The organism is Ensifer sp. ENS02 (assembly GCF_014851885.1).
In the GTDB taxonomy this organism is placed as follows: domain Bacteria; phylum Pseudomonadota; class Alphaproteobacteria; order Rhizobiales; family Rhizobiaceae; genus Ensifer; species Ensifer adhaerens.
In genome coordinates, this window is sequence record NZ_JACVAO010000028.1 from 1 (window position 1) to 56934 (window position 56934).

Consider the following 56934-nt stretch of genomic DNA (forward strand, 5'->3'; position numbering starts at 1 on the left):
GGAGCGGCAATCAGAACACGATGAGACCCTTGCCAGCGACAATCAGCATGATACCTTCATGCCGACCGCGACATAAGAGTCTCATCCAGATTGTCGCCGCCGTCTCATCCTGATCGCCGCGCTATACACGATACCGTTTCGTACGAAAATGAGTGTCGAGAGTTCGCGCCAGTCGCCGCAGTCTGTCTTTGCATACCGTGTTAAGTACCAAGCGCCGTCGTAAGCACTCAGGCCGGGCTCCACACAACGGTTGTCGCGGACCTCCATTCCTTTGCCGCAGATGAGTGGACAGACACGGTTGCCGATCGCTTTCAGGTCGTTCAGAAGCTCTTCGGTGGGGGCGAGCGAAGCCAGCTTGAGCCCCTTGCGCTCGGCATAGGCCTGCAGGGCCTCCCGACTGCTCTCACCCCACTTGCCGTCGATCTGGCTGAGGCATCCAATCCGCGCCAATTGACTTTGGGTGGCAAGCGCGAGGTCGGCGGCGGTCATGTGCCCGCCGGACGAACCTGATGCTTTGGCCATTGGGTGGCGTGTTCGAGTGCAGCGACGTCGGTTTGGCCGGCGTCTCCCGGGTTTACGGCGCGCTCCGCGATTGCTGCGATCTTCAACCTCGCAAGCGTCCCGAACGCTCCATTTGGATATTCCTGTAGGTACGCTTCAAAGAAGCTGCTTGCGGTCAAATCCTTGATGGAGTTCCAGTAGGCAAGCTCCACGGTTCTGTCCGTAGCGGTCGTCGCCGCCGGGCTCGTCGTTGTGTCCGGAACTGGCGATAGATTGAGGACGACGGGGCCTGTCAGGGAAGAGCTGTCCCAGGGAACCTGTTTGCCATCTGTTGCCTGCAGAACGGTGCGACGCACTGCAATCAGGTCGTCGGTTATGCTTTGCCCGCGGGTGCCGAGGTGTTTCAGCAAAGCCGTCGTGAACGGGGAGTTCCTGCCGGCTCCGTCAAGGGCGACGTTTCCGGGCTGGGTTGCGAACGCAATCAGCGAGCCCACACCCGTATCGAGTTTCGCCAATCCCCGGCCGACGACCGAGGATCGGGTTCCCTTGGAACGGGCCAATGTCGCTGCAAGTGGATTGTCGCGGCATGCGTCCAGGAAGACCAAGTTGACCTTGGCGTTGCGCTCCATAGCGGATAGCACAAGCTCGATCGGCAACGCTTCAAAATCCAAATCGTTGTTTGAGCGAAGCTGCGCGTCGACAGGGATCAAGTAGTTGCCGCCGTTTACCTGAAGCCCGTGACCGGCATAGAAAAAGAGCGCCACGTCGGCGCCCTCGACTTTGCTGACGAACTCGCGGATCGACTGACGCAATCCCGTCAGGTCGAGGTCGCGGCCCGTGACCACCACGAACCCCAGTCCTGTCAATTTCGACGCCATGTCGCTGGCGTCATTTTGGGGATTGATAAGCTGCGGCGCATGCTGATAGGGCGAGTTTCCAATGACCAGCGCGACGCGCTTTTCGGCCCACGCGTAAGGGCTTAGGAAAATGAGCGAAAGCACAATGGCCGCACGAAGGTAGCGCATGGGAGCGAGCCCGCATTACCGCCACTTTGGTGTGCGCTGCGCGTTGTTCAGGAGTTCGCGGGCTGTTGCGAACAGTCCAAACAGCCTTGTGAGGCGGCGTTCCTCCTCCATACAAAGGCGGTGCCTGTTGCAGAAATCATGGACGGACCAGACCTTCGTGGCAGCGTCGGTTTCGAGCCTTTCGGCTTCCAAGCGTTCCATACTTGCCTCCTCCCTGCGCACTCTCATTCTACTAAAGTCTAATGTAGTTGAAAATAAACTAAGGCGTAGCCCGATCCGGTTAGAACCCGTTAGTGACCTCCCACCCCGTCAACCGAGCAGGAGATCTCGTGCGCCAAGACGCCTGCTGTCTAGGACAAAGGTTGAGCAGAGTGGCCACTTTACATTCTGTCGAATTTGACAGCTATCGATTGACGTATACGACGATTTCTAAAGTCATTGCGCTGTGGTCAAACGCACTCGTCAGCGCATTTCTAGTAACTGATCCCTTCGAAACGAGCGTCGATAGAGGCTCTCACGACCAAATTCGCCCTTTCGCGCGCGACTTGCCTCATTCCCTGGTTGTGGGGGCGCGAGCTTTACAGACGGCCCTATGAGCGGGCGAGAAGCTCAGTGCGTGCCATACCGATGGCAGCCGTGCGCACATGCGGGAGACGCAGCTCTGAAGCTGGTCGGGGCCGGTCGCGAGTTGCCTATATGCATAAACGAAAAGCGGCTAGCCGCGGTGATCCTTTCGCTGATCGAAACCGCCTGCCGCGCGTGGCATTAGGCGCCAAGCTCAATGACATCGATCCATAAGCGTGGCTCGCCGACGTGCTCGCTTGCATCGCCGACTGCGCGATCATCAGGCTGTCTAACCCGCCGCCTTGGCCGGATAGGGCTTTACCGGCATTTTGCGCGCGCTTGCGTGTTCCAGCGCCGATAGCGCAACGGCGTCCCATTGAGACAGGATGTGAGCCGCATCATAGCGCCGGACGTTGGCCTCGGCGTTCGCTGCAAGGCGGGCGCGCAAGGCCTCGTCGGCCATCAGGTTGGACAGCGCATCGGCGAGCGCAGCGATGTCACCGTTTGGCACGAGGATGCCATCCTCGCCGTTTGCGATCATGTCGGTCGGGCCCCAGTCGCAGGCAAACGAGACGACGGGGAGGCCGGCGGCCATGGCTTCGAGCAGGACGATGCCCCAGCCCTCGTAGCGGGATGAGAGAACGAAGGCGTCGGCGGTTTCGAGCCAGAGGCCGGGCCTTGGCGTGAGGCCCGGCATTTCCACCCGGTTGCTGAGGCCGAGCGCGTCGCGCTGGGCTTCCAGTTCCAGCCTTGCTTCGCCTTCCCCCCAGATGACGAGCTTCCAGTCGGGATGGGTTTTGGCGATCCTCGCGAAGGCCTCCAGCAGCAGATCAAAGCCTTTTTGTCGGGTTAGCCGGCCGACGGCCGTGAGCATCTTGTTGCCGCGTCTGTTTTCCCAGCCGGCGGGCAGGTTGATGGCGTTGGGGATTACTCTTCCGTGGCGGCGGACCTCAGGCGAGAAGTAGTCGAGCGCCCCTTTGGTCATCGTCACGAGAGCGAATGCGCGCGGATAAAGGCGAAGCTGCAGCCATTTCCAAAGGGGGCCGAAGGGCTGTACCGCCGGGTTGTTGCGCTCGGAGACGATTACGGGAAGCCCGAGGCCGCGTGTCGCGACCAGCGTCAGGACATTCGTCCGGGTCAGGAAGCTCAATACGAAGTCGGGACGGGAGCGGGTGATCGTCGAGCGCAGACGATAGAGCCGTCGTGCCACCAGCCATGCGGCACGCAACTTTGTGGCCTTCTCAGTCGGCACGTCGAGCCGCTCGATGGCGACGCGTGGATCGAACTTGTAGTAGGGTTCGGAGGCAGGCGCTTCGAGGGTAATTACGGTGACGGCGCAGCCGAGCCGCGCCCAGTGACTGGCGACAAGGCTGACGACGTGTTCAGTGCCGCCGGCGCCGAGTGCTGAAACAATGATGGTTATGCGCGCACCGGCGATGCCGGCTGCTCCGACGATGTCGGCACCCTTACCCGTATCCAATTTGGCTTGCCACCTCGCTTTCCCAGCTACTTTTGTTAACAACACCTTAAATTCGGGCGATCGGACTTTCGCAGCGTAGTAAACGCGCTACTGGAATAACCGGTCGCGACGGGTCAGTGCCCGGGAGAGACACCAAAACTATCCCGCACGGGATAAGATAGATCGTGATGCGATATAAATAAAGCGGCGTTCGCTCCCTTGTATCCGTGGTCACGAGGCGGAACGGTCCAAATCAGGTCGCTGGAATGAGCAAGCTGTCGGCGGTCGAGCGGTCAAGCCTCGGAAAAAGGGTCTTTCGTCTGCAGATTGCCGAGCAACTCTATCAGGCGCGGGGCCATATGACGGATTTCGGTCAGATGAATGGCGCTCAATCGCGTGAGGACGTCTTCAGCCTTGACGGTAAGCGCCAACGTCTGGCGGCGCTTGTCGGACGGATCGGGCTCCCGCGTCACATAGCCTGCCCCCACGAGCCGCTCGACGAGTTCGGAAGCGGTGTGCCGGGCAACGACGAGGCGCTCGGACAAGACCCCGACTGTCATGGGCACTTCGCCGCGATGGCCTTTGATGGACAGCAGGGCCTGGTGTTGTTGACTGGGGAGCCCCTCCTGCTGCGCTGCGGACGTCGAGAAGTCCATAAAACGACGCAGGATGTAGCGCAGGTTAGCCAGCGCCTCGTAGTCGGCATCCGTAAGTGCGTCTTGTTTCTTGGCCACAGACTTTGACACCAGTACTGTTTCAGCTGGCTACGTCCATACCCGTCTAGGCACCGTCTGCCAACTCCGTCTTGATTTATATCGTATTACGACATATTAGCGCTGCGGTCGATCACACCCACCGTTCCGCCGGCTCAGCAGGTATACCGATGTCATCGAAATCTTCCCGTCCGCATCAGCACGATTTCATGGGCGGCCTTGCACGCCGCGAAGCCGGCGACTTCACCACCGATAGGCGCGTGCTCCTGTTGATCGGAATGGCGCTTATCGTCGGAACGGGCGGCGCGTTTGCGGCCTGGTTCCTCGTCAATCTGATTGCGCTTGTCACCAACATCGTCTGGTTTGGGCGGGTGAGCACGCAGGAGGCGCGGATAGCCGACGTGATCTTCTCACCCTGGATGGTTTTGATCCCGGTGGTGGGTGGGCTCGTCATCGGCCTGATGGCGCGCTTCGGCTCGGAGAAGATCCGCGGGCACGGTATACCGGAAGCGATAGAGGCCATCCTGATCGGCGGCAGCCGTATGTCGGCAAAGGTCGCCGTGCTGAAGCCGTTGTCGTCAGCCCTTTCGATCGGCACGGGAGGACCGTTCGGAGCAGAGGGGCCAATCATCATGACCGGTGGCGCCATCGGCTCGCTGTTTGCCCAGTTTTTCCACATGAGTGCGGCAGAGCGAAAGACGCTGTTGGTCGCAGGGGCGGCGGCAGGCATGACGACGATCTTCGCCTCTCCAATCGCTGCCGTGATGCTCGCGGTCGAGCTTCTCCTGTTTGAATGGAAACCCCGCAGCTTCATTCCCGTCGCGGTCTCGGCCTGCGTCGCCATCTCCTGGCGCCCGCTGCTGTTCGGAAGTGGACCGCTGTTCCCGACGCATTTCCAGATCGATTTTCCGTGGTGGGGTATTCTGCTTTGTGCCGGAGTGGGGATTATTGCCGGCCTTCAGTCCGGGGTGCTCACGACTCTCCTCTACAAGATTGAAGATCTGTTCGAGCGCCTGCCGATCCACTGGATGTGGTGGCCGGCGCTCGGGGGACTTGCCGTTGGGCTTGGTGGGCTGATCGAACCCCGTGCTCTTGGTGTCGGCTACGATGTCATTGAAGGGTTGCTGAAAAACAGCCTGCCGACATCGACTGTGGTCGCCATCCTCTTGGTGAAGGCCACGATCTGGCTGATCGCTCTCTCGTCCGGTACATCAGGAGGTGTGCTGGCTCCCTTACTGATCCTTGGAGGCGCCCTTGGATGGCTGACGGGCTTGGTGCTTCCCGGAGATCCGGGATTCTGGGCGTTGCTCGGCATGGCGGCGATGATGGGTGGCACCATGCGCGCGCCGTTGACGGGAACGTTTTTCGCGATCGAGATCACCGGTGATCTCAACACGCTCATTCCCTTGCTGGCCGCCACGGTTGCCGCTTATGCGGTGACTGTTCTTCTCCTGCGACGGTCAATCCTGACGGAGAAAATTGCGCGGAGAGGCCAGCACATCAGCCGAGAATATGGTGTCGATCCATTCGAATTCGCGCGCGCTCGCGACATTATGGTCAGCACCGTCGACACATTACCGGCGACAATGTCGGTGACCGAGGTCTGTGCGCATTTCGCCGCGGCGGACGATGCACACCGGACCTATCCGGTGGTTAACGAAGCCGGTGCGCTTGTCGGTATGGTTTCGCGTGCAGACGCGCTTCGGTGGCAGCGAGGTCCGGACATCGGGGCCGACATCCTGGCTGACAAGGTATCGGACGCCTCGATCCCGATCGGGCACCCCGATGATACCGTTGGTCACATCGCGGACATCATGATTGCGACTGATGTTGCGAGGATCCCCATCACCGATCCGCTATTGGGGACCTTGGTCGGTCTTGTCACCCGCAAGGACCTGCTTCGCCTGAGGCAATCCTATAAATCCACTGAGCTGGAACGGCGGCCCTATCTTGGAAGGGTGCGGGGTCGTTGACTGATGTGGTCCGGCGGGGCGCTTGCACCCTGCTTGCCTGCGGCTAGCGGAAGGCCCCGGCTTTTTTTGGTGACCGGTTTACGTATGAAACGCGGCCAGGTGCGCGGGCAGTTGCTCGCCCTCAATGCCGCGTTCCCAACTCCTTAGCGCGACGAAAGAGCTGGTCGGCGAGCTCCAAGTCGCCCTTGAGCTGCGCCAGCAAGCCGAGATTGTAGTTTGCTTCCGGATCGTCCGGGCGGAGGCGGAGGGCAGTCAGGTAGTGTTGCTCCGCAGCAGCAAGTTCTCCGTTTTCGTGCAGCAGAACGGCCAGATTGTTGTGTGCCTCGGCATACTCCGGACACGCACGAATAGCGGCGCGGTAATGCTCCTCGGCCTTGGCCCCGTCTTCGCGTTCAAGCAGCATCGCGTAGTTGTAATGCGCTTCGGCGTAGTCAGGACGTAAATTGAGTGCTTGGGTGTAGTGGCGCTCCGCGCCCGACGTGTCTCCGTGTTTCTCCAGAAAGATACCGTAATTGTTATGCGCCTCGGCAAAGCCAGGTCGAAGGCGGATGGATTCATTGTAGTGTTGTTCGGCTCCAAACCTGTCACCAGCGATATCGAGGAGGCCGGCATACCGCAGCAATGCATCCACATAGTCGGGACGAAGTTTGATCGCCTGACCGTAATGGTACGCAGCCTCGGCTCGGTTTCCCATGGTTTCAAGGAGAATGGCTAGATTGTAGTGTGCCTCGGGGTACTGCGACCAAAGGCGAAGCGCCTCGTGATAGTGCTGGATGGCCGCGTTTGGATCTCCGTTCGCCTTGAAGAGGATACCCAGATTGTTGTGAGCTTCCGGATAGTTGCTACGAAGCCGAAGGGCTTCTTGGTAGCATCGCAGTTCCTCTTGCGAAACGCTGCCATGTGGATCCGAAAGACCGACCCCTTTCAGAAACCAGTCCTCCGCCGTCAGCCTGTCTTCGGGCCGCGCTGCAAGCGCTGCCCTGTCAACTGATGACAGCCGATAGAGCAGTCTCGTCGGAAGAAAATCTCCTCTCAACTCAAAGTACCCAGCCTCGCTGAACTCGTAGATGGGAAGGTCGACGAGTTCGAGGATCGTCTGTGTGACGAAAAGCGAATCCGGCTCAGCGCTGGATTCCACACGCTTGGCGAGGTTGATCGCCCGTCCTACCCAGGCATCTTCTTCTTCCATCTGGGAGCATTCGCCGAAATGACAGCCAACTCTGACCGGCAGATCTTGCGCGCCCGGGACAGAGAACAGTGAGCGGCGGCGCTGCTTCCAGTAGGCGATGAGCTTCAACGCGAAATGGACGGCCACATCCGCAGACTCAAACAGATAGAGATGACCGTCACCGGTGAAGTTCTCGTGTCGGCGGCCATACTGGCCCGCGAGAGAGCGCGATAGATACCGATACTCGGTGATGACGTGGGTGACGGTGTCGCGAGATACCTTATTCCACACGGCGGAGTGTCGAACCAGGTCCGTGAATACAGCGGCGAAGTAAATACTCATACCGTTCACCAGCGGAGCGCGCTATTATTTAGAGGATGCGCATATTGACAAGGGTTTGACAACGCCTTCGCTGAAGCTGAAAGGGAGCCTCATCATGCCACAATATATGGTCGAGCGACACTTGCCGGGGATCACACCAGAGCAGCTCATGGCCGCCGCTGGGCGCGCAAAGGCGGTGACCGCCGAGATGACGCAGCAGGGAAAGCCCGTGCGCTATCTGCGCTCGACGTTCGTGCCGTCGGAGGAAAAGTCCTTCTGCCTCTTTGACGCGCCCTCAGCCGAGCGAGTGCAGGAGGCGAATGAGCTTGCGCAAATTCCGCTGTTGAAGATCACCGAAGTGGCGCACATCGCCTCAGAAGATTTGGCCTGAAACCGAGGTTGGCAGCGGGCGAGCATATGACGGTTTCTTCAACCGCACCAACTATGAAGCGCCAGTTGCCAAGGCAACGGCAGATTCAAGGCCGCCGCGATTGATCGCCGAGCGCAGAGTTCGTTTATCGAGGGCCGGTCGCAACCGCGACCGGCCCTTATAGTGACTGCTATGGCATCGGCATCAATGTCGCCGCAACACTCGAAGGCTGATCCGGGAGGCGTGGTCCTGAGGCTTTGTTTGGACACTCTCCCTACACAGCCGTAAAATGTGACAAGATATTTGGCGGAGAGCAGGCATCAGCCATGGACCTTCGGCGAAGATTAGCTGCCATCGTAGTGGCCGACGTGGCTGGTTATAGTCGGCTGACCGGCCAGAATGAAGAGCTTACCCTTGCCACGTTGAAGGCTTATCGTGAGATCATTGATGGCCTGATCGCACGTCATGAAGGCCGCGTCTTTGGCAGCGCTGGCGACAGTGTTCTCGCGGAGTTTGCGAGCCCTGTCGAGGCAGTGCGCTGTGCCACCGAAATCCAACTGGAGATCGACACCCGGAACACCAACCTGCCCGAGCCGAGCCGTATGCGATTTCGTATCGGCATCAACCTCGGTGACGTGGTGGCGGACGGCGACAATCTTCTGGGCGACGGAGTAAACGTCGCTGCACGCTTGGAGGCGCTTGCCCCGGCCGGCGGGATATGCGTCTCCGAGGCGATCCATGCCCAGGTTCGCGATCGGCTCGCCCTGGATTTTGTGGACCTTGGTGAGCACAAGGTGAAGAACATCGCTCGGCCTGTGCGTGCTTATCGTGTGCCTCTTGTGTCGGAGGAGCGTATCAATTCACCCTTCCGTGGCCTTGACGCCTTTGAGTTCGAACACGCCGATCTCTTCTTCGGCCGTACACACGCTATCTGCCTCTGCATCGACCGGCTGGAACAGCTAGCGGCGAACGGCAAGTCTTTCTTGCTGATCTATGGAATGAGCGGGTCAGGAAAATCCTCTCTCCTGCGTGCGGGGCTACTCCCTACGATCACACGACCTGGCGCGGTGGCGGGCATCGCTCTGTGGCGGCGTTGCCTGTTCCGGCCGTCAGAAGGAACCGACGCGATCGCGTCATTGGCCGCCGCATTGCTTCGTGAAGATGCTTTGCCGGAATTGGCGCAAGAGACAACGGTGACGGATTTGACGCAGTACCTTCGTAGCGCACCCGAGCGCGCCCTTGGGATGATCCGCGCCGCACTTGCCAAAGCTACTATGCCTGCGCACGCCAGTGCACAGGCGCGGTTGGTGGTCGCTTTAGATCAAATGGAGGAGTTGTTCACGACTGAGGCGGAGCCGATGTCCCACACGGAACTAGTGCGAGCGCTCGCGACGTTTGCAGGAAGCGGGTTCGTTTGGGTGATTGGCACGATCCGGTCTGATTTTTTTCACCGCTGCAGCGAGGTTCCCGGTTTCTGGACGCTGAAGGATGGGCTCAGCAGCTATGAACTGTTGCCCCCGACTGGCCCGGAAATCGCTCAAATCATCCGCGAGCCGGCACGCGCAGCCGGTTTGCGCTTTGAGGAGGACGCAGATCAGGGGCGGCTCGAGGACGTGCTGCAGGAGGCAGCGGTTGCAGATGCCAGATCATTGCCCCTTCTCGAATTCATGCTGGAAGCGCTCTTCCAGGCAGGCCGAGAGCGCCGTCTGCTCACATTCGCGGCGTATAGAGCGTTTGGCGGCCTTGAAGGCGCGATTGCACGTCGCGCCGACGAGGTAGTCGGGTCGCTTCCCCCTGACGTACAGGATGCCTTGCCGGCCGTGCTCACCGCTCTGACTACAGTACGCCTCGACGAAGAGGCGATCACGGCGCGTCCTGCCTCGCTCTCGCAATGGAGCGGCCGGCCGGCGCAAATCGTTCTCGTCAACGCCATGATGGCCGCCCGGCTCCTGGCCAGCGACGAAAATCCTGCGGGCGATGCAGTTGTGCGCGTAACACATGAAGCGCTTCTCACTCGCTGGCCGCGAGCGCGGGACATTGCGTATGCGAACCGGAATTTCCTCGAGACACGTGCGCGCGTGCAGGCGGATGCTCGCCTATGGCTTTTTGACAACAAGAACCCAGACCTTCTGCTGCCCCCCGGCAAGCGGTTAGCAGAGGGCGAAGAACTTCTGTCGAGACGTGACGAGGTCGAAGACGAGATCGTCGCCTACGTCGAAGCCTCGTTGCAGATGCACCAGACCAGGCTGGCGAAAGAGCGTCAAGTTGAGCGCATGCGCATAGAGGCGGAAGAGACCACGAAGCGAGAGCGTTTGGAAAGTGAGGCTGAACGCCGAAGCTTGGCGGCCGAGGCCGCGATACGCCTTGCGCGGCGCACGCGTTACGCAGCCATCATCGCGATAAGTTTGGGCGTCATCGCCGGTGCTGGTGCGATCGCCGGATTCCATGGGCAACACGAGGCGAGACGACAGGCTATGGTGGCGCAAGTCAATGCAGACCAAGCCCGTGCAGCGGAGCGGAAGGCCATTGAGGCGCGTAACCAGGCGCTCCGCAATCAATCCCTTTCCCTCTCGCTTCTTTCTCAGCAGACCGCTATGACCGGCGACACCGAAGCCGCCATTCTGTTGGCGTTGGAGGCGTTACCGAAGGACGTTGCTGCCCCGGAACGGCCCTATGTGAAAGAAGCGGAATTTGCCCTTTACCAGGCGCTGTTCCAGCACCATCAGACCATGATATTCCGCCATGATGCTGGCGTGACATATGCCGCTTTCAATGCAGGCGGAGACCGTATCGTAACGTCGTCTTACGACCGGACCGCGCGCATCTGGAACGTTGCAAACGGGACGGAAATGGCCGTCTTGAGGGGCCACCAGGGCGCGGTCGAAAGCACTTCCTTCAATCCGGACGGCAGTCGTGTCGTGACGGCCAGCCGCGACGGTACGGCGCGAATCTGGGACGTCGCGGCAGGCAAACAGATCTTCGTCCTTCCCCAGCCTGGCCACGTTCACACCGCGATGTTCAGCCCTGCCGGCACGCGGGTGCTCACCGGATCGGATCAAGGAGCTTTGACTATCTGGGATACAAAGACCGGCGGAAGAACTGAAATCGCTGAGAGCTTCGGGACAACGTCGGCTGCGTTCAGCCCTGATGGTCTGAGTGTCGCGGCCGGCAACGGGCATGAACGTTCTGTTCGCATCTGGAGGATTGAGAACCGTCAGTTAATCAGAAGCCTGGACAACCAGTTTTGGCCCGATGAGGTCGTATTCAGTCCCGATGGCAGCAAGATCCTGGCAGCCTCATGGGGCACAATAACATGGACCATGGCGTCCCGCCTTTGGGATGTGCCGAGCGGAACCCTGATTGCGTCACTCCTCGGTCACACCAGCGATATTCATGGTGGCACCTTCAGCCATGACGGCCGCTATATTGCGACGGTCTCCCTCGATGGCACGGCGCGTCTTTGGGATGGCATATCCGGCAATATGCGTCGCGCGCTGGGGCAGGAAACCGGTGGACTCAAGCTGTCTGCTTTCCAAGCCGCGGATGGCGACCAGAAAATGAATTGCGCATTCAGCCCTGACGACCGGCTCCTCGCCACCGCTGCAAAGGAGAATGCGGTCCGCATATGGGATGTTGAGAGTGGCACTGAATTCGCGACTATCAGAGGACATCGTGGGCCAGTCACACACGTGGCTTTCCGTCCCGACGGTAGTGGTCTCCTTACGGCCTCGTACGACGGTACGGCCCGACTGTGGGACATCGATGGCGTCCTGGCGACTACCTTACGACACCAACACCGACCGGCGTTTGCTGTATTCAGCCCGGATGGAAAGCGCGTCATGACCGGGGATACCATCGCCCGCATTTGGGATGTGGCGAGCGGCCGCGAGACTACGAGACTTGAAACCGATGGCGATGCGGTCGAGTACGGGACCTTCAGTCCGGATGGCCGCGTCGTTGCGACCGCTTCTTCGTACGGCCGTATTACGCTTTGGGACGCCGAGAGCGGGCGCGCGACACGTCGGTTGGCCGTCAACGGCACGGCAGTCGTCCATATTCAGTTCAGCCCTCGCGGCGACCTGCTGGCATCGGCGTCCGCGGATGGAACGGCGCAGCTATGGAACACGTCGACGGGTGCCAAAGTGGCCGTTCTGACGGCAAGCGCGAACTTGCGGAAGGTTCTGTTCAGCCCCGATGGCAAGCTTGTAATCACAGCGTTGACAGACGGCACGGCGCGGCTGTGGAGGACGGACGGAACCGAGGTGGAAATTCTGGCTGGGCATCAGAAGCGGATCACGGCGGCCGTCTTCAGTCCCGATGGAGGTCTGGCTGCGACCAGCTCGCTGGATGGGACCGCCCGCGTCTGGTCCACTACAGATGGCAGTGTCGTCGCCACGTTGAGAGGCCATGGCGATGGGTTGACAGATATCGCTTTCAGCCAGGATGGACGATCAATCGTGACCGCTTCGCGCGATGGTACGGCCCGCATTTGGAATGTTCCCGATGGAACGGAGCGGCAAATCCTCAGAGGGCACGATGGCGCGCTGAACTACGCCGCATTCAGCCGGAATGGCTCATTCGTTGCAACGGCATCTTTTGAAGACCACACGGTGAGACTGTGGGACGTGGATGCGGGCCGTCAGGTGATGCTCCTTGACAATCAGCGGGATGCAACGGACACGGAACCAAGTTCAATGAGGCCAGCCTTTAGCTCTGGTGGAACCGAGATCGCAGTCGCTTCCGCGTACCGAAAGGTACAGATCATTCGGGTTTTTCCGACAACTGGGGAGCTCATCGCTTTTGCCCACAGCATCGTACTGCGCGACCTGACCCCCTGCGAGCGAAAGCGCTTCTTCTTGCCGGTTGACGGTCAACGGGCAGAATGCCGGAGCTAGGAGAACCGGGAGCAATGCAAGAAAGTTTCCGGTCGGAAAACAGATCGCTGCCGCTCATTAAATCCGGAACGACGCTCGGCGCAGCTGCAAAGATATTGACGAATTCCACCTAAGACACGGCTTTCGCCACCGACACGAACGGTCGCCGCATCGGACTGGTGACACTTCGCCAGATCACGTCAGCTCTGTCATCCGCTGTCGAGGAGCCACAGGCGGCCGTTGCTTAAGGGGACGGCCGTTCGTTTCTTTGCAGATCCACAGGGCTGAAGCCTTGTGGATCTGCACATGACCAACTTCCGTAGTGCCCGGCACGCATACGCCCGACGCCAGCTTTCTGATGAGTTCCATAAACCGGAAAGCGGCCGCCCCGGTCGAATTGAGGGAACGTGTGAGTTGGTAACTCCGCGCACACCCTACATCGCCGTCTACACGTTGACAGTCGCCCGCGTTAAACTTGGGAAATGACTGCACGGGGACTATATTGCAGTCAATGAAGGCACCTGCGAGGGTCTGACTATGGCTATTCTGACAGCACGAAATGTACCTGATGAAGTGCACCGGGCTTTGCGCGTTCGGGCGGCGAATCACGGCCGTAGCACAGAGGCGGAAGTCCGCGAGATTCTGGAACGTGCGGTAAAGCCCGAACAGCGTATTCGCATCGGCGATACCTTGGCTGAGTTGAGCGGGCGGCTTGGCTTGACCAATGATGATTTTGAAGTGTTCGACCAGATGCGAGACAAAGCGCCGGCGGAGCCAATGAGGTTTGAATGATCGTCCTGGACACGAATGTCGTCTTGGAGGCGATGAAGCCGGCTCCGGATTTGGCTGCGCGCAATTGGTTGAATGACCAGGTAGCCGAAACCTTGTACCTGTCCAGCGTAACGCTGCGGAACTGCTGTTTGGCATCGGTGCGCTACCGGAGGCATCAAGTTTCTAGGGCAGCAAAACCGACAGATCAATCGCGCGGCGGCTGCATAGTGCCTTGGACCTTGACGCACCAAAGCGGTTCTCCCATAATCAAGGTGAACCAAGGAAAGTCAGGCCTCATGACAGCTGCGTTTACCGTTCGTGTAAAAGATGAAACCGCGAGCAAGCTGGATCAACTCGCTGAGAAGCTGGATCGGTCTCGCTCTTATATGGCTGCCGAAGCCATCGAAGCTTTCGTTGAGCAACAGGAATGGCAGCTTGCCGAGATTGAAGCCGGGTTGGCGGAGGCCGATCGGGGTGAGTTCGCCAGCGAAGAAGATGTGGCGAAAGTCGTCGCGAAGTACGTCAAGTCCGCTCGGCAATCATGAGTCGGAAGCGTATTCGCTGGACGATAAGGGCGTTGCGGCGAATTGATGAGATCGGTGCGTATATCGAAAAAGACGATCCGGATGCGGCAGCTCGCGTCGTGGCGCGGATTGTCACTGCCGTGGATGCGTTAGCGGAGTACCCTGCCAGTGGGCGGCCCGGTCGTATCAAGAGCACGCGCGAGCTCGTGTTAGCCGACATTCCCTACATCATTCCCTACCGCGTAAGTCGCGACGTCGAGATCCTCACCGTCATGCACGCCCATCAGCAATGGCCGCGGGTACTCTAGTCACGACCAACCGTGCCGGGTTCGCTGGTCCGCCTTCGTCAGCGCGAACCCGCGCGTCTCGTCGTCGAAAATCGACTCGACCAGGAAACGACTGTCCACCGGCATGGTATCCGACTTCCCAATGCCATGGACGGCGTGCCTGGCCTGACGCAGCCGCCGATCAGGCCGGGAGAAAGCTTCATCTACGAGTTCACGCCGCCTGATGCCGGAACATTCTGGTATCACCCGCACGCCAACAGCCTCGAGCAACTCGGCCGCGGCCTCACCGCAGCGGTGATCGTGGAGGCACGCCAACCCGTCGCCGTCGACAGCGACCTCGTCTGGATGCTTTCGGACTGGCGGCTGACCGAGGACGGCGGCAACCGGATGGAGGCCGGGGTGTCCGGCCGCGTCGGCAATACGGTGTCACTTAACGGCCGGGTGTCGGAGGCTGAAGCTTTCCGGTCGGGCGAGCGCGTCTGCAGCAGCGCTTCAAGGGAAGGAGTAGACACCGTGGTCGACGCAACGGGTGCTGCTCCTTGCTATCGAGACGGTAGATCGCTCCACTCTTTTGGAACCGGCTTGCAAATGTGCTCTCCGCACGTGGAGCCGTCTTGAATGGGCCGATGATCAGCCGCGCATTTCTCGTGCAACAGTTTTCAGGCGGCCAAGATCTTCAAGGTGACGCGCCATGTAGCGCGACGCTTCTTCGTTTTTCCCCGCAAGGATGAGATCCAGGAGCTCGATATGCTCGAGGCAGCGTTCGCGCGCGCTGTTGCGATCGAGCATCTGGCGGTAATCGATCAGCCGGCGTAGGCGGTCGAGCCTGTTCAGCGCATCGATGAAGAAGCTGTTCTGGCAGCATTCGATGATCGCCTCGTGCATGCCGCTGTTAAGCCCAAACAGCTTTGCATCCGAAACGGTCCAGATGCCGCCGTTGACCAGCCACTCCTGTTCCTCGCGGCAGCGCAGAAGTGCTGGGCGGTTCAGCTTGAAGGTCGGCTCCAACAGTGCGGCGGGTTCTATCAACAGGCGAAATCGGTAGCTGTCCTCGTAGGCCTGGAGTGAAGTGAGGACCGGCAGAAATGCCCAGCCGTGGCCTGGCAGTCGCTCGATCCAACCCTCATTGGCCATGCGCAAAAGGATTTTTGAGAGCTGGCCTTTCGTGAGATCGTAGCGACGAAGAAACTCGCTTTCCGTAATCTTTTCCGGAAGTCGGCCGTGCAGCCGGTCGTCGGCGATCGTCAGATAGATCTGTTCGTCATCCTCCGTTGAAGCCGATTCCCGAGACAGTTTCTCGGCCGCCCCGACATCGGCGATCATGTAGCCGCCGCCTTCGCCCTGTTTCAGGACACCTGCTTCGTGCAGGAGCTTCATGGCCTTTCGCACCGGCGAGCGTGATACGCGGAGCTGTTCGGCAAGCTTGCGTTCCACCAGGCGATCGCCCTCGGAAAGCTTGTCGGTGCGAATATGCGCGACGATCTGGTCGGCGAGGCTGACGATCAGCGGGGTGGTCTGCAAAGCTAAGCTCCCGATTTTGCTCATCTATGCCACAACGCCGCGGCGACGCCAAGAGTTTTTGGTTTTTCTCTATTGCAAAATACCAAGCGGGGGCGTATTTGGTATTTTAGAGGAGAAAAAGACCAAGGCGGTCTGGAGGACTCCAATTCGATTTTTGCTTGCTCGACGCCGACGCGAAGTCGGCGAACGATCTCGCGTGGCCTCCGCCATCTCCTGAACGGTGAGGAAGACATGACGATTAAACTTCTCGTACTGCCGGGTGATGGGATCGGTCCGGAGATCACGTCCGCGACCTTGGAGGTGCTGAAGGTCGCCGCGGCCGCAACGGGCGTGGGGCTCGACTTTGAGTTCAAAGACATTGGCCTCAAGTCCCTTGCCGAGCAGGGCACGACGCTTCCGGATGCGGTGATGAAGCGCGTGCCCGAGGTGGATGGGGTCATCCTTGGGCCGGTCTCGCATTACGAATATCCGTCGCGCGACAAAGGCGGAATCAATCCGTCTGGCGAGCTAAGAACCAAATTCGAGCTTTACGCCAACATTCGCCCCTGCCGCTCGCGTGATGGGTTGACGATCCTTCGTAAACCGATGGACCTCGTCCTGGTGCGCGAGAACACCGAAGGCTTCTACTCCGATCGCAATATGTATGCCGGTACAGGCGAATTCATGCCGGATCCGGATATGGCCTTTTCGATCCGCAAGGTGACTGCCAAGGCTTCCTCTCGTGTGGCCAAGGCGGCTTTCGAACTGGCACGCCACCGCCGCAAGAAGGTGACCGCGGTGCATAAGGCCAATGTGGTCAAGCTCTCCGACGGCCTGTTCCTGCGCGAAGTGCGGAAGGTCGCGGAAGCCTATCCGGATGTGCATTTGGAAGAGTTGATCGTCGATGCGGCGGCCGCCCATCTCATTCGCTCGCCGGATCGCTTCGACGTCATCGTCACCACCAACATGTTCGGCGATATCCTCTCGGATGAGGCATCGGAGCTTTCGGGAAGCCTTGGACTTGGTGGGTCCATCAACGCCGGTGACGACATTTGCGTCGCACAGGCACAGCATGGATCGGCGCCAGACATTGCCGGCACAAACGTGGCGAACCCGACCTCCCTCATTCTTTCGGCCGGCATGTTGCTTGATTGGCTCGCTCACCGTCGAAACGATCCGCGCCTCGCGCGCGCCGCGGCACTGATCGAAACAGCGACCGACGCCGTTTTGCGGGACCCGCATTCACGCACGCGCGACGTCGGGGGAGGCCTCGATACCGATGCCTTCACCGCGAAGGTGGTGGATGCCATTCGCGCCGCCGGTGCTTCGACATCGGTCGCCTGACGACACCTGAAATCCCCGCAAGGGCAAGCCGGGACTGTGTTCCGGCGATCCTGGAGGAGGGGGCCGAATGGCGGCCCCAGGGATCGAACAACACAGAGACATGGATGGAGGAGTTTCCATGAAGAAGATCACACGACGCGCCTTTTCAACGCTGCTTGCCGCTGCCGCGACAGTGGTTCTGGTCAACCAGGCGGCCGTTCCCGCCTTCGCGGACGAACAACTTAAATCCCTGCACATCATGGCACCGAGCAGCCCGGGAAGCGGCTACGACCAGTTGGCCAGAACAATTCAAACGATACTGCAGGAAGACAAGTTGACGGGGCCCGTTGAGGTCCAAAACGTGGCCGGTGGTGGCGGAACGGTCGGCCTTTCGCAGTTTGTCACCACCAAACCGCGGCATCCGTCGGCTATGGTCATTGGTTTTGCGCTGGTCGGCGGCGTGTTGACGACCAAGTCGCCCGTGACGCTCGACCAGACTGTTCCAGTCGCAAGACTCATGGGCGAGGCCGATGCCATCGTGGTGCCGGCGAACTCCGATATCAAGACGATGGATGACCTGGTTGCACGTCTGAAGACAGATCCGGCGAAGGTCTCCTGGGCCGGTGGTTCAATCGGCGGTATCGATCATGTCGCCGCAGGCTTGATCGCCAAGACCGTTGGCGTCGATCCGAAGAAGATCAACTACGTGGTGCATGCCGGTGGCGGCGAGGTGCTGGCCTCGACCCTTGGAGGCCATGCCACCGTTGGCATCAGCGGCTATGAGGAGTTCCGCGCGCAGGTCGAGGCCGGCCAACTTCGCGCCCTTGCCGTTACCGGTGACACTCGTATTCCGGGGCTCGAGGTGCCGACGCTGAAGGAGGCAGGCGTTGATCTCGCCGTCATGAACTGGCGCGGAATCATGGCGCACCCGAAGCTTTCCGACGAAGACCGCGAAGGGCTTGAGAAGGCGATTGCCGCCCTCGTCAAGACGCCCGAATGGAAGGCTGCTCTCGAGAAGCGCGGCTGGATCGACACCTATCTACCGGCAGACGCTTTTGCTGCGTTCCTCGCCGACGAGCAGAAGCGCGTCGAGGGCGCATTGAAGGAAGTCGGGCTGCTCTGACCGGCGTCCACCTTGGGAGGTGTCATCATGTTGAAATCGGCCAATTTCCGTATCGGGGAGACAATCCTCGGACTTGCGTCGCTCAGTCTCGGTCTTTTCATCGGTTTCGAGACATGGTCGACGCCTCCCATCGCAGCGCAGACGGTGATCGGGCCAGGTCTGTTTCCTGCCCTCATCGCCACGGGACTGATCCTCGTTGGCCTGCAGCTTCTCTACGAGGCTTTCCTTCATCGCTTGCAGGCGGAGGAATTTCCAGAGCTCGACTGGAAAGCCGTCATCCTGGTGGCTGCTGCCTTCGCGTCACAGCTCGTGTTGCTTGAGAGGCTCGGCTGGATCGTCTCCGGCACCTTCCTCTTCGTCGTCTCGGCAATGGCCTTCGGCAGCCGGACCCATCTGCGCAATCTCATGATCGGGCTGTTGCTGACCGCGCTGACATATCTCGTGTTCGACTATGGGCTCGACCTCGATCTGCCGACTGGCAGCTACATCGAAGACCTGATCGATCTTGCCCGCGGCTCCGTTTGAAGTCGCGCTCGGTTCGAATGTTGAAACCATAGATCTAGCCGAAATTCTCATAGCCCAAGGGCGGAATGAACATGGATACCCTAGCAGCACTCTTCCACGGCTTTGCCGTTGCCGCCACGCCGTACAATCTGTTCTGGTCCCTCGTCGGCGTGACACTTGGAACGGCAATCGGCGTTCTTCCCGGCATCGGACCGGCGCTGACTGTCGCCTTGCTACTTCCCGTCACCTACGGGATGGAGCCGACGAGCGCCTTCATCATGTTTGCCGGCATCTACTATGGCGCCATGTACGGCGGATCGACCACCTCTATCCTGCTCAACACGCCGGGCGAGTCCGCGTCCATCGTCACGGCGCTCGACGGCCACGCCATGGCGCGCAAGGGCCGCGGTGCGCAGGCGCTGGCGACGGCCGCCATCGGCTCCTTCGTCGCCGGCACCATCGCGACGGTCGCGCTCACCTTCGTCGCGCCGCTGATGGTAAAGATGGCACTGCTTTTCGGCCCGACGGAATACTTCGCGCTGATGGTGCTTGCGCTCACCACGGTCACCGCGGTGCTCGGCGATTCGCTCTCTCGGGGTCTTGCGAGCCTGCTGTTCGGTCTCGCTCTCGGTCTTGTCGGGATCGATCTGCAGACGGGCCAGGCCCGCTTTACGCTCGGCATCTCGGAGCTGCTCGACGGCATCGACGTGGTTGTCGTCGCCGTCGGCCTCTTCGCGGTTGGCGAAACTCTCTTCACCGTTGCACGCCACTGTTTCGAGACCGAGGAACTCTATCAGCTCGAGGGCTCCAAGTGGATGAGCCGTGAGGACTGGCGTCGCTCCTGGAAGCCGTGGTTGCGTGGAACGGCGCTCGGTTTTCCGATCGGCGCGCTGCCGGCCGGCGGCAGCGAGATCCCGACCTTCCTGTCTTATCTGACGGAAAAACGCCTTTCGAAAAACCCGGAAGAGTTCGGTCATGGTGCGATCGAGGCGGTCGCCGGACCGGAAGCTGCCAACAACGCTTCAGCCGCAGGCGTGCTTGCGCCTCTTCTGGCGCTCGGTCTGCCGACGTCTGCGACCGCAGCGATCATGCTGGCTGCTTTCCAGCAGTACGGCATCCAGCCGGGTCCGCTGCTCTTTGATAACAATCCCGAGCTCGTCTGGGGACTGATTGCCAGCCTCTATATCGGCAACGTCATGCTGCTTTTGCTCAACCTGCCGCTTGCCGGGGTCTGGGTGAAGCTGCTCGCGATCCCGCGTCCGTGGCTTTACTCGGGCATCTTGCTGTTTGCGACGATGGGTGCCTATACGCTCAACAACAACATCGTCGATGTCGCGCTGCTCTGGATCATTGGCGTCATCGGCTTTGGCATGCGGGTGCTTAACGTCCCGGTCGCGCCTTGCATCGTTGGCCTGATCCTTGGACCGCTCGCCGAACAGCAGTTCCGTCGCGCCCTGACGATCAGTCAGGGGGATGCCAGCGTCTTCTTCACCCATCCGATCTCGCTCGCGCTGATTGTCATCGCTGTGACGCTTGTTCTCGTGCCCACCCTTTTGCGCTGGCGTGCTGCACGCCAGGCAGGCGAAGCCGCAAACCAAGCCTGAGCCTTGCCGTCGGTCACTGATCAACCAGGAACATCGCCATGTCGAAAGTCACATACTTCTCCGTCGACGAACTGTCTGCCTTCGCGACGAAGATATTCACCGGCACTGGAATGTCAGAGCCCGACGCAGCCACGATCGCCCGCGATCTGGTGAAGGCCAATCTGCGCGGTATCGACTCCCACGGGGTCTCGCGGATCCCGATGTATGTCGAGCGGCTGCAGCGCGGGCTTGTGAACCCAATACCCAAAATCGGTATCCGCAAGGTTGCCGGAGCCGTGTCCCTTGTCGATGGCGACAATGGCATGGGGTTCCTTGCCTCCCATAAGGCCACCGCAGAAGCCGTTGAACTCGCGAAAGCCAACGGCATCGGCCTGGTCGGGGTTCACCGCAGCACCCACTTTGGCATGGGTGCGCTTTACGCACTGCAGGCGATCGAGGCCGGCTATATCTCGATGATCTTCACGAATTCATCGCCGGCGATCCCAATGTGGGGCGGGCGTACCACCTTCCTCGGCGCAAGCCCGATCGCTGCGGGCATCCCGGGCGGTAAACACGCGCCCTATGTTATGGATATGGCGATGACCGTCATCGCCCGCGGCAAGATTCGACTTGCCGCAATGAAGGGCGAGGCCATTGCGGAAGGACTTGCACTCGACGTGGACGGCAATCCGACGACGGATGCGGCCAAGGCGTTCGAAGGCGTCTGCCTGCCGTTTGGCGGGGTCAAGGGATCCGTGCTTGCAACACTCATGGACCTCATGTCTGGCGTGCTCACCGGCGCGAACTTCGGCGGCGACGTAAAGAGCCTCTATTTCGATCACAGTGAGCCGCAAAACGTCGGCCACCTCTTCTTTGCCATCAAGCCTGATCTCTTCATGTCGCTGGAGAACTTCGACGCGCGCATGGACGCGTTCTACGAGCGCATCAAGTCGCTGCCGAAGGCAGCCGGTGTTGAGGAAATCATGATGCCCGGGGAACCGGAACAGCGCCGCGAGGACGAGCGGCTGAGGACTGGTATTCCGATCACCGACAACGTGGTGGCGGACCTGGCGAAGGAAGGTGAACGCATTGGCGTGCGTTTCCCGACCGGCCGGGCGCCCGGCGAGGCGGCCTGATGAACCGCTTGTCAGCCCATATCGGCTACTTGTTCACCGAACGTCCGCTTCCGGAAAGGATAGAAGCAGCGGCCGGCGCCGGCTTCACGGCGATCGAGCACCCCAGCCCATGGCATGTTCCCGCAACTGAAATGCGGTCACGTATGGTCGCAAACAGCCTCTCGTTCGCGCAGCTGTGTGCGGCTATCGGTGACGCCAGCAAAGGCGAAAAAGGCTTGGGCGCACTTCCTGGTCGCGAGATCGAGTTTCGCGAGCGTTTCAACCGGGCGCTCGATTATGCGGTCGCGGTCGATTGCCCCTTCGTGCATCCGATGGCTGGCGTTCCGGGCATTGCCGACATGTCGGCTGCGGCTGAAACCTATCACCGCAATCTCAGCTATGCCGTGGAGCGGACGACCGGCACCAAGGTCAAGATCCTTATCGAAGCGATCAGCGAGGCGGCGGTGCCAGGCTATTTCCTGTCCACGCTCGATCACGCCAGCCTTGTTCAGGACATCTTCGGTCCCGGCAACCTCGCGCTGCTGGTGGACACATTCCATGCCCGCGCGAACGGCGTTGATCTGGTGCCTTGGATAGAGGCCAACGCGCATCGGGTCGGGCATGTCCATGTCGCCGATCATCCGGGCCGGCACGAGCCCGGAACCGGTGCGATAGACTTCGAAGCGCTCCTCGAGGCCCTTGCCGACCAGGCCTACGAAGGCGCGATCGGCTTCGAATACATCCCTTCTAATACCACAATTGAAAGCGCCGCCTTCCTTCCCCGCTGGAAGCAGTTGATCGGCGCCAAGTTGCAGCAGAGGCAAGACAGGAGGCTCGCATGATCACAGCAATCAATCCGGCGACTGGCCAGGAACTCGGACGCTACGAAGGGCATGACGATGCCTTTGTCGATGCCGCCCTTTCTGCAGCCAGCGCCGCCCAGAAAGCATGGCGCAAGGTGCCCACCGAAGACCGGGTTCGTTTGCTTGCCGGCATGGCGGGGGTGCTGCGCGCCGGCAAGGCGCGATATGCCGAAATGATCACGCTTGAGATGGGCAAGCCGATCGTCGAGGCCGAAGCCGAAATCGAGAAATGCGCCTACAATTGCGACTTCTACGCCGAACATGCGCCGAAGTATCTTGCGGACGAACCGGTCGCGTCGAACGCGTCCGAGAGCGTCGTCGTGTTCGACCCGCTCGGCGTCGTTCTTGCCATCATGCCGTGGAACTATCCCTTCTGGCAGTTCTTCCGCTTCGCAGCACCTGCGTTTGCGGCTGGTAACGGCGCGATCCTCAAGCATGCCAACAACGTGCCGCAATGCGCGCTGGCGATCGAAGAGATCATGAAGGAAGCTGGCTGCCCGGAGGGGCTGTTCCGCACGCTGCTGATCGAGCCGCAAAAGGTCGCGGGTCTCATCGCTGACGACCGCATCGCTGCGGTGACGCTGACTGGCTCGACCGAGGTCGGTGCGATTGTCGCCGCGCAGGCCGGCAAGGCGCTGAAGAAGCAGGTGCTGGAACTCGGCGGCTCCGATCCGTTCATCGTGCTTGCCGACGCCGATCTCGAAGAAGCGGCCGCCGTTGCCGTCAAGGCGCGCTACATCAATGTCGGCCAATCCTGCGTTAACGCAAAGCGGTTCATCGTCGAGGACGCGGTTGCTGATCGTTTCGTCGAACTGTTCTGCTCGGGGGTTGCGAAGCTGAAGATCGGTGATCCCCTTGCGCGTGACACCAACATCGGACCGATGGCGCGCGCCAATCTCCTGAGCGGCCTGCATGCGCAGGTAGAAAAGACCATTGCCGCCGGCGCAACTCTGAAAATGGGCGGCAAGCCGATCGATGGCCACGGCTTTTATTATCCCCCAACGGTGCTCGATCATGTGACTGCGGAGATGACCGCCTTCCGCGAAGAAACCTTCGGCCCCGTTGCGGCGATCATCCGGGCAAGAGACGCAGAGGAAGCGATCCGCCTGGCGAACCAGACCGAATTCGGGCTCGGCTCGGCGATCTGGAGCCGCGACATCGAGCGGGCGCGCAAGCTCGCCCGCGACCTCGATGCCGGCGCCGTCTTCATCAACGGTATGGTCGCTTCCGACCCACGCTACCCATTCGGTGGCATCAAGCGTTCCGGCTATGGCCGGGAGCTCGGGGTCTACGGCATTCGCGAGTTCGTCAACATCAAGACCGTCTGGATCGGTCCAGCCGTCGCAGCAAAGTAAGGAATGCTTTGATGACGAAACCAGCAATACTCCGCCCGCGCGACCTGCCGACGAACGACCGCGGCGGTGGTGCGCGCACCACGCCGTTGGTCACGCGTAAATGCGGATCGACCAGCATGATCAACGGCATCACCGCCTTTGATCCGGGTGCAGCGATCGGGTTGCACAAGCACAATTGCGAAGAAAGCGTGATGGTCATCGAAGGCCGGGCGATCGCGGAGATCGACGGTGTCCAGCATCATCTCGACACGAATGACACGACATGGATTCCGGCAAATGTGCCGCATCGCTTCATCAATCCGACCGATAAGCCCATGCGCATTTTCTGGGTCTATGCGTCCGTCGATGCGACCCGCACGATGATCGCAACTGGCGAGGAACGGTCGATCGACGCCGAACACGGTCACAAGCCGGCATGAGGTTCCTATGATCTATGAGGTTGCTGAAATTGCAGTGAAGGCCGGTCAGGAAATAGATTTCGAAAAGGGGGTCGAGCAAGCGGCTCCGCTTTTCCTTCGTGCAAAAGGCTGTCACGGCCTTTCACTCCACAGGGTCCTGGAGAACCAGTCCGTGTACCGTCTCCTCGTGAAATGGGAGACCGTCGACAACCATCTCGTCGATTTTCGCGGTTCTGACGATTTCCAGGAGTGGCGCCGTCTCGTCGGTGACTTCTTCGACGGGCCACCGGTGGTGACCCATTCTTCGTCTACGGCGCGATACGGAGCCGAATGACCAGAATGAAGCTGCTGGCCATTGCGACGTTTCTGCTGACGCTTTCAATCGGAGGGGTCGGTGGATGGGTAATGTGGCATTTTCATATGCCACTCGCCTGGCTTCTCGGCGCGATGATATTCTGCGGGCTTGCGGCATTGGCGGGACTTCCCCTCGCCATGCCAAAGTTTGCGCGCCCTCCGATGACCGCTACGATCGGGGCAATGTTGGGGACGTCGTTCTCGCCGGCCGTCTTTGAACATGCCGTTGTGTGGCTCATGTCTCTTGCCGGACTCGTTTTCTTCATCGCTGCCGCAGCGTCGGTTGCCTACGTCTACTTCCGTAAGGTCGGGAAATTCGACCATCCGACGGCCTTTTTCTCAGCCATGCCCGGGGGACTGGTCGAAATGATCACACTCGGTGCCGAACGGGGCGGCGACGAGAGGATGATCTCGCTCATCCACGCGGCGCGCATCTTCCTCGTCGTCCTCTCGCTGCCATTTGTCATCCAACTGATATCGGGGGAAGAGATAGGTCGGAGCGGGTCAAGCTACGTTCCATTTTCAGCCGTTGAGGCCATGGACTTAGCTTGGTTTGCAGCCGCTATTGGGTTGGGAGTGGCGGCCGGCATTATCCTGCGTCTTCCCGCGCGATACCTGCTCGGGCCGATGATTGTAAGCGCGGGGCTGCATCTGTCGGGCGTTTCCGATTTCCAGCTTCCGAGCGTGTTTCTGGCGGCGGCGCAGGTGGTAATTGGAACCACGGTCGGCTGCCGTTTCGTCAACACCGCGCCTATGTTGATCCTGAGGGTGATCGGGCTATCCGTCGGTTCGACGGTGTTGCAGCTCTCCATGTCGCTTGGGTTCGCACTGCTTGTCTCGACCATGACCGGCGATCGTTTCGTCGGAACGGTCCTCGCGTACTCGCCGGGAGGGGTCGCCGAGATGAGCCTGATAGCTCTTTCTCTCGGGATAGAAGTTCCCTTCGTGGTGTTTCACCACATTATCCGGGTCTTGTTGGTGGTGGCCGGTTCCGCCACCGTTTTCCGCCTACGTATCGATCCGTTCGAAACCAAATAACACGCCTCTCGCTGGCGCTCTGCGCCACGATCACAATCTCGGAGCATCCAAATGGACATGTTCACAGCTGCTGGCCTGTCGGCACTGATGCAGGTCATCGCCATCGACCTTGTTCTTGCTGGCGACAACGCGGTGGTGATCGGCCTCGCTGCAGCCGGCCTAGAACCAACGCAACGTCGCAAGGCAATCATGGTGGGCATCTTCGCCGCCACCGTTCTGCGCATCGCATTCGCTACGGTCGCAGTGCATCTGCTGGCAATTATCGGGCTGCTGCTTGCAGGTGGCCTGTTGCTGCTTTGGGTCTGCTGGAAAATGTGGCGCGAGCTGCGGGCAGGCCACGGTGACGAAGAAGGCATGGCTAACGAGAATGCGCCCAGGAAGACATTCTTCCAGGCTGCGACACAGATTGTTGTCGCCGATGTCTCTATGTCGCTTGATAACGTACTCGCCGTCGCCGGCGCGGCGCGCGAACACCCAAGTGTTCTGATCGTGGGGCTCGGCCTTTCGATCGCCCTGATGGGGATTGCAGCGAACCTTATTGCCCGCCTGCTGACCAGGCACCGCTGGATCGCCTACGTCGGTCTGGCGATCATTCTCTATGTCTCACTGGATATGATCTATCGCGGCACGCTCGAGGTCGCGCCTTTTGTCCAGGCTGCCGTGCTCTGAAGATGCGCTAAGGGAGAGCTACCGGCGGAACCGTTGTTTGCCGGCGAACTACGGTCGCCGGATCGGACCCTTTCAAGGCGAGGGATAGCCGGCGTGCTGCCGACTTCCGGTCGTCGAGTGGAGAGTTTGCGTTGCTTCCAATGATCTGAACGCCCGAGGAGCTCAGGAGCGGACCTTGGCCCGCGTGATCCGAGCGTCTCAATTGGGGCCGGAAGCTGACTGTCCGCTGCTAAGTCGGTCATTGCAAAAAGCAGACATTCGAGGCGTCAGTGCGGAGGTCTGGGATCAGCCCATGCCCAACGCTCTCGGAATGCTGTGATGTCCGCCCGCCGCACACGACCTATGGCACGTGTTGCATTATGATTTGCGTGTGCAGCATCGGCGCCTCGCTGCCGAAATAGGTCTCCAGCAGCGGCAGGAAATCCTCCGAAAGGTAGAAGTCTGTCAGCGCGCGGTCTGCCAGCAGGCGGAAGTCGGCGTCGTTGCGACGCATCGCGATCGCATAGGGTTCATGCGTGATCAGGCGATCGCCGACCTCGAGCGAGGATGGATCGCGCGCCCGCTTGGCCAGGTTGATGAGCAGCACCTGATCGGCGATGTAGGCATCGATCCTGTGGTCCTCCAGTGCCTTGAGCCCGTCCTCATGCGTGTTGAAATCGGCAAGCTTTGTCTTCGATTCTTGGATTGCGAGTGCCTCGCGAAGCGTCCCTGCCGTCGTCGTGTTTGCGCGCATACCGATGACGTTTGTGGCAACGCGCTCGCTGACGGCGTGAACGGCCGGCCCGTTGAGAAAGAGCGCCTGCAGGTAGCTGGGCGAATCCTTGCGCAGCAGCGCGCTCGCCCCGGTGAGGAAGATCGGTTGTGAGAAATCGACGATTTCCCGCCTCTTCAAATTCACAGTGATGGAACCGCAAAGCAAGTCGATATCTTCATTCTCTACTGCATCGAAGCCATCGGCGAGCGTCACCTCAACAAATTCTCGTTTTAGTTGCGGAATTTGATCTTCGATCTCGTCAGCAATCTTGCGGCACAGGTCGATGGCATATCCCACCGGTTCGGCCCCTGGCTGGCGGGTGGAAAATGGTGCTTGATCGGAGATGTAACCGATACGCACGGTTCCGCTCTCCATAATGGAGTTTAGCGTTGCGGCGGCGGACGCCAAAGCCGAAAAGCAAAGGGCGAGGCTCACGAACAGAAACCGCCTCATGCGCTTGGCCATACTTGTCTGAGGGGCACCTGCATGATCCCTATCTCCGGAAAACGGTGTCGATCTCAAAGGCGTTGACCCAGCTTATGGGCTGCCCCTCATATGTCAACCAACGACGCATGGCGTCGCACGGCCGCTTTGTCACAATGGCAAGGTCGACCGGCCTCACGTCCGTCTTTTTTGCGCGAACATGCCGCCGCGCCCGATCCACCATGTATCTGCTATCGGAGATCGGCTAGCGGATGCCCAACGGCCGGGATTAAGGCGCCAAGCAGAAGGCGGAAGGGTAGACATGCCTATTTAGGCGCGACCTCGAGGCGCTGTTTTAGGAGCCAATTCCAAAGCTCCGGATCATTTAAGGCCGCCCACTCAACGCCCGAATGGTCAACGCCTTCCAAGACACTTAAACGGGCATTTCGCTTTAGACCGACAAGTCGTTCGTAAAGCACGACCGAATCCGACAAAGGAATGGTGTCGTCGCTGGTGCCGTGGAACACCCAAAAGGCTGCCTTTTCATTTGTCCTACTCAGGTAGTGACGATTCCCACCGCCAGCGATTGGAACGAAAGCCGCAAATTTATCGGGAAACTGTTCTGCCATGGCCCAAGTACCGAAACCGCCGCGGCTGAAGCCCACGACATAGACCCGCATGCGATCGACACGATACTTCAACATGACCTCCTCAAGAGCTGCCTCCACTTTCTCGATCGGGTAAAGGAGTTCGTCACTTGGATTCTGAGGCGAAAATACCAGGAACGGGAATGTCTTGCCCTCCTCGATCAACTTCGGAATTCCGCTCGATCTAACTTTCTCGATATCAGTCCCACCCTGATCGCCGCCGTGAAGCCACACGACGAGTGGGTACGTTTTGTCGGAGAAGACGCATAGTCGTCTGGCGTGTACATCAGATAGTTGAGATCATTCTTTATGTTGCTACGCGATGTCGCGGCCAACTGTTCGGCGTGGGTCACTCCCGCGCTGCACATTCCCCATACGGCCGCAAATACCAGCGCTATGTTGTATCGCGTCATTCGATCACCTCCTCCATGATGTTGAGCGTGTAGCCAAATCAACATGGAACCGAGGTAGCGAAACTCAAGCTTTGGCTGCCAAAATGTGTTCGCTAAGAGGTTTGACCTCAATGCGATGAAGACGCCTTCCAACGCCCTTGACCAGCGCGACGCATGGCAATCCGTTCGAATGGCACCATTGCTAAAATCCACCCGCACCATCGTCGAGCGGCTCGGCGATGTGGTCTTATCAGTTGAAAAACTTTAGCGCACTCATATTTACTTTTATAATTATATAATGCAAATTCCGCGCACGGCTCAGGAGGTGAGCCTTACCAGCAGGAGGAAATCGCTGTGCGCAATTTTTTTAAACTCGGGCTTCTCGCAGCCGTCGTCGGCAGCACATTGGGATTTGGAACGCTGCAGGCTTCTTCGCAGGATCTGGAGCTAACCATCATGGCGCCCGCCGGTGCTGGCGGCGGATGGGATTCGGCGTCCCGCTCGATGCAGGAAGCCATGATGGCCAGCGGCAACGCGAAGAGCGTGCAGGTCATCAACGTCCCCGGCGCAGGTGGCACAGTCGGTCTTGCCCAGTTCATCGGCTCCGCCAAGGGCAATCCCAGCCAACTTCTCGTCGCAGGCATCACGCTCGTCGGCGCCAGCATCTCCAACCAGTCCCCGGTCGATTTAACCCAGGTCACTCCGATCGCTCGTCTGACCGGCGATCCGCTGGTGATCGTCGTTCCGAAGGATTCGCCGATTCAATCCATGGACGATCTGCTTGCGACAATTAAGAAGGACGTCGCGACGACGATCTGGGTTGGCGGATCGGCTGGCGGTGCCGATCATATCCTCGCAGCGCTCGTTACCAAGGCAGCGGGTGCCGATTCCAGCAAGATCAACTACGTAGCGTATTCCGGCGGCGGCGAGTCGCTTGCAGCCATGCTCGGTGGTCAGGCGACCGCGGGCGTGTCGGGTTACGGCGAATGGGAAGGCCAGATCAAATCCGGCGACCTCAGAGCACTGGCGATCTCCTATCCGGAGCCGATCCAAGGCATCGAAGCAAAGCCGTTGAAAGCGCAGGGTCTTGATATCGAATTGGTAAACTGGCGCGGTATCTTTGCCGGTCCTGGCGTAGAAGGCGCTGATCTCGATGCGCTTAAGTCTGCAGTCGAGAAGACGGTTAAGTCTGCCGAGTGGCAGGCAATCCTGAAGGCTCGCGGCTGGACCGACTACTATGCTCCTTCCGACGAGTTCAAGGCTTTCATCGGTTCGGAAACGGAACGCGTGAAGACCATCCTTACGTCCATCGGTCTCGCAAACTAACCTGACGAAGCACGCGGAAGTCGGCAAGCGCCGCTTCCGCGTGCGACGAGGACACCATGACCCAGAAAACTCTTCGCATACCCAACCGTCCAACGGCGGTGATCGCTGTCGTCCTATTTGCAATTGCCTTCATTACGTATTGGGATGCCAGTCACATGAAGGTGCGGGCAACCTATGGGATGAGCGCGAGCGCGGCATCGTATTTCGTGGCGATCCTATTCGTAGCCCTTGCCATCGGTCACCTTGTCAGCGCTTTCAAGCCATCGGACATCGAAGTCGAGAGCGCCGACTGGTTGGCCGTCGGCTGGATCGGTTTTGCTCTTGCTGGGTTGATCGGATCGATCTGGATGGGGGGTGGCTTTATCCTTGGGTCCACGCTTCTTTTCGCGCTGACCGCACGGGCGTTCGGTCGCAAGGCCATACTTGTCGATCTCTGTCTCGGGGCCGTTATCGGGGTACTGGTTTTCCTTCTCTTCAATAAGCTCCTGACGCTCGCGCTGCCGCAAGGCCCGCTTGAGCGCCTCTTCTGAGGTCGCCTTGATGGATACTTTTTCCTTTTTGATCGATGGGTTCGCGCTGGCCATTCAGCCTGCGAACCTGATCTACGCCGCCATCGGCGTTCTGATTGGAACGGCCGTCGGTGTTCTGCCAGGTATCGGCCCGGCACTGACGGTGGCACTTCTGCTTCCCGTGACCTTTAAGCTGGATCCTGGCGGTTCGATCATCATGTTCGCCGGAATTTACTACGGCGGCATGTACGGTGGCTCAACAACCGCGATCCTGCTTAATACGCCTGGAGAAAGCGCATCGGTCGTCACCGCGCTCGAGGGCAACAAGATGGCACGGGCAGGACGCGGGGGACCGGCGCTCGCGACCGCGGCTATCGGTTCGTTCGTTGCCGCGCTGATCGCAACAGCCGGGTTGGCCGTCCTCGCACCCTATCTCGTGAAGATCGCCGTCAAGTTCGGTCCCTGGGATTACTTCGGCCTGATGCTGATTGCGTTCGTGACGGTATCGGCAACATTCGGGTCATCGCCGCTGAGGGGCCTGACAAGTCTGGCCTTTGGGCTCTGGCTCGGACTGATGGGCATCGACCAGTTGACGGGGCAGGCCCGCCTGACGTTCGGTGTTCCCGAACTGCTGGATGGCGTCGAGGTGACAACGCTTGCCGTTGGTCTGTTTGCGATCGGTGAAGCCTTCTTTGTCGCGTCTCGTCATCTCTACAAGCCCGAAAAGCCTATCCCGGTTAATGGGTCGATCTGGATGACCAGAGAAGACTGGAAGCGCTCCTGGAAGCCATGGCTTCGCGGAACGGTGATGGGCTTCCCGATCGGCGCACTTCCCGCCGGCGGCGCTGAAATTCCCACTTTCCTGAGCTATACAATCGAGCGCAAGCTGAGCAGGAAGCCGGAAGAATTCGGTCACGGAGCGATCGAAGGCGTTGCTGGTCCCGAGGCTGCAAACAATGCCTCGGCCGCGGGCACGCTGGTTCCGTTGCTGACGCTTGGACTACCGACTTCGGCCACCGCAGCCGTCATGCTTGCGGGCTTCCAGCAATACAACATCCAGCCGGGTCCCTTGCTGTTCACACAGCACGCCGACCTCGTCTGGGGACTGGTCGCCAGCCTGTTTATCGCCAACGTCATGCTGCTCGTTCTCAACCTGCCTTTGGTCGGGATGTGGGTGAAGCTTCTCAAAATTCCCCTACCGTGGCTCTACGCAGGCATTCTCGTGTTTGCATCGATGGGCACGATTGCGGCGAACCCCTCGGTGACGGAACTTCTGCTGCTGACGGGTTTCGGTGTCGTCGGATTTGTGATGCGCCGCTACGACTATCCCATCGCTCCGGCGGTTGTCGGTCTTATCCTTGGCCCGCTTGCAGACAGTGCCTTGCGTCGCTCTCTGCAGATGAGCCTTGGCGATCCGATGATCCTGCTCCAGCACCCGAGCTCAGCCATCATGATCGGCATTGCCCTTGTTGCCTTGTTCGCTCCATTTATGTTCAGAGGTCTCTCGAAGTTCCGTCAGGACGAGGATTGATGGCGCAAATCTGTTTGACTGCGCCGGGCGGCGCACATCACTGTGGCAATTCGAACTGAAAGAACAGGACGCACGGAAAAGGTATGGCCAGGAACAGTCTCTCACCCCGGATCAGCACGGACATTATCGAGTTCGTGAAGTCCAACGCGATGCGAAAGGGAGATCATCTGCCTCTACAGATGCTGGCCGACAATTTTCGTGTGTCCCGTGCTCCGATCATGAGCGCTCTTCAAAAGCTGGAAGAGAGGGGCATCGTACGAGCCGAGCCGAACCGCGGCTATTTTCTCGCGGTGAACGGCGAGGCAATCGACGATCTTGAGCCCGAAAATGGCAAAGCTACCAAAGGTGACGATGCGATCTATCTCAGGATCGCGGACGATCGTCTGTCCGGGAGGTTTGCCGAGCGCGTCAGTGAGAATGAATTGATGCGGATCTACGGGGTGCCAAGAACCAGACTTTTGAAGATCCTTCACCGGATCGCCGACGAAGGATGGATCGAGCGCCTTCCCGGCAACGGTTGGTCGTTCAAGCAGACCCTTATGTCGAAGAAGAGCTACGAGGAAGGATATGTGTTCCGTGCCGTGATTGAGCAGCAGGCGATGCTGCTGCCGACGTTCCAATCGGATGCGGACGGTTTTCGCAGGGCGCGAGAGACACAGACGGAACTTGGAAATGGCGGATACGAACATTGGTCGCGGGCCGAGATCTTCAAAGCCAACAATGACTTTCACGAAATGCTTGTCGCGTGCTCCGGAAACGAATTCTTCCTCGACGCGATAAAGCGCATCAACAGATTGCGACGCCTTCTGGAGTACCAGATCACCATTGATCGCAGCCGCCTGCCGAAACAGACGGCAGAGCATCTGCACATCCTTGATCTTCTCGAGAGTGATCGACGATCAGAAGCGGCCGCCTTCCTTTACACCCACATCATGGGCGCCAGCAGGATCAAGACACCGCAAGTGTAAAAACAGGGAATTCCAGGCGCGAAACAATGCGGTCACACTTGAATTACATTTTATTATCATAAGATGGAATTTTCTGGATCGACCTCGCTCCCGTGAGCCTGAAGTTTTTCGCTCCGAACACAGAAATGCGATGAGAGACTAAGGATGAGCACGATATCAAAATTCACGGTCAACGAAGTTGTATACGACATCATCGACCTGCCAGCAGAGGCTGGGCATCAGCTTCGGTCGCTTCCATACATCCATCGTATCCTGTTGGAGAATGTTCTGCGTACAGCAGGCAAAGATGATGCGCGGGCCAAGGCTGCGATCATCAACTGGCTCGCAAAGGGTTCGAGCGAGCTGGAGATCCCGTTTCTTCCCAATCGTGTCATGATGCACGATACCACTTGCGGTCCCGCACTCGTGGATATCGCGGGAATGCGCTCGGCTCTTGCGGAGGCGGGACATGATCCGGCGCTTCTCAATCCGGTTGTCCCGGTGGACGTCTCCACGGACCACTCCTTGGCTGTAGATGCCTTTGGTGGCTCTGCGTCGCTTGAACTCAACATGAAACGCGAGTTCGAGCGCAATGCCGAACGGTATCGCTTCATGAAGTGGGCGACGAATACGCTGACCGGGTTCCGCGTTCATCCGCCCGGTACCGGCATTATGCACACGCTCAATCTCGAGCGCCTCGCGACGGTCGTCTCGACGATCGAGAAAGACGGTTGTCGCTGGGCCGCGCCCGACACGTTGATCGGTACGGACAGTCATACGCCGATGATCAACGGCATTGGCGTCCTTGCATGGGGTGTCGGCGGCCTGGAAGCAGAAAGCGTCTTCTTTGGGATGCCTGTCTCGCTCCGGGTACCGGATGTGGTTGGGGTCCGGCTGACCGGTCATCTTGGCGATGGGGTGCTTGCGACGGATTTGGCGTTGACGGTGACGCATATCCTTCGAAAGATCGATCTTCAGGACAAATACGTAGAATTCTTCGGCCCCGGCGTGGCGGCACTGACGGCCGGCGATCGGTCTGTGGTCGCTAACATGACACCGGAGTTTGGCGGTAATTCCGGATACTTTCCGATCGACGACCGTACGCTTGATTATCTTCGGACAACTGGTCGGACTTCTGAGCAAGTGGAGCTGGTAGAAGCATATACCAAGCGCGTCGGGCTTTGGTTCAATCCGGACGACAATCCCCGCTACACACACGTCGTCGAGATCGACCTTTCGGCGATCGAACCCAGCCTTGCCGGTCCCACGCGCCCTCAGGACAGGATATCGGTTGGAGAAACGGTTGCCGCGATTTCTTCGATGAAGCGCGGAGCGGTCGCAAGTGCCGACCCCTCAGAACCAAACGATGGGGCGGTTGCCATCGCGGCCATTACAAGCTGTACCAACACGTCCGATCCGCGACTCGTGATCGCGGCAGGCTTGCTGGCACGAAAGGCGCGGTCGTTTGGTCTTCATCCGGCGCCTTGGGTGAAGACATCGCTCGCGCCGGGATCGCCCACGGCGGAACGATACCTCCAGCGGTCCGGGTTGTTAGAGGATCTCGAAGCGGTCGGTTTCGGAATCGTCGGTTACGGTTGCACGACCTGTATCGGCAATTCCGGACCATTGACCGAACCGATCGCCGTCGCGATGAAGGATCGAGGAATCCTTCCGGTCGCCATTCTCTCGGGCAATCGGAATTTCCCTGGTCGCGTGCACCCGCAGCTTGAGGCAGGTTTCCTCGCGTCTCCTCCACTTGTCGTCGCATTTGCGCTGGCTGGAACCGTCGAGCTGAATATTTTGAGGGATCCGATCGGATACACGGCCGATGGGCGGGCCGTGACACTGTCGATGTTGTGGCCGACGAGCAAGGAGATTGACGAAGCAGTTGCGCTTGCCTCCGATGCGGTTGATTTCAAGCCAGCTTATGACGAAGCGGAGGCCAGCAAGGCTTGGCGCGAACTCGAGGCGCCGGCGACGACATTGTTTCCATGGGACGAGACGTCGACCTACATCCGCAGGCCGCCGTTCGCAGGCTTCGGAAAAGGCAGCTTACTCGGCACGTATGATGCGCATCCGCTGATCGTTGTCGGTGACGACATCACGACGGACCATATCTCGCCAGCCGGGGCGATCCGGGCTCAGAGTGAAACCGGCCGATATCTCATCGAGCGAGGGGAAGTCCCGACCGACCTTAATGTTCATGCTTCGCGGCGGGGCAACTGGGAAGCGATGGTTCGGGGCTTGTATACAAACCGGACTGTTCAAAATCTTTTGGGCAGCGAGATCCCACCAGGATCGACGATCCATGCGCCCTCAGGTGAAGTCCTCCCGCTCTGGTGCGCCGCAAATCGCTATGCCGAGAGCAGGCAGTCCGTCGTGATTGTCGCTGGCGAGCGTTATGGAATGGGTTCCTCGCGAGATTGGGCAGCCAAGGGAGCATCCCTCCTCGGCGCCCGCGCGGTCTTGGCTGTAAGCTTCGAAAGGATTCACCGTTCCAATCTTATCGGGATGGGCATTCTGCCAATGAGACTGCCGGAGGGTTTGGGACCAGATGATCTCGCTCTAAAGTCAGGTGACCTCATCGAAATAAATGCCAACGCAGGCCTGATCTCGCCGCGTTGTCCGATCGACATTGCCATTAAACGGTACAGGGGCGAGGCTACCACGTTCAAAGCGGTCGCGGCGATCGAGACGGCCGCTGAGGTCGATACGTTGAAGGCGGGTGGAATTCTGCCGCTGATGCTGAAGAACTTGGTCGAATCCCAACGCGGTACGATCTAGGGCGCTAGAATCGACATTTGCGTTGTGCGGGCAGGTGTGCGTTGTCGGTTCCGGACGTTATTTGATGAGCAGACCGACCGCTTTCATAGGCTCGCGGAGCAATCAGCTTTTTGGCGGCGAGGTCGACGATATCCTTTCATGCGGCGATTTCACCGACATCTTAAGTGGCGGAGCCGGCGCAAATACGTTCGTCTGAGCTGGCCAAGCAGGCAAGCAGGTAACACGCAAGGCGTCGATCGTATCGTCGACTTCGATGTGCAGGGCCGCGACGTCCTCGAATTCACCGGCCATTCTCCAATCGTCGAATACACCTGTTGTTCAACCAGGTTGACGATGCAGGATCAGGAAGCCGTCGCTCAAAGAACTTTGCGTATCGGTGTGATCGTTGCGGTCGCGATCCTGCTTGCGGCGATCCAGTACGTGGTGTCTTCGCAAGGTCTCTACTCGGCCCTCTCAGAGAAAGCCGCGACTTCCTAAAACTTCCCGATCGGGGTGAATTTACGTTTCAGAGGCCGATACTTCCCGATCGGTAAGGATGACGTTGAAATTCCGAAAATCTTCCGACCTCGTCCGTCCGAAACATCGGGTCCTTGCGCGTCTTCTCGCTCGCGCATGGGCGCTATCTGCGCGGTCGCAACAGAGCCCGCCCGCCGGCGCTCCGAAACAAGATCGACATCAAGGACATTGGTCGCCGCCGTCAGGAGATCTCGACAAGTCTTTCGCGGCGCCCGAAGGAAAGCAGTTCGCGCGTATAGGGATCGGCCGAGGCCGCGATGACGTCCTTGGTTTTTCCGAACTCGATGACGTCGCCGCGCCGCATGACCAGAAGCGCGTCGGAGACATGTGCGACGACCTTCAGGTTATGGGTGACGAACAGCATCGACAGCCCGCGGCTTTCCTTGAGATCCGAAAGCAGATTGAGGATCTGTGCCTGTACCGAGACGTCGAGCGCCGATGTCGGTTCGTCGAGGATGAGAAGGCTCGGTTCCAGAGCCAGTGCGCGGGCGATCGCCACGCGCTGTGCCTGCCCACCGGAGAGTTCGCCTGCGCGGCGATCGAGAAAATCGGCCGGCAACCCGCAGTCTGACAAAAGGCCCGCGATCTTGTCGCGCATCGCGGCGTCCTGTCGGCCGCCTTGCGCCAGGATTGGCTCGGCCAGGATATCGGCGATCGCCAATCTCGGGCTCAGCGACAGGAACGGGTTCTGCAGCACGACCCCGATCTTCTGGCGTTCCCGACGCAGAGCGCTGCCCTTCAGCGCCAGCCAGTCCTGTCCTTCAAGCCGGATCTGCCCGCTTTCCACCGGAAGAAGCCGAAGGATGGCGCGCAGGAGGCTTGTCTTGCCAGATCCGCTTTCGCCGACGATCCCGAGGGTCTCGCCTCTGGCCAAACGGAAGCTCGCACCGTTGACCGCGGGTTTTGGCCGTGTCGCGAAGAGGCCGGCGTGGTAGCGGATGACGAGGTTGTCGACGTCGAGTATCGGGGCCGTGGTCATGCAGCGTCCTCCGGCAAATGGCATAGCCAGCGATGTGCGGCCCGGTTGCGCCCCGGCGGTGGCGTGGCTGCGCACTGCTGGAGTGCCTGGGGACAGCGCGAGGCGAAGGCGCAGCCGGCTATCGCCGAGCGCGGCGGCGGTATCGAGCCCTCGATGGCCGCCAGCCGTGCGCCAAGCGGCGCGGCGTCCGGAAGTGCGGCGAGCAAGGCCCGGGTGTAGGGATGCCCGGGACTTTGCAGCACGGCGTCGACCGGGCCGGTCTCGACCGAGCGACCTGCATAGAGCACGGTGGCGCGATCGCAGGCCTCTGCAATGACGTCCATGTCGTGGGTGATCATCAACACGGTGAGCCCGCGCTCCGTTACCAGCTTGCGTAGCAATGCCAGGACTTGAGCACCGACCGAGACGTCCAGCGCAGTGGTCGGCTCGTCGGCAATGAGGAACTCGGCGCCGGTCGCCAGCGCCTGCGCGATGACCACACGCTGCTGCATGCCGCCCGAAAGCTGGTGTGGATAGCTACGGAGCACTCTCTCCGGGTCAGGCAGCCCGGTTGCGGCCAGAAGTTCAATCGCCTCGGTGCGCCGGCCCCGATGCGACAGGTCCCGATGGGCGCGGATCACGTCGTCCATTTGCCTGGCGATGCTGAGCACGGGATTGAGGGCGGCTGCGGGATCCTGGGCGATCATGCCGATGCGCCGACCACGCAGTTGCGTGGCCCGCTCGCGAAGATCCTCGCCGTCGAAATGGAACCGATCGGCAACGATGAGGGCACCCTTCGGCGCAAGGCCAAGTGCGGCCATCCCGGTCATGGTCTTGCCGCAGCCGGACTCACCGATCACGCCGTGGATCTCGCCGCGCTCGATCTCGAGGCTGACGGCACGCACCGCGTGAACGTCACCTTCCGATGTCGGGATGCTGACCGAAAGATTGCGGATATCAAGCAGAGGCACGGCCAGTCCCTCCCTTGCGATCACGAAGCGCATCGCCGAGCACGCTGAAGGCGAGCGCGATAGCGAAGATGGTCAGGCCCGGCATCGCAGAATACCACCAGCGCGCGGGGAAGAACTTTCTTCCAGCGTCGACCATCTGGCCCCAGTCGGCAGTCGGCGGCAATACGCCAAGGCCGAGGAAGGAGAGAGCGGCGGCGGTCAGAAGCGCTGGTCCGACATCGAGGGCTGCCTGCACCGTCAGCGGCCTGCCGGTTGCCGGCAGGATGTGGCGCAGGATGATGCGCCAATGCGAGACGCCGGAGAGCTGTGCCGCCTCGACATAGGGCTGGCCACGCAACACCAACACCTCCGCACGGGCGAGTCGCGCATACCAGGGCCACCAGGTGACGGCGACGGCGATGACGCTGTTGAGAAAGCCTGGGCCGAGGGCTGCGGCCATCAGCACCGCCAGCAAGAGCGCCGGGAAGGCGAGGAAGACGTCGGTACCGCGCATCAGCGCTTCATCGATCCACCCGCCGAAGTAGCCGGCGGCAAGACCGATCGGCAGCCCGATCAGCAAGGAGAAGGCGACGATCAGCATGCCGTTCGTCAGGGATACCCGCGTCCCGTAGACGATGCGGCTCAGAATGTCCCGGCCGAGATGATCGGTCCCCAACCAGTAGTCGGCAGAGGGCGGTGAAAGCTTGGCGGCGACATTAGGCCCGCCGGCCCCCTGCAGGGGATAGGGCGCGATCCACGGTGCGAGGAGCGCAACGAGCACGAAGATGAGAATGACAGCCAGTGCGAAGGTGCCAGGCCAGCCGAGGCGTTTGACAAGCTTTTTCATGACAGCGCCACCCGCGGGTCGACAAGGGCCTGAGTGATGTCGATTAAAAGGTTCATCACGACGTAACAGATGGTCACGACCATGGTGACGGCGGCGATGACCGGAAAGTCCTTGGCAAGGATCGCTTCGGATACGTAACGGCCAAGACCCGGCCAGGCGAAGATAATCTCGATGAGCACCGCGCCGGTCAGGGCATAGGCGAAGGAAAGGCCGATCACCGTCAGTGCGGGGCCCATGGCATTCGGCAGCGCGTGACCGAAGAGGATGCGTGGTTCGGAAAGCCCAAGTGCGCGGGCAGCAACGATATGCCGGCGCTCGAGGATTTCGATCATGGCCGAGCGGGTCAATCGCATGGCGACGCCGGCAGGATAGGACGCGAGTGTCAATGCCGGCAGGATGAGGTGCGTCAGTGCGTTGCCGAATGCCTCAAGGCGCCCGGCGATGAGTGCGTCGATCAGGTTGAAGCCGGTCACCATCGGCAGCGGCGCCGAAATCGCGATCTCTCTGGAAAGTCGCCCGGAGAGCGGGAGGATGCCCAGCCATTGCGCAAAGATGAGCTGCAGGATCATCGCCAGGAAAAAGGTCGGCATTGCGACGGCGGCGATCGAGCCGAAACTGCAGAGCCGGTCTGCCCAGCCGCCTTGCCGCGCGGCAGCAATGACGCCGAACGGAATGCCAATCAGGAGCGCAAGGCCGGTCGAAAAGATGGCGAGCTCGAGAGTGGCCGGAAGATAGGCGCGGAGATCCTCCGCGATGAGACGCCTGGACTTGTAGGATATGCCGAAATCGGCGGACGCCATGGCGCCGGCGAACGTCGCGAAACGGGCAGGGAGAGGCGCGTCCAGATTGAGTTCCTGGCGCGCCTTTTCGATTTGCTCGGCCGTGGGACGCGGGCCCGCATAGAGCGATGCGGGGTCCGACGGAACGACCTGTGCCACCACGAAGACCAGGAAGGTCACGCCCACCAACACGAAGGCGGAGAGAAACGTGCGGCGCAGGATGTAGCGTAGAAGTTCCATCAGACCCCCCGCGTGCCCTACCGGCTCAGATCGTTGACGAAGGCGATGTGACCATAGGCCGGATTGTCGGCGTAGCCCTTGATGTCAGCGCGGATGATATGGACGTTCGGCTGGTCGAGCATGAAGATCGCTGCAGCATCCTCGATGATCTTGCGCTGCGCCTCGATAAACAGCGCCTCGGCGCGCGGGCGGTCCGTGCCCGAGAGCTTGGCCGCTTCATCGATCTTGGTGTCCACCTCGGCATTGGAATAGTAGCCGAGATTGAAGTTCGGCTTCTCTTCGCTGTGGAACAGGTTGAAGAGGTAGTCGTAGGGGGTGACGAAGGTCGGCCACCAGAACATGACGAAAATGTCCTGCGCCGCCTCGGGGTTCGATTTGCCGAGCTGCCATTGCGCTTCCCATGCCATCGGCTGGAGTTTCAGGGTGATGCCGAGCGTCTCCAGGTTGGCCTTCCAGAGCTCGCCTGCCACCGCCTCGATCGCCTGGGACGTGGAATAGGTCATGACCAGTTCCAGGCCCGGCTCGATGCCCTCTTCGGCAAGCAATGCCTTGGCTGCTTCCAGATCGGTCTTCGGGATCGGCGCGTTGGCATCGTGGCCCCAGATACCGGCCGGGACGACACCCTTGGCGCGGGTGCCGAAGCCGCTCGTGCCCGCCGAGATCACGTCGTCATAGGGAAAGGCGAGCGACAGGGCCTGACGCACCTTGACCTTGTCGAGCGGCGCACGCTTGACGTTGTAGAGGCCGAACAGCGTTTCGAAAGAAGGGTTCACGACCACGTTCAGGTCGGGATTGGACTTCAACGCCTCCAGATTCTCGTAAGGGAGGCTGTAGGTCCAGTCGGCCTGGCCGCTCTCGATCATGTTCTGGGCGAGCGTCGCATCCTCGACGATTTCGAAGGAGATCGTCTGGAAAGCGCCGTCCGGCACCTTGCCCCAATAACCTTCGACGCGGTCGAGGACAGCGCGCTGGCCGGGCTCGTAGCGCGAAATCTTGAACGCCCCGGTCCCTGCATCGTTGCCGGTGTTGAACCAGGACGCTTCCTTGTCGTGCGAGGAAGGCGCGTAGATCCAGGCGGCAAAGCCGGCCGACGCGATGAGGTCGAGTGGCTGCGGCTCGGAGAGCAGGAACACCACCTTTAGTGGCTCCGGTGTTTCGATGGACGCAACCGGCCCCCAGATGAAGGACGCGCCACCACCGATCTTCTTGGTCCGCTCGATCGAGCCCTTGACCGCCTGCGACGTCAGCGGGCTGCCGTCATGGAACTTCACGCCATCGCGCAGGGTGAACGTCCAGGTCTTGCCGTCTGCGCTCACGTCCCAGGAGGTTGCGAGCAGGGGCTCGATTTTGGCTTCGGCCTTGTCGGTCGCGGGAATGTAGCGCGTCAGCCCTTCGTAGACATTGGCAAGCACCGCGCCGTCGTTGGAAAACGAGGTAGCCGGGTCAAGGTCCGGAAAGCTCGTCGGATAGGCGAGCGTGAAGATGCTGCTGGTACCCTCGGCCATCGCAAAATTCCAATGCGATGCGGCGGCTGTGGCGAGAGCGGTGAGGGCGGCGGTTTTCAAGAAATTGCGGCGGTTCATGTCGGGCTCCCAATCGAGTTCTGGAGGGGCGGACGCTTAGGCGTCTTCTTTGTAATGGGGTACGGCAGGCGCATCCGCAGACACGCCCATCGGCACAAAGTCGAAATCGTAACCAAAGGCACGCGGGCCGACGGAGGCGAGCGCGATCTCGCTGCGCAGCAGCACCGGTGCAGGCATGGACAACACGTCGATGCGCAGGCCGTAGCGCAGCTCTTCCGTGCCGATCGCCCGGCCGGTTTCCGAATCCACGATGCAGATCAGGTCCGGCACCATGGTGATGATCTCTTCGCCTTCGCGCGCGATCAGATATTCGTTCTGGATGTCGACGGTGAGTGTCCGGCCTGCGTCGGCATCCAGGCCCGCAACCGTGAGCTTGCCGCGGGTGAAGCCCGCCATGACGCGGCGGCTGATATCGGTCACCTTGCCGCGCATCAGCCGCACACCACCGGACTGCTTCAATATGGCCTCGACCGGGTCCTCCTTGGCCGCGCGCGCGTTCATGACGGCGTCTCCGAGGCTCCACGCCTGGCTGGTGGTGTGGGGCACGCCGAAACGGCGGACGAATTCACCGGACATCGGCGCAGTCGTCATCAGCGCGGTGCATCCCATGGCAATGGTGCTGGCGCGTAACAGCTTCTCCAGCATCTTCGGCGTCGTCGCGTCGGTGACGACGAGCACGTTGCCGTCGGCGTCGGCAAGGGCCGCCGGCTGCACCGCCTGGCCGTGGATGAAGAAGGTCGTCATTTGCACTTCGGGGAAGGCCCGGCCCATGCCGTCGGCATCGACGACAGGCAGATCGACCATCGCTGCCGTCAGCATCGGCGCAATGCCGTTGCCGCCACCGACCTCGTCACCGAGCACCGCATCGACCTTGCGGCCGAGATGCCGTTCGAGCGCGTTCAATAGCCGGACGCCCTCGCTGCCTTCCGGGATCTTTTCGATGCCCACCGTCGGGGCGCCGATGCCGCCGATACCCAGGATCTGCGCATCCGGTGCCATGTCGGCGGGGCGCACCATGCGAATGCGCTTGCCTTCGCGCAGGAGCGCCTTGGCGCGCAGAAGGCCATGGTAGGTGCTGCCGCCACCGCCGGTTCCGAGAATCCCGCAGCCGATGGCGATGCGATCGATATCCGCTTCGCTGAGCGTCCAGTACTTCATGCCCGCAACTCCCCTATCACTTTCGCGGCGACGCGAACGGCATTGCCGGGCAGGTACGCCAGCGGCGTTTCTTCGATTTCGGCAAGGGTGGTCGTCTCGGCGTCGGCGCCGGCCTCGACGGCGCGCGCCCGTGCCTCAGCGACGATGGATTCCAGTGCGCGTTCCCGGGTGGTGCCTTCCAGCGAAACCACGCTGTCCACCTCGCCGGAGACCTGGGCAATTGCCGCGCCGATGGCGTTGGCCGAGCCGAAATGATCCGGCTTCAGCGAAACGGAGGTTCCCTCCAGCAGGCCCTCGACCAGCACTGAGCCGCCGCCGACAAGAATGGCGGGGATCGGATCGGCGCTCGGCTTCATGCGGTCCAGCACCGTTTCGATGCTGGCTTTCATCTGCGCCAGCATCTGTTGGGCAAATTCCGGCGTGATGCGGCTGAGGCGGTCGCGCTCGCCAAGGTCGACATGGCCGGCAGCAACGGCGACGTCGGTGGCCGTCAGCGTGTCCCCGCCGAAGCAGAGAGCCTTTTCCGGCAAGCGAAATCCGACCGAATCCGGGCCGATCGTCGAAGACGAACCGGGGCGTATGATGCTGCCGCCGCCGAGCCCGAAAGAGTAGACGTCCGGAACACGGAAGTTAGTCGGCACGCCGCCGATCTCCGCGCCCTCGCTGCGGGTGCGCGGGAAACCGGCGACCAGCATGCCGATATCCGTGGTGGTGCCGCCGATGTCGATGACCGCTGCGTCGGATAGCCCGGTCAGGAAGGCCGCACCACGCATGGAGTTGGTCGGTCCGGACGCGATCGTGAAGACCGGATAGCGCTCGGCGAACTCGGCCGCCATCAGCGTGCCGTCGTTCTGCGTCAGGTAGAGCGGGCAGGTGAGGCCGAGCGCGGCAAATGCCGCGCGGAAGGCGCCGACCGTCTCGCGTCCGAGCGTATGGAGGCTCGCATTGAGGATGGTGGCATTTTCGCGGGGCAGGAGGCCGGTGCGACCGACGCGGTGCGACAGGCTGATTGCCACGCCGGGCATTTCCTCGGCAACGATTTCCGCCGCGTCGTTTTCCATTTTCGGATCGACCAGGGCAAAGACCGAGCAGATCGCGACGGCGGAGATGCCGCGCGCCCGCCAATCGCGGCATGCCGCGCGGATCGCCACGTCGTCGAGCGGGGCAATCTCAGAACCATCGTAATTGACGCCGCCGCCAACCAGAGCGGCACCCCCGTCGACGACGGGGCGAAGTGTATCCGGCCAGTCGATCATGGGTGGCAGGGAGCGCGTCGCCGCACCGCAAAGGCGCAGAATGCCCACCTTTTCAAGATGCCGACCCTCGACGATCGCATTGAGGAAGTGTGTGGTGCCGATCATTACCGCGTTGACCGCGCCGGCAGCAACGCCTGCTTCGGCCAGAACGGTGCGGATCGCCGCGCTGACGCCCGATGTCACGTCCGCGGTGGTAGAGGATTTCACCGTGGCCAGGACCTCGGCGCCGCGCAGCAGCGCCGCGTCCGTGTTGGTGCCGCCAACATCCACTCCGATACGAAGCATGGTCTATCCCTTTTTCTTGCCGCCGAGGTCCGTACCGCGGCTGATCGCGGTCGTCCTCGTGCCGAATACCTTGTAGAGGCGCAGCACGACCGAGCTCGTGACGCGCCTGATGCCAGGCAGTTTGCCCATTTCCTGATCGATGAATTCAAGCAATGCCGCGTGGTCGGCCACGAAGAGCGAAGCACTGAGGTTCGCCGTGCCGCTCGTGGCGGCGAGGTAGCCGATCTCGTCGTACTCTGCGAGCAGGATGGCGACGTCCTCCTGTTTGCCGGGCTCGACCTCGATCAGAAGTTCGACCTGGACATCGCGTCCGAGCGCGACCGGATCGGGAATAGCGCCGATGACGATCATCTTGGCCTGCAGCAGTCCGGCAATGCGGTTGCGGACTGTGCGCTCCGAGACGCTGCCGATCCGGCCGGCGATCTCGGCCGCCGAAAGGCGCCCGTCTTCGGAGAGATAACGGATAATCTCGCGGTCCAGATCATCGACGAGGTAGCGTTGGGTCATCACCGTTTCCATTTCGGCCTTGATAGGCAAAGTAAATTTCCGAAACGGAATTATGTCAAGAATATTTCAGTCGATACCGTCGAATCGTTTCAAAAATATCCCGATTTAGGCGGTATTCATGCAGAGTGTTACCGAATCGGCATCTGCAGTGGATCGCGGGCTTTGTCGGCGGCGACAATTTCAGCCAGCCTTGGCATCGCCTTTTTCCTGGAACGGGCGAGGGATCTGTCGAACCGCAGCTTCGAGCGCCGGCCCGAGCGCGGCGTCCGGTCTATTGGGACAGGCGACTGTTTGGCGCTTGATTGTCTGGCCGACGGTGCTACGGCGGTGCGACACCAGACAAATACACGGGCCGCTCGCCCCTGCTTTCGCTCCGCATCGTTGTAGTAGCGCGCCGCCTGCGTCACCGATTTTTGCAACGACTGCTGCATAGCTTCAGGCAGCGGTATGCCGCGATTGGCCGCCGCCTGAGGCGCATCGGGGCCTGTCTGTACTAGTACGGAAATGGCAATGCATAGCGCTCGCGAATGGTTTGTTCCTCGTAACGGTTACGATAAACACCGCGGTCCTGGAGGATCGGGACGACCTTCTTCACGAATTCTTCGATGTCATCAGGTGCCCGGGGCGGCTGAAGCGTGTAGCCGTCGACGGTGCCGTCCGCCCAAAGGTCGATAAGCGCATCGGCGACCTGTTCCGGCGTCCCGAGCAGCAGGCGGTGGTGCCCTTCCGAGCGGCGCACAGCCTGCCTGGCCGTCAACTTCTCATGTGTCAGCAGATCGGAGAGACCAAGGCCCATTCCGACCGCCTGAAGACGGTTGGGATCCGGAACGAAACGCTCGGCATCCAGAATGGCATCCGGATCGAAGCCGTTGGGATCAATACCGTTCTCCCTGACGAAGCGTGCGATCAGGCCGTCCTCCGAGCCCGCGCCGCTGAAGAGTTCGTGTTTTCGCAACGCCTCCTCTTTCGTCTCGCCAAGGATCACCACCACCCCGGGCACGATCTTAATGCCCTTCGGGTCGCGACCGATGGCTGCAGCGCGATCCCTGACCTTCTTGCCGAAGGCCTGGCCAGCAGGGCGGGAGAGGATGTTGCAATAAATGATCTCGCCATGGCGGGCGGCGAGCTCGATACCGCCTTCGGATGCGCCTGCCTGCGCGATCACCGGATGGCCTTGCGGGCCACGCGGCACGTTCAGCGGTCCCTTCACTGCGAAATGATCGCCTTCGTGGTCGATCGCATGCGCACTCGCCGCATCCCAGAACCGTTCGTCGGGCACATGGCCGTCGCGGGCGGGATCCCAGCTTGCCCAGAGTTTCTTGGCAACATCGAGAAATTCGGAAGCTTTGGCGTAGCGCTCGGCTCGTGGGGGCAGCGGCGCCGAGCCGAAGTTGGCTGCCACATTCGGATTGAAGGACGAGACGATGTTGATGATCAGCCGGCCACCGGCCACGATATCCGTCGACTGGGTGCGGCGGGCGAGATTATAGGGCGAATTGTATGTGGACGACATGGTTGCGACGAAGCCGATGTCGGGCACCTGTGCTGCAAGCGCCGTACAGAGGATGAGCGGGTCGATGGTATGGAATGGTCGGCTGTTCGGGTCGGTCATCAAGGCCGGATGATCGGAAAAGAACACGGCGTCGAACAGGCCTTTGCGGGCGAGTTCCGTCAGGCGTCTGTAGTATTGAGGGTCATAGATGTCGTGGCGGCTCCCGCTGCGATATTTCCAGGCGGCCGGCAGATAGCCTGTCGTGTTGATGCCGACATTGAGATTGAGCGTGCGGGGCATGCGAATTGAGGTCCTTCAATAGGCCGCGGTGAAGCGGCGGCGGATGAACTGTCCCTTGTCGAGTTCATCGAGAATGGCGACGGCGAAATCGGCTTCGGAAATCCGGCTTTCGCCCGTATCGTCTCGCAGAAGCGCATCCTCGCCGAGCCTGAAACGGCCGGTTCTTTCGCCGGCCTTGATCGAAAGAGGCGGGGATACATAGGTCCAGTCGAGATCGTGCTCGCCGCGTTTCAGACTGCGCAGGATCTCTCGGTTGCGCAGCGTGTGAGCCTTGTGGTCCGCCGGGTAGAAATCACTGTCGACCACGTCGACGCCGGGGCTTGCCTGGAGGCTTCCGACGCCGCCGACGATGATGATGCGGCGGACGCCGGCGCGCTTGACGCCTTCAAACAGGGAAGCATGTGCATTCTCGATGAGAACCGCGGCATCTTCCGCCGAATGGCGGCGCAGACCGGGACTATAGGCACTGATGACCGCATCGTGGCCGGCGGAGATCTTTGCCACTTCCTCCGGATCGGCAATGTCCGCCTTCAGTGCCGTGAGACGCTCGGCAGGCTCCAGGTTTGAAGAGCGCGTCACGGCTGTCACGCGGTGATTTCGCGAAAGAGCTTCCTTGCGGATGTTGCTGCCGATGTTTCCTGAGGCGCCGAAGACGACAATGGACATGATCGATTTTCCTGAGGCTAGAGGGCAGGTATCGCCTTGAGCGGTTGATTGGCGCCGACATTGCGCTGCATGGCGGAAAGCGACGACCGCACGGCCTCGTAGCCGTGTTCGCGCATGGCGTTTTCGTAGTCGTTTAAGGCCGCAAGCAGTGGCTTGCCGTGGCGCCTTGCGGCGACGAGTTCGCGTACGAGCAATCCGGAATCGTAGAGGGCGGTGTTGCCGCCAAGCGCGCGGAAATAGGTCATCGCGTGGATCGCGTCGCCGAGTAACGTCACCGGACCGCTTTGCCATATCGCGCCGGGTGTGGAGCTCTTGACCTTGAGGAAGGCGACCGTCGACGGGTCGCTGTGGCGAATGAGGTTCAGGATGCGCTCGTCCCAGTGATGGATACGGTGAAGCAGCGTTTCGATGAGGGCCGCGCCGTTGAGCCGTTCGAGCAGTTCGTCTGGCCCGAGTTCATCCGTGTCATAGGCCGTGTTCCACCAGGTGTAGCTGGTGGAGTTGTTGAAGTGGAAGCCAGGGATATCGGCATGGCCGGGATCTTCCCTGCCTATGAAATCGTGACGCGCATAGGCAGACGGATCCACCCGATGGCTGGTGATCATCAGACCACGACCGTCGCGCGGGCGGATGTTGGTATTGAACTCGGTCAGCAGCGGTGAAATGCCCTGTCGTTCCGCCTCGTCGATCGTGATCTTGCCGGCCAACCTGCGTACCCCAGTGTCGATGCTCTTGAGGTCAGGCAGGAGTTGGCGACGCACCGCCGATCCCGCCCCGTCGGCCCCGACCAGAAGATTGGCGTGTACGGCCGAGCCGTCGGAAAAATGCGCAAGCACGGTTCCGTCGGCAAGCTGCTCATAGCGTTCGAACCGGTTGCCTGTGTGAAAAAGGCCGTCGAGCCCGGACAGGAGGATCTGGCGCAGCGTGATGCGGCTGACCGATTTCTCGATATGCGTATCTTCGGGCTCGCCTGATCCCTGGCTTGTGTTCTCCAGCCGCCCGAACGCCTCGTCGAGGACAAGGTTTTCCGTCGGCGCAAGCCCGAGCGTATCAAGGAAGGCTTGAAAGAGGTGCGCCGGAAGGTTCGCCTGAAGCGCGTCGATGCCCCGTTGCCGGATCCGCATGCGGAAACCCTGCACATAGTCCGACCGGACCTGGTCGCGCTCGAAGACGGCGGTGTCGATGCCGTTCTTCTTGAGGCCTTGCGCCAGGGCGAGCCCACCCGGTCCCCCACCGATGATGGCGACGTCGATGAAGGGTATGGTCATGGCTGGTACTCGGGGACTGCGGTTTCGGCGGTCACTTGTTCGAGGATGAAGTCGGCGACGGTACGGGGCGAACGGCCAAGCAGCGTTGGAACGACGTCGGTCGTCCTTGCTGCGCGGCCGGAAGCGATCAATCTTACGAATTGCGCAACGGCGCGATGTTCGAAGTCACCCTCTTTTGGAACCGTCTGGGGCGGCTTCTCGAGGGCAGCAACCGGCCGTTTCAATGCAGCCGTCAGCAGAGCGGCGACCTGCCGGAACGACACCACGTCCGGGCCGGTGAGGTTGAGCGTGCGCCCCCGAATGCGATCGGCCAGAAGTTGGTGCACTGCGACATCGGCAATATCGCGCGCGTCGATGTAACCGATGCCGGCGTCGAGGTTGGCTGCGACGACCTGACTGTTCGCGATCGCGTTCCGGATGGTGTTGGCGAGCGAGACCTGCATCCAGGCATTGGGACGAAGCGAAACAGCCTCGGTCGGAAGGCCATTCAAGTGCCGTTCCACGGCAGCGTGCGCTTCACCGGAGATAGAATTCCCTGGCGGCTCGATCGTCCAGTCGGAGCCCGAGATCTTGACGATGCGGGCAACATTTGCGGCGACGGCAGCATCGGCGACGGCGACCTGGTCCGTGACGAGCCTCGTGCTGATGGGGGATAACAGAAGAAGGCGTCCGACGCCTCGAACGGCGGTGTCGAGCGCGGCGCGGTCGCCAAAATCACCTGCGGCAATCTGCAGAGTTTCACCGAACAGGGCACGTGCCGTCTCCGGCCGTCGGGTAAAGACGCGAACCGGTTGTCCGCGTGCGAGAAGTCGTTCGACAACGAGGCGCCCAAGCTTGCCGGTGGCGCCGGTAACGAGGATCGGCCTCTCACTCATGCGGCGGCCCGCTGCAAGGCGGCCTCTAGCGGTCGGCGATCAATCCAACTGAAGACATTGAAATCGGCCGGAATGAACTGCCAATCGAGAAGGAAGCGCTTGAAGTGGTCGAACGCGGCAATCTGGTTTTCGTCCAACGCCAGACCGAGATGACGGTGGACGTCCGCGCCGTTCGCTGCCCAGACGGCGTCCTCGCCGACGCCGATCTCGTTGGCGATGAACCGAACTGCTGTGTCCGGGTTCGAGGCCGCCCAATCACCAACACTGGCGACGGTCGACACAAGATCGACGACGAGGTCGAAATGCTGGTCAAGAAAGCGGGCGTCGACTGTCAGCGGCCTTGGCGTGCCATTGTTGATGCGGATCTTTGGATCCGGATGGAAACCGAATTCCGCCACCACAACTGCACCGATCTGATTGGCGAGCACGATGCCTTCTGCACCTTTGACGAAGAAAGCGTCAATCTTGCCCGAGGCCAGGGCCAAGAGTTCCTCGCCATAGGGATATCGGCGCTTCAGGCCCAGGAAGGCGGCGTTGCCCCGTTCGATGAGGTTGCCCTCGTTGGTGTCGAGATAGACGAGTTCGACATCACCGTGATCAAGGCCGTCGAGCGAAAGCGCCGAGACGATGCCTTTCAAGGCGGTGGCCCGCTGGAAGTCGACGACGTCGGAACTGGGCTTGCGTGGTACACCGATGCGGCGGCCTTTCAAGTCCTTCGCGACAGCGATCCCGGAACCTGGAAGCGCGATAATCGCCTGGAACTCGTCTGTCGTGGTGATGCCGACAACGCGTGTGGCGCGGCCGCCGGACCGCGCCCAGATCGGCGGAATGTTGCCGCCCTGTCGGAACGAGTAATCGAGCGCATGGGTAAAATGGCTCTGGCGGACCGACGGATCCTTGCTGTCGCGGATCGAGCGGACGGCAACGCCGGCGTTCTCAAACTGTCTGTCGATCCAGCCGAGCTGATGGGCGATCGACAATGGTGTCGGGGCGGGGCAGCGCGTGTACCAGACGGAAGAGAGGGAAGACATCAGGGAACTCCTAGCGGCCGCCGACGACGGCAAGACGGGGTTGCTGGGGAGGTCGAACGGGGACCGGCTCGAGCGCAACCGCAGGTGTTGCGGCATGCCGGCTGAACGCCGCCTTGGCAAGCATCGTCCGGATCAAGTTGTTTTGCGGCGCGTGCGCTTTGCCGGAAAGCGCATCGCGATGATGGCGTTCCAAGGGATTGTCGCGACTGATGCCGGGGTTACCGCCCAGTTCGAGCGCAAGGGTCGTCACGGTGATCGCGTTGGCGATGACCGTGTGTTTGACCGCGGCGGCATCGGCGCCGAAGGGGCGCCCCGCATCGAAATCCTCGGCGATCGAGCGCAGGAGCCGGCGGTTGACCGTCAGCAAGACCTCGATCTCGCCAAGGCCATCCTGGATGCGGGGAACGGTGGAGAGCGGTGCGCCGAGGCTTGCCGGTGCGCGCGAGGTCGTAAACTCGATCAGCCAGTCGCGTGCCCCGCGGGCTGCACCGTCGTAAATCGCCGGCACGAGGCTGAAGTACCAGGCGCCCATGCGCTCGTCACGTTTCAGGCCTTCGCTCGCCGGCGCGATGTCGAGAACATCGGCGAGCGGGATCGCGACGTCGTCGAGGATCAGGTCGTCGCTGTTGGTTGCTCGCATGCCCGTTGCGTTCCAGGTTTTTTCGACGCGGATGCCATCGGCCGATGTCGGAACGAGGAATGAGCCCAGCCTCGGCTCAGGCTCGTCAGTAACCGCAAGCACAGCCACCCAGCGCAAGAGCGGGATGCCGGTGGCGTAGGTCTTGTGGCCCGTAATGCGCCACTGATCGCCAACGCGGCGGGCAATCGTCTCGGGCAAGGAACCATGCGATGGCGAACCGACGCGCGGCTCCACCTGTGCCGCATTGATGAGCGCGACACCCTCGCGATTGGCGCGGGTGACACGCTCGACAAGGTGGGGCGGCCACTTGCCTGAGGTTCGCACCGAAAAGTGCTGATTGTAGTGCATTGAAAGAACGAGAGCGGTCGATGGCTCTCCGCGCGCGATTGCCGAGACGGCCGCCAGCGCTTCCGTCAGTCCACCGCCGAGGCCCCCGTGTTCGAGCGCTGTGACCAGGCCAAGCAGCCCCGCCTCGTGCAGCGCGTCGAAATTGGCGAAGGGGAATTCGCCGGTTTCATCATAGTGGCGTGCTGTCAGAGCGAAGCGTTTTCCGAGTTCTTCGGCCTTGGCAATCACCGGTTCGAAACGTGTGTCGGTCATCGGTTTTACTCGTTCAGGCGACAGCGCGCGCGTCGAGTTCCGCCCAGGGGCGCTGGTCCACCCATTGGTCGATGTCGAAGTTGCTCGCGAGGAACCCCCATTCATGCAGGAAGTCCTTGTAGTGTCCGATTGCCGCGACGAGTTCCGGTTGGAGGCCGATGCCGAGATGTTTGTGGAGATCCGGGCCGTTAGCCGCAGCCACGACCTCTTCTGAGGCGCCGACTTCGCGGGCAACAAAGCGACGCACCTCGTCGGGGTGCTCTTCGGCCCATGAGCCGGCCTGCTTCAAGGTCGAGATCAGCTTGGCGACGAGATCGGGGCGATCTTCAGCGAGCCTTTCGTCGACGGTCAGCACCCGAGGGGAGCCGGAATTGATGCGGATCTTCGGGTCCGGGTGGAAACCGAATTCCGCGACCGTGTGAGCCGCAAAGAGATTGGCGACGGCAATACCGGGCGTGCCTTTGACATAAATCGCGTCCACCTCACCGCGCAGCAGTGCGGCCGCTTCCGGCCCGTAGGCCTGCCGGTTTCTGAGGCCGTGGAGCTGCGGGCCCTCCCTGCCATCAAGAACACTTTCGGAAAGCGGGATATCGACGATCTCGACATCGGAGGGCGTGAGCCCTTCGAGAGACAGAGCGGAAACCAGGCCCTTCAGCGCCGTTGCTGCCATGAAGTCGACGATACCGGGTGGTCGGCGCGCAATGCCGAAGCGCCGGCCGACAAGATCGCGCGTCGTTTTGATCCCGGTCTCGGGCAACGTGATGATGGCCTGGAATTCGTCGGTCCAGGTGATGCCGACGAGCCGCGTCGGGTTGCCTTCCGAGCGGGCGCGGATCGGCGGGACGTTGCCGCCATGGCGAAACGAATAATCGAGATGGTGATCGAAGTGGCTGGATCGGACGGAGCGGTCCTTGCTGTCGATGATCGAGTTGAGCGCAATGCCCTCCGCGGCAAACGCCTTGTCGAGCAGGCCGAGCTGGGTGGCGAGCCCCACGGGTGTCGGGACCGGGCAGCGCGTGTACCAGATTTGCGAGATGGCATTTTTTGTCACGAGGTTCTCCGCTGTCTTCGATGGGGTGTGCCGGGAAGCGTTTTTCGTTGGAGTGGCTCTTCCTAGTCGGCCATTGCTATTGGCTGTACTGATTTCGGATTGGATTTCCCAGACTGGCGCCGTTCACGACATATTGTAGGAATGACGTTCCTGCTAATGGTCACTCTCAGGGTGAAATTACTAAAACAGATTTGACAAAGCCTATGTAATTAGTCAACTATAAAAATCATCCGCGGCGACAAGGTCAGGCCGAGGTGAAGGTTCGCTGTTGGCGGACAGCCAAACGGAGAGGCGACATCGATGCCGGTGCTGATCAGAATTGCGCGAACGCTTCGACGAACGCTTCTGCAGGCAGTTCCAACGATCCTTGGAATTGTGATCCTGAACTTTTTCCTTTTGCAGCTGGCTCCCGGCGACGCGGCCGATGTGCTTGCCGGCGAGGCGGGTTCGGCGACCGAAGAAAGCGTTGCGGCACTGAGAGCCCGCTTCGGCCTGGATAGTCCGGTGCTCGAGCAATTGGCCACCTATCTCGGCAACCTCGCGCAATTCAGCCTTGGATTTTCCCCGCGCTACGGCATGCCGGTCGCCGACCTGATTGCGCAGCGCCTGCCCGGAACATTGACGCTGATGGCGGTGGCACTCGTCATCGCGATCGCCCTCGGTGTCATCCTCGGATCGCTGATGGCGACGTTTGCGGGGCGGATCCCCGATCGGCTTTTGTCGATCTTCTCGCTGCTCTTCTATTCGATCCCGAGTTTCTGGATCGGCCTGATGCTGATCGTGCTCTTCTCGGTCAAGCTCGGCTGGTTGCCGACCGGGGGTGCAGGCACGATCGGATCCCAGCTGAAAGGGTTCCCGGCGCTCTTCGACAAGGCCCGCTACATGGTGCTCCCGGCAACGTCGCTCGCGCTTTTCTACGTCGCGATCTATGCGCGGCTGACGCGCGCCGCCATGCTCGAAGTCAAAAACCAGGACTTTGTCCGCACCGCCTTTGCCAAAGGGCTGACGCCTTATGGCGTCACCGCGAGGCATATCTTGCGAAACGCGCTGATCCCGATCACGACCATGGCCGGCATGCACATCGGCGGCATGCTCGGCGGCGCCGTGGTGGTGGAAACCGTCTACAGCTGGCCGGGCCTTGGCAGGCTCGCCTTCGAGGCGGTCATGGGCCGGGATTTCACCGTGCTCCTCGGCATCCTGCTTCTGTCCTCACTTCTCGTCATCATTGCCAATGCCACGGTGGACCTTGTCCACGCCTGGCTCGACCCTCGAATTGGAGCGCGCTGATGTCCGCCACCGACTTCGGAGCTTTCCCAGCGGTTACGGGCGGCGCCTATGCCGCTCCTGCCACGAGCGAGCAGGCTACCGCGCCGGAGCGCCCGTCCTGGTCCAACGTAAAGGCGCCCGATGCGCGCTCCCAGCAGAGCACTGCGGTCGCCATTACCAATGGGCGAAGGGCCCTCAAGGTCTTTCTGGCCAACCCCAATGCCCTGTTCGGAACGGCCTTCCTTGCGCTTGTGATCGCCGTCGCGCTGCTGGCTCCAGTGCTTTATCCCGACGACCCGCTGTCGATGGTCGGAAAACCGTTCCTGTGGCCGGGCCAGGATCCGGCTTTCCCGCTCGGCACGGACGCGCTCGGCCGCGACGTGCTCGCTGGCATCCTGCATGGCTCGCGCATTTCCCTGTTCGTGGGGCTGATGGCAACAGCGCTCGGTCTCACCTTCGGCGTGATCGTCGGCGCGATCGCCGGTTACTTCGGCGGCTGGATCGACGATCTCCTGGTGCGGCTGATCGAGATCTTCCAGACCTTGCCGAGCTTCGTGCTGCTCGTCGTTCTGGTCGCGATCGTCCAACCCTCGGCATCAACGGTGACGCTTGCGATCGCGGTCATTTCCTGGCCGACGGTGGCAAGGCTGACCAGGGCCGAGTTTCGTGCGATCCGAGAGAAGGATTTCGTCATGGCCGCCCGCAGTCTCGGCTTTGGCCATGGACGGATCATCTTCCGCGAGATCCTGCCCAACGCGCTGCCGCCGATTATCGTGACGTCATCGGTCATGGTCGCCACCGCAATCCTGATGGAATCCGCACTTTCCTTCATGGGGCTCGGCGACCCCAATGTCGTGAGCTGGGGCTCGATGATCGGTACCGGTCGCGAACTGGTCCGGACCGCCTGGTACCTGACGGCCCTTCCGGGCCTCGCCATCGTCTTTACGGTGCTTGCGCTCAATCTCATCGGCGACGGGCTGAACGATGCCCTTAACCCCCGTTTCACTGGGGATCGCTGACGATGGCGCCGCTGCTCCAGGTCGAAGACCTCACCATCGGCTTTCCGCGTGCCGAGCCAGTCAGAAATCTCTCGTTCGAGGTGGGGGCGGGGGAGACGCTGGCGATCGTCGGCGAGTCCGGTTCGGGCAAATCGTTGACCGCGCTCGCGCTAATGCAGTTGCTGCCGCGCGCAGCACGGGTGACCAGCGGCCGCATCGTCTTTGACGACCGCGATCTTCTGGGGCTCGATGCGCGTGAGATGCGGCAGCTGCGCGGGCGCGACATCGCCATGATCTTTCAGGAGCCGATGACGAGCCTCAATCCGGTCATGTCGATCGGCCGGCAGATCGGCGAAGTGCTGAAGGTGCACGAGAAGCTTTCAGGTCGAGCGGCGCGGGAACGCGCGATCGAACTTTTGAAGCTCGTGCGTATTCCTGCCGCCGAAAAGCGGGTCGACGATTATCCGCATCAGTTGTCGGGCGGTATGCGCCAGCGGGTGATGATTGCCATGGCGGTTGCGTGCCGGCCAAAGTTGCTGATCGCCGACGAACCGACGACGGCGCTCGACGTGACGATCCAGGCGCAGGTGCTCGACCTGCTCGACACGCTCAGGCGCGAGCTTCAGATGGCTGTGGTGTTGATCACCCACGACCTCGGCGTCGTCGCGCAATGGGCCGACAAGGTCGTCGTCATGTATGCCGGCCGCAAGGTCGAGCAGGCCTTGCCCGGAGATCTCTTCAACGATCCGCTGCATCCCTATACGCGCGGGCTGCTTTCGGCCTCGCCACGGCTAAAGAACGACCTTCACTATCTGAGCGGCCGCTTGACCGAGATCCCCGGGTCGATCGTCTCGGCGGCCGGCGAGGCCGGCTGTCCCTTCAGGCCGCGCTGTCGCCAGGCGCGTGCGAGCTGCGGCCATCAGGTGCCGCCGCTGATTGCTCAGACGCCGGAGAGGCTCGTTGCCTGCCCGTTCACTTCGTCCCTCAAGGCCGTGCCCGATGCCGCTCATCTCAGCCTCTGATCTGAAGACACACTACAAGACGCGCGACGGCCTCTTACGCTCCGTCGATGGCGTCGATCTCGTGGTCGAGCGCGGTGAAACCGTCGGGCTTGTCGGCGAAAGCGGCTGTGGCAAGTCGACGCTTGGCAAGACGCTTTTGCGCCTGGTCGATCCGACCGAGGGGCGGATCGAATTCAAGGGCGAAGACATCACGAGACTTGACCAGGGTCGCCTCAGGAACGTGCGCAAGTCGATCCAGATGATCTTTCAGGATCCCTTCGCGTCGCTCAATCCGCGCCACACGATCGGTGAAATCCTGGAGGCGCCTCTGATCGTGCACAAGGCCGGCAGCCGAGCGGAGCGGCGTGACACCGTTGCCGGCATCATCTCCAAGGTCGGGCTGCCCGCCGATGCCATCAATCGCTATCCGCACGAATTCTCGGGCGGCCAGCGGCAAAGGATCGGCATTGCCCGCGCGCTGCTGCTCAACCCGGACCTGATCGTTTGCGACGAGCCCGTATCGGCGCTCGACCTGTCGATCCAGGCGCAGATCCTGAACCTTTTGGTGGAGATGAAGAAGGAGTTCGGTCTTTCCTATCTTTTCATCAGCCATGACCTGTCTGTGGTGCGTTATTTCTGCGACCGGGTTTTGGTCATGTATCTCGGCCGGATCGTGGAAAGCGCCGACAATGAGACGCTCTGGTCGGACCCGCGCCATCCCTACACGCGCGCTTTGATGGCCGCGGTTCCCGATCCCTCGCGGCCGCGGCAGGCGGCTCCCCTTGGCGGCGATCTGCCGAGCCCGAGCGACATTCCGTCGGGCTGTCGGTTCCACACCCGCTGCCCGCTGGCGACGGACCTCTGCCGCGTCACCGAACCCGAATTCCGCACCATCAAACCGGGCCATCAGGTGGCCTGTCATGTCGCGGACCAGATCAACTGAAATGGAGAACTTGAATGGTTGAGTATCGCTATCTTG

The 56934-nt window shown here is 60.9% G+C and carries 51 protein-coding genes and 4 pseudogenes (1 of these 55 only partly in view); 30 read left to right on the forward strand and 25 right to left on the reverse strand.

Features of this window, described 5'->3' with window-relative positions:
- Positions 1–81: 81 nt before the first annotated feature.
- The 5 genes from IB262_RS33335 to IB262_RS33350 all read right to left on the reverse strand — a co-directional run bounded on the left by IB262_RS33335 (position 82) and on the right by IB262_RS33350 (position 4205).
- Entirely contained in the window at positions 82–489 is a 408-nt protein-coding gene (locus IB262_RS33335) for a hypothetical protein (protein ID WP_192494468.1), read from the reverse strand.
- Positions 486–1526: a caspase domain-containing protein gene (locus IB262_RS33340; RefSeq protein ID WP_192439286.1), complete on the reverse strand. Its 1041-nt coding sequence runs from the start codon at positions 1524–1526 to the stop codon at positions 486–488. The genes IB262_RS33335 and IB262_RS33340 overlap by 4 nt, the downstream gene beginning before the upstream one ends.
- Positions 1527–1541: 15 nt before the next feature.
- Positions 1542–1727, reverse strand: a complete 186-nt coding sequence (locus IB262_RS36230) for a hypothetical protein (protein ID WP_246802816.1) — start codon at positions 1725–1727, stop codon at positions 1542–1544.
- A gap of 652 nt (positions 1728–2379) precedes the next feature.
- Complete coding sequence (locus IB262_RS33345) at positions 2380–3570, reverse strand: glycosyltransferase family 4 protein (protein WP_060521293.1); 1191 nt, start codon at positions 3568–3570, stop codon at positions 2380–2382.
- Positions 3571–3842: 272 nt separating this feature from the next.
- Positions 3843–4205: a helix-turn-helix domain-containing protein gene (locus tag IB262_RS33350; protein ID WP_082566521.1), complete on the reverse strand. Its 363-nt coding sequence runs from the start codon at positions 4203–4205 to the stop codon at positions 3843–3845.
- 227 nt (positions 4206–4432) lie between these two features.
- On the opposite strand from IB262_RS33350, the gene IB262_RS33355 reads away from it, so the two are divergent.
- The gene (locus IB262_RS33355) at positions 4433–6235 is read left to right on the forward strand and encodes a chloride channel protein (protein WP_060521292.1); all 1803 of its coding nucleotides are present in this window, start codon (positions 4433–4435) and stop codon (positions 6233–6235) included.
- Positions 6236–6356: 121 nt separating this feature from the next.
- Here the strand turns inward: IB262_RS33355 and IB262_RS33360 are convergent, their stop codons facing one another.
- Complete coding sequence (locus IB262_RS33360; RefSeq protein ID WP_060521291.1) at positions 6357–7745, reverse strand: tetratricopeptide repeat protein; 1389 nt, start codon at positions 7743–7745, stop codon at positions 6357–6359.
- Between the two features lie 94 nt (positions 7746–7839).
- On the opposite strand from IB262_RS33360, the gene IB262_RS33365 reads away from it, so the two are divergent.
- From IB262_RS33365 to IB262_RS33395, 7 genes and pseudogenes are all read left to right on the forward strand, one after another.
- A complete protein-coding gene (locus IB262_RS33365) occupies positions 7840–8115 on the forward strand; it encodes a DUF4242 domain-containing protein (RefSeq protein WP_060521340.1) in 276 nt (91 codons plus the stop codon).
- 236 nt (positions 8116–8351) lie between these two features.
- A complete protein-coding gene (locus IB262_RS33370; RefSeq protein ID WP_246802817.1) occupies positions 8352–12989 on the forward strand; it encodes an adenylate/guanylate cyclase domain-containing protein in 4638 nt (1545 codons plus the stop codon).
- Between the two features lie 516 nt (positions 12990–13505).
- Positions 13506–13760: a hypothetical protein gene (locus IB262_RS33375; RefSeq protein WP_060521289.1), complete on the forward strand. Its 255-nt coding sequence runs from the start codon at positions 13506–13508 to the stop codon at positions 13758–13760.
- Positions 13757–13911: pseudogene (locus tag IB262_RS33380) on the forward strand (PIN domain-containing protein); the annotation flags it as partial. The gene IB262_RS33375 and the pseudogene IB262_RS33380, both read left to right, overlap by 4 nt.
- A 124-nt stretch (positions 13912–14035) precedes the next feature.
- Positions 14036–14284 (forward strand): CopG family ribbon-helix-helix protein, encoded by a 249-nt coding sequence (locus IB262_RS33385; protein ID WP_060521339.1) that lies wholly within the window; start codon positions 14036–14038, stop codon positions 14282–14284.
- Positions 14281–14571, forward strand: coding sequence for a type II toxin-antitoxin system RelE/ParE family toxin (locus IB262_RS33390; RefSeq protein ID WP_060521288.1), 291 nt, complete (start codon positions 14281–14283; stop codon positions 14569–14571). The genes IB262_RS33385 and IB262_RS33390 overlap by 4 nt, the downstream gene beginning before the upstream one ends.
- A 9-nt stretch (positions 14572–14580) precedes the next feature.
- Positions 14581–15027, forward strand: a pseudogene (locus tag IB262_RS33395) (multicopper oxidase domain-containing protein); the annotation flags it as partial.
- 153 nt (positions 15028–15180) lie between these two features.
- Here IB262_RS33395 and IB262_RS33400 read toward each other — a convergent pair.
- Positions 15181–16071: a GntR family transcriptional regulator gene (locus IB262_RS33400; RefSeq protein ID WP_244496944.1), complete on the reverse strand. Its 891-nt coding sequence runs from the start codon at positions 16069–16071 to the stop codon at positions 15181–15183.
- A 231-nt stretch (positions 16072–16302) separates the two neighbouring features.
- On the opposite strand from IB262_RS33400, the gene IB262_RS33405 reads away from it, so the two are divergent.
- The 11 genes from IB262_RS33405 (at position 16303) to IB262_RS33455 (ending at position 26375) form a co-directional block, all read left to right on the forward strand.
- Positions 16303–17394 (forward strand): isocitrate/isopropylmalate family dehydrogenase, encoded by a 1092-nt coding sequence (locus IB262_RS33405; protein ID WP_110819016.1) that lies wholly within the window; start codon positions 16303–16305, stop codon positions 17392–17394.
- Between the two features lie 118 nt (positions 17395–17512).
- Positions 17513–18496: a tripartite tricarboxylate transporter substrate-binding protein gene (locus IB262_RS33410; protein WP_060521286.1), complete on the forward strand. Its 984-nt coding sequence runs from the start codon at positions 17513–17515 to the stop codon at positions 18494–18496.
- A gap of 27 nt (positions 18497–18523) precedes the next feature.
- Positions 18524–19021: a tripartite tricarboxylate transporter TctB family protein gene (locus IB262_RS33415; RefSeq protein ID WP_060521337.1), complete on the forward strand. Its 498-nt coding sequence runs from the start codon at positions 18524–18526 to the stop codon at positions 19019–19021.
- 71 nt (positions 19022–19092) lie between these two features.
- Positions 19093–20604, forward strand: a complete 1512-nt coding sequence (locus IB262_RS33420) for a tripartite tricarboxylate transporter permease (protein WP_060521285.1) — start codon at positions 19093–19095, stop codon at positions 20602–20604.
- A 38-nt stretch (positions 20605–20642) separates the two neighbouring features.
- On the forward strand, positions 20643–21719 hold the full coding sequence (locus tag IB262_RS33425; RefSeq protein ID WP_060521284.1) for an Ldh family oxidoreductase: 1077 nt from the start codon (positions 20643–20645) through the stop codon (positions 21717–21719).
- Positions 21719–22540, forward strand: a complete 822-nt coding sequence (locus IB262_RS33430) for a TIM barrel protein (RefSeq protein WP_060521283.1) — start codon at positions 21719–21721, stop codon at positions 22538–22540. Before IB262_RS33425 ends, IB262_RS33430 begins: the two co-directional genes overlap by 1 nt.
- Entirely contained in the window at positions 22537–23916 is a 1380-nt protein-coding gene (locus IB262_RS33435; protein WP_060521282.1) for an NAD-dependent succinate-semialdehyde dehydrogenase, read from the forward strand. The genes IB262_RS33430 and IB262_RS33435 overlap by 4 nt, the downstream gene beginning before the upstream one ends.
- Positions 23917–23927: 11 nt before the next feature.
- A complete protein-coding gene (locus IB262_RS33440; protein WP_060521281.1) occupies positions 23928–24335 on the forward strand; it encodes a cupin domain-containing protein in 408 nt (135 codons plus the stop codon).
- 7 nt (positions 24336–24342) lie between these two features.
- Entirely contained in the window at positions 24343–24648 is a 306-nt protein-coding gene (locus IB262_RS33445) for an antibiotic biosynthesis monooxygenase family protein (RefSeq protein WP_060521280.1), read from the forward strand.
- Positions 24645–25706, forward strand: a complete 1062-nt coding sequence (locus tag IB262_RS33450) for an AbrB family transcriptional regulator (protein ID WP_060521279.1) — start codon at positions 24645–24647, stop codon at positions 25704–25706. Before IB262_RS33445 ends, IB262_RS33450 begins: the two co-directional genes overlap by 4 nt.
- A gap of 51 nt (positions 25707–25757) precedes the next feature.
- Positions 25758–26375, forward strand: a complete 618-nt coding sequence (locus tag IB262_RS33455) for a TerC family protein (RefSeq protein WP_060521278.1) — start codon at positions 25758–25760, stop codon at positions 26373–26375.
- A gap of 340 nt (positions 26376–26715) precedes the next feature.
- Here IB262_RS33455 and IB262_RS33460 read toward each other — a convergent pair whose 3' ends face one another.
- Together IB262_RS33460 and IB262_RS33465 are read right to left on the reverse strand one after the other, a co-directional pair.
- Positions 26716–27594 carry an amino acid ABC transporter substrate-binding protein gene (locus IB262_RS33460; protein ID WP_060521277.1) on the reverse strand — a complete coding sequence of 293 codons (879 nt, stop codon included), beginning with the start codon at positions 27592–27594 and terminating at the stop codon, positions 26716–26718.
- Between the two features lie 284 nt (positions 27595–27878).
- Positions 27879–28567: pseudogene (locus IB262_RS33465) on the reverse strand (dienelactone hydrolase family protein).
- A gap of 378 nt (positions 28568–28945) precedes the next feature.
- Between IB262_RS33465 and IB262_RS33470 the strand changes: the two are divergent.
- From IB262_RS33470 to IB262_RS33495, 6 genes are all read left to right on the forward strand, one after another.
- The gene (locus IB262_RS33470) at positions 28946–29917 is read left to right on the forward strand and encodes a tripartite tricarboxylate transporter substrate-binding protein (RefSeq protein WP_060521276.1); all 972 of its coding nucleotides are present in this window, start codon (positions 28946–28948) and stop codon (positions 29915–29917) included.
- 56 nt (positions 29918–29973) lie between these two features.
- The gene (locus IB262_RS33475) at positions 29974–30447 is read left to right on the forward strand and encodes a tripartite tricarboxylate transporter TctB family protein (RefSeq protein WP_060521275.1); all 474 of its coding nucleotides are present in this window, start codon (positions 29974–29976) and stop codon (positions 30445–30447) included.
- Between the two features lie 10 nt (positions 30448–30457).
- Positions 30458–31957 (forward strand): tripartite tricarboxylate transporter permease, encoded by a 1500-nt coding sequence (locus tag IB262_RS33480; RefSeq protein ID WP_060521274.1) that lies wholly within the window; start codon positions 30458–30460, stop codon positions 31955–31957.
- Between the two features lie 83 nt (positions 31958–32040).
- Positions 32041–32925: a GntR family transcriptional regulator gene (locus IB262_RS33485; RefSeq protein ID WP_060521273.1), complete on the forward strand. Its 885-nt coding sequence runs from the start codon at positions 32041–32043 to the stop codon at positions 32923–32925.
- Positions 32926–33069: 144 nt separating this feature from the next.
- On the forward strand, positions 33070–35688 hold the full coding sequence (gene acnA, locus IB262_RS33490) for an aconitate hydratase AcnA (protein ID WP_060521272.1): 2619 nt from the start codon (positions 33070–33072) through the stop codon (positions 35686–35688).
- Between the two features lie 138 nt (positions 35689–35826).
- The gene (locus tag IB262_RS33495) at positions 35827–36165 is read left to right on the forward strand and encodes a hypothetical protein (protein ID WP_146243009.1); all 339 of its coding nucleotides are present in this window, start codon (positions 35827–35829) and stop codon (positions 36163–36165) included.
- A 220-nt stretch (positions 36166–36385) separates the two neighbouring features.
- Here the strand turns inward: IB262_RS33495 and IB262_RS33500 are convergent, their stop codons facing one another.
- The 16 genes and pseudogenes from IB262_RS33500 to IB262_RS33570 form a co-directional block, all read right to left on the reverse strand.
- Positions 36386–37183 (reverse strand): dipeptide/oligopeptide/nickel ABC transporter ATP-binding protein, encoded by a 798-nt coding sequence (locus IB262_RS33500; RefSeq protein ID WP_060521270.1) that lies wholly within the window; start codon positions 37181–37183, stop codon positions 36386–36388.
- The gene (locus tag IB262_RS33505; protein ID WP_060521269.1) at positions 37180–38133 is read right to left on the reverse strand and encodes an ABC transporter ATP-binding protein; all 954 of its coding nucleotides are present in this window, start codon (positions 38131–38133) and stop codon (positions 37180–37182) included. The genes IB262_RS33500 and IB262_RS33505 overlap by 4 nt, the downstream gene beginning before the upstream one ends.
- Entirely contained in the window at positions 38120–38959 is an 840-nt protein-coding gene (locus IB262_RS33510) for an ABC transporter permease (RefSeq protein ID WP_060521268.1), read from the reverse strand. The genes IB262_RS33505 and IB262_RS33510 overlap by 14 nt, the downstream gene beginning before the upstream one ends.
- Positions 38956–39978: an ABC transporter permease gene (locus tag IB262_RS33515; protein WP_060521267.1), complete on the reverse strand. Its 1023-nt coding sequence runs from the start codon at positions 39976–39978 to the stop codon at positions 38956–38958. The genes IB262_RS33510 and IB262_RS33515 overlap by 4 nt, the downstream gene beginning before the upstream one ends.
- Before the next feature lie 17 nt (positions 39979–39995).
- Positions 39996–41561, reverse strand: coding sequence for an ABC transporter substrate-binding protein (locus tag IB262_RS33520; RefSeq protein WP_060521266.1), 1566 nt, complete (start codon positions 41559–41561; stop codon positions 39996–39998).
- A gap of 36 nt (positions 41562–41597) precedes the next feature.
- Positions 41598–42719 carry a DUF917 domain-containing protein gene (locus tag IB262_RS33525; protein WP_060604921.1) on the reverse strand — a complete coding sequence of 374 codons (1122 nt, stop codon included), beginning with the start codon at positions 42717–42719 and terminating at the stop codon, positions 41598–41600.
- Positions 42716–44260, reverse strand: coding sequence for a hydantoinase/oxoprolinase family protein (locus tag IB262_RS33530; RefSeq protein ID WP_060521264.1), 1545 nt, complete (start codon positions 44258–44260; stop codon positions 42716–42718). Before IB262_RS33530 ends, IB262_RS33525 begins: the two co-directional genes overlap by 4 nt.
- Positions 44261–44263: 3 nt before the next feature.
- Positions 44264–44767: an Lrp/AsnC family transcriptional regulator gene (locus tag IB262_RS33535; RefSeq protein ID WP_162251910.1), complete on the reverse strand. Its 504-nt coding sequence runs from the start codon at positions 44765–44767 to the stop codon at positions 44264–44266.
- Between the two features lie 338 nt (positions 44768–45105).
- Positions 45106–45231 (reverse strand): annotated as a pseudogene (locus tag IB262_RS36240) (integrase); the annotation flags it as partial.
- Positions 45232–45260: 29 nt separating this feature from the next.
- Positions 45261–46559 carry an NtaA/DmoA family FMN-dependent monooxygenase gene (locus IB262_RS33540; RefSeq protein ID WP_060521262.1) on the reverse strand — a complete coding sequence of 433 codons (1299 nt, stop codon included), beginning with the start codon at positions 46557–46559 and terminating at the stop codon, positions 45261–45263.
- Positions 46560–46574: 15 nt separating this feature from the next.
- Positions 46575–47225, reverse strand: coding sequence for an NAD(P)-dependent oxidoreductase (locus IB262_RS33545; RefSeq protein WP_034791565.1), 651 nt, complete (start codon positions 47223–47225; stop codon positions 46575–46577).
- A gap of 17 nt (positions 47226–47242) precedes the next feature.
- Complete coding sequence (locus IB262_RS33550) at positions 47243–48493, reverse strand: NAD(P)/FAD-dependent oxidoreductase (protein WP_192494469.1); 1251 nt, start codon at positions 48491–48493, stop codon at positions 47243–47245.
- Complete coding sequence (locus IB262_RS33555; RefSeq protein ID WP_060521260.1) at positions 48490–49368, reverse strand: NmrA family NAD(P)-binding protein; 879 nt, start codon at positions 49366–49368, stop codon at positions 48490–48492. The genes IB262_RS33550 and IB262_RS33555 overlap by 4 nt, the downstream gene beginning before the upstream one ends.
- A complete protein-coding gene (locus IB262_RS33560; RefSeq protein ID WP_060521259.1) occupies positions 49365–50399 on the reverse strand; it encodes an ABC transporter substrate-binding protein in 1035 nt (344 codons plus the stop codon). Before IB262_RS33560 ends, IB262_RS33555 begins: the two co-directional genes overlap by 4 nt.
- 10 nt (positions 50400–50409) lie before the next feature.
- A complete protein-coding gene (locus IB262_RS33565; protein ID WP_060521258.1) occupies positions 50410–51639 on the reverse strand; it encodes an acyl-CoA dehydrogenase family protein in 1230 nt (409 codons plus the stop codon).
- Positions 51640–51652: 13 nt separating this feature from the next.
- Entirely contained in the window at positions 51653–52690 is a 1038-nt protein-coding gene (locus tag IB262_RS33570; protein ID WP_060521257.1) for an ABC transporter substrate-binding protein, read from the reverse strand.
- A 300-nt stretch (positions 52691–52990) separates the two neighbouring features.
- Between IB262_RS33570 and IB262_RS33575 the strand changes: the two genes are divergently transcribed.
- The 5 genes in view from IB262_RS33575 to IB262_RS33595 are tightly spaced (at most 14 nt apart) and all read left to right on the forward strand, a layout consistent with a single transcriptional unit that may run on beyond the window.
- The gene (locus IB262_RS33575; RefSeq protein ID WP_060521256.1) at positions 52991–53977 is read left to right on the forward strand and encodes an ABC transporter permease; all 987 of its coding nucleotides are present in this window, start codon (positions 52991–52993) and stop codon (positions 53975–53977) included.
- Positions 53977–54975, forward strand: coding sequence for an ABC transporter permease (locus IB262_RS33580; protein ID WP_060521255.1), 999 nt, complete (start codon positions 53977–53979; stop codon positions 54973–54975). The genes IB262_RS33575 and IB262_RS33580 overlap by 1 nt, the downstream gene beginning before the upstream one ends.
- A gap of 2 nt (positions 54976–54977) precedes the next feature.
- Positions 54978–55976 (forward strand): ABC transporter ATP-binding protein, encoded by a 999-nt coding sequence (locus tag IB262_RS33585; RefSeq protein ID WP_060521254.1) that lies wholly within the window; start codon positions 54978–54980, stop codon positions 55974–55976.
- Positions 55954–56898: an oligopeptide/dipeptide ABC transporter ATP-binding protein gene (locus tag IB262_RS33590; protein ID WP_192494470.1), complete on the forward strand. Its 945-nt coding sequence runs from the start codon at positions 55954–55956 to the stop codon at positions 56896–56898. The genes IB262_RS33585 and IB262_RS33590 overlap by 23 nt, the downstream gene beginning before the upstream one ends.
- A 14-nt stretch (positions 56899–56912) precedes the next feature.
- A protein-coding gene (locus IB262_RS33595; protein ID WP_034791585.1) for an aldo/keto reductase crosses the window boundary here: on the forward strand, positions 56913–56934 show its beginning. The gene runs 1040 nt beyond the window's last position; only the first 22 of its 1062 coding nucleotides appear in the window; the start codon lies at positions 56913–56915; its stop codon lies off the right edge, out of view.

What these genes read in the sequence shown, in the direction of transcription:
- IB262_RS33335 (WP_192494468.1), bottom strand. Translation starts at nt 489, where the DNA reads ATGACCGCCGCCGACCTCGCGCTTGCCACCCAAAGTCAATTGGCGCGG.
- IB262_RS33340 (WP_192439286.1), bottom strand. Translation starts at nt 1,526, where the DNA reads ATGCGCTACCTTCGTGCGGCCATTGTGCTTTCGCTCATTTTCCTAAGC.
- IB262_RS36230 (WP_246802816.1), bottom strand. Translation starts at nt 1,727, where the DNA reads ATGGAACGCTTGGAAGCCGAAAGGCTCGAAACCGACGCTGCCACGAAG.
- IB262_RS33350 (WP_082566521.1), bottom strand. Translation starts at nt 4,205, where the DNA reads ATGGACTTCTCGACGTCCGCAGCGCAGCAGGAGGGGCTCCCCAGTCAA.
- IB262_RS33355 (WP_060521292.1), top strand. Translation starts at nt 4,433, where the DNA reads ATGTCATCGAAATCTTCCCGTCCGCATCAGCACGATTTCATGGGCGGC.
- IB262_RS33360 (WP_060521291.1), bottom strand. Translation starts at nt 7,745, where the DNA reads ATGAGTATTTACTTCGCCGCTGTATTCACGGACCTGGTTCGACACTCC.
- IB262_RS33365 (WP_060521340.1), top strand. Translation starts at nt 7,840, where the DNA reads ATGCCACAATATATGGTCGAGCGACACTTGCCGGGGATCACACCAGAG.
- IB262_RS33375 (WP_060521289.1), top strand. Translation starts at nt 13,506, where the DNA reads ATGGCTATTCTGACAGCACGAAATGTACCTGATGAAGTGCACCGGGCT.
- IB262_RS33385 (WP_060521339.1), top strand. Translation starts at nt 14,036, where the DNA reads ATGACAGCTGCGTTTACCGTTCGTGTAAAAGATGAAACCGCGAGCAAG.
- IB262_RS33390 (WP_060521288.1), top strand. Translation starts at nt 14,281, where the DNA reads ATGAGTCGGAAGCGTATTCGCTGGACGATAAGGGCGTTGCGGCGAATT.
- IB262_RS33405 (WP_110819016.1), top strand. Translation starts at nt 16,303, where the DNA reads ATGACGATTAAACTTCTCGTACTGCCGGGTGATGGGATCGGTCCGGAG.
- IB262_RS33410 (WP_060521286.1), top strand. Translation starts at nt 17,513, where the DNA reads ATGAAGAAGATCACACGACGCGCCTTTTCAACGCTGCTTGCCGCTGCC.
- IB262_RS33415 (WP_060521337.1), top strand. Translation starts at nt 18,524, where the DNA reads ATGTTGAAATCGGCCAATTTCCGTATCGGGGAGACAATCCTCGGACTT.
- IB262_RS33420 (WP_060521285.1), top strand. Translation starts at nt 19,093, where the DNA reads ATGGATACCCTAGCAGCACTCTTCCACGGCTTTGCCGTTGCCGCCACG.
- IB262_RS33425 (WP_060521284.1), top strand. Translation starts at nt 20,643, where the DNA reads ATGTCGAAAGTCACATACTTCTCCGTCGACGAACTGTCTGCCTTCGCG.
- IB262_RS33430 (WP_060521283.1), top strand. Translation starts at nt 21,719, where the DNA reads ATGAACCGCTTGTCAGCCCATATCGGCTACTTGTTCACCGAACGTCCG.
- IB262_RS33435 (WP_060521282.1), top strand. Translation starts at nt 22,537, where the DNA reads ATGATCACAGCAATCAATCCGGCGACTGGCCAGGAACTCGGACGCTAC.
- IB262_RS33440 (WP_060521281.1), top strand. Translation starts at nt 23,928, where the DNA reads ATGACGAAACCAGCAATACTCCGCCCGCGCGACCTGCCGACGAACGAC.
- IB262_RS33445 (WP_060521280.1), top strand. Translation starts at nt 24,343, where the DNA reads ATGATCTATGAGGTTGCTGAAATTGCAGTGAAGGCCGGTCAGGAAATA.
- IB262_RS33450 (WP_060521279.1), top strand. Translation starts at nt 24,645, where the DNA reads ATGACCAGAATGAAGCTGCTGGCCATTGCGACGTTTCTGCTGACGCTT.
- IB262_RS33455 (WP_060521278.1), top strand. Translation starts at nt 25,758, where the DNA reads ATGGACATGTTCACAGCTGCTGGCCTGTCGGCACTGATGCAGGTCATC.
- IB262_RS33460 (WP_060521277.1), bottom strand. Translation starts at nt 27,594, where the DNA reads ATGGCCAAGCGCATGAGGCGGTTTCTGTTCGTGAGCCTCGCCCTTTGC.
- IB262_RS33475 (WP_060521275.1), top strand. Translation starts at nt 29,974, where the DNA reads ATGACCCAGAAAACTCTTCGCATACCCAACCGTCCAACGGCGGTGATC.
- IB262_RS33480 (WP_060521274.1), top strand. Translation starts at nt 30,458, where the DNA reads ATGGATACTTTTTCCTTTTTGATCGATGGGTTCGCGCTGGCCATTCAG.
- IB262_RS33485 (WP_060521273.1), top strand. Translation starts at nt 32,041, where the DNA reads ATGGCCAGGAACAGTCTCTCACCCCGGATCAGCACGGACATTATCGAG.
- acnA (WP_060521272.1), top strand. Translation starts at nt 33,070, where the DNA reads ATGAGCACGATATCAAAATTCACGGTCAACGAAGTTGTATACGACATC.
- IB262_RS33495 (WP_146243009.1), top strand. Translation starts at nt 35,827, where the DNA reads ATGCGGCGATTTCACCGACATCTTAAGTGGCGGAGCCGGCGCAAATAC.
- IB262_RS33500 (WP_060521270.1), bottom strand. Translation starts at nt 37,183, where the DNA reads ATGACCACGGCCCCGATACTCGACGTCGACAACCTCGTCATCCGCTAC.
- IB262_RS33510 (WP_060521268.1), bottom strand. Translation starts at nt 38,959, where the DNA reads ATGAAAAAGCTTGTCAAACGCCTCGGCTGGCCTGGCACCTTCGCACTG.
- IB262_RS33515 (WP_060521267.1), bottom strand. Translation starts at nt 39,978, where the DNA reads ATGGAACTTCTACGCTACATCCTGCGCCGCACGTTTCTCTCCGCCTTC.
- IB262_RS33520 (WP_060521266.1), bottom strand. Translation starts at nt 41,561, where the DNA reads ATGAACCGCCGCAATTTCTTGAAAACCGCCGCCCTCACCGCTCTCGCC.
- IB262_RS33525 (WP_060604921.1), bottom strand. Translation starts at nt 42,719, where the DNA reads ATGAAGTACTGGACGCTCAGCGAAGCGGATATCGATCGCATCGCCATC.
- IB262_RS33530 (WP_060521264.1), bottom strand. Translation starts at nt 44,260, where the DNA reads ATGCTTCGTATCGGAGTGGATGTTGGCGGCACCAACACGGACGCGGCG.
- IB262_RS33535 (WP_162251910.1), bottom strand. Translation starts at nt 44,767, where the DNA reads ATGACCCAACGCTACCTCGTCGATGATCTGGACCGCGAGATTATCCGT.
- IB262_RS33540 (WP_060521262.1), bottom strand. Translation starts at nt 46,559, where the DNA reads ATGCCCCGCACGCTCAATCTCAATGTCGGCATCAACACGACAGGCTAT.
- IB262_RS33545 (WP_034791565.1), bottom strand. Translation starts at nt 47,225, where the DNA reads ATGTCCATTGTCGTCTTCGGCGCCTCAGGAAACATCGGCAGCAACATC.
- IB262_RS33550 (WP_192494469.1), bottom strand. Translation starts at nt 48,493, where the DNA reads ATGACCATACCCTTCATCGACGTCGCCATCATCGGTGGGGGACCGGGT.
- IB262_RS33555 (WP_060521260.1), bottom strand. Translation starts at nt 49,368, where the DNA reads ATGAGTGAGAGGCCGATCCTCGTTACCGGCGCCACCGGCAAGCTTGGG.
- IB262_RS33560 (WP_060521259.1), bottom strand. Translation starts at nt 50,399, where the DNA reads ATGTCTTCCCTCTCTTCCGTCTGGTACACGCGCTGCCCCGCCCCGACA.
- IB262_RS33565 (WP_060521258.1), bottom strand. Translation starts at nt 51,639, where the DNA reads ATGACCGACACACGTTTCGAACCGGTGATTGCCAAGGCCGAAGAACTC.
- IB262_RS33575 (WP_060521256.1), top strand. Translation starts at nt 52,991, where the DNA reads ATGCCGGTGCTGATCAGAATTGCGCGAACGCTTCGACGAACGCTTCTG.
- IB262_RS33580 (WP_060521255.1), top strand. Translation starts at nt 53,977, where the DNA reads ATGTCCGCCACCGACTTCGGAGCTTTCCCAGCGGTTACGGGCGGCGCC.
- IB262_RS33585 (WP_060521254.1), top strand. Translation starts at nt 54,978, where the DNA reads ATGGCGCCGCTGCTCCAGGTCGAAGACCTCACCATCGGCTTTCCGCGT.
- IB262_RS33590 (WP_192494470.1), top strand. Translation starts at nt 55,954, where the DNA reads ATGCCGCTCATCTCAGCCTCTGATCTGAAGACACACTACAAGACGCGC.